We start from the raw sequence: 43,048 nt of genomic DNA, 5'->3' as shown, positions 1-43,048 counted from the left end.
TGCTGTCAGAGATTATTTGGATTACTATAATCATCGACGGATTCAACTAAAATTAAAAGGACTGAGTCCGATACAATATCGAAAACAATCCTTTAAATAACAGTCTAACTTTTTGGGGTCAGATCATATTCGCCGCACTTTTCATGTCAATTTAATCCTTATTAAAACTTCCATTAAGCATAATACATCTCAAACTCAACTGGATGTGGTGCCATATTTAAACGTTCCACTTCTTTACGTTTGATACTGATAAACGCATCAATAAAATCTTTAGCAAATACGCCACCTTGGGTTAAAAATTCATAGTCTTTTTCTAATGAATTCAATGCTTCTTCTAGTGAACCTGCAACTGCTGGAATATCTTTTAATTCTTCTGGTGGAAGATCATAAAGATTTTTATCCATTGCATCGCCTGGATGGATTTTATTTACCACGCCATCAAGACCTGCCATTAATAATGCAGCAAATGCTAAGTATGGGTTTGCTAAAGGATCAGGAAAACGCGCTTCTATTCGAATCGCTTTCGGGTTGGTTACTGCTGGGATACGGATTGAGGCAGAACGGTTACTTGCCGAGTAAGCAAGCAATACTGGCGCTTCATAACCAGGCACTAAACGTTTATATGAATTAGTACTTGGGTTAGTGAACGCATTTAATGCTTTAGCGTGCTTAATGATACCGCCGATGTAGTAAAGTGCGGTTTCTGAAAGGCCGGCATATTTATCACCTTGGAAAATATTTTTTCCGTCTTTACTTAACGACATATTACAGTGCATGCCTGAACCATTATCTCCAGTAATTGGTTTTGGCATAAAACATGCTGTTTTGCCATGCTCTAATGCCACATTTTGTACCACATATTTATAGATTTGTGTTTCATCCGCTTTCAAGGTTAAGCTGTTGAATTTCGTTGCAATTTCGTTTTGACCTGCGGTTGCCACTTCATGGTGATGAGCTTCGATGACTAATCCCATTTCTTCTAAAATCAAGCACATTTCAGAACGAATATCGTGCGCACTATCAATCGGTGCAACGGCACAATATCCACCTTTTTTCAACGGGCGATAAGCATTATTGCCTTCTTCATATTTTTTATTCGTATTCCAAGCAGCTTCTATATCATCAATAGAAAAAGACGCTTTGTTCATTGATACATTAAAACGCACATCATCAAATAAGAAGAACTCTGGCTCAGGACCAAAGAATGCTTGATCCGCAATACTGGTTGAACGCATATAGTTTTCAGCACGAATAGCAATTGAACGCGGATCACGATCATAGCTTTGCATGGTTGTTGGCTCATAAACACTGCAACGAATAGAAAGCGTTGGAATTTGAGCGAATGGATCGACAACTGCCGTTTCAGCCATTGGCATAAGTAACATATCGGCTTTATTAATGGTCTTCCATCCTTCTACAGAGGAACCATCAAACATCTTGCCGTCTTCAAACATTTCTTCATCCACAAGGCTTACAGGAATGGATACACCATGCTCTTTGCCTTTAATATCGGTGAATCGAAGAAGTACAAATTTCACATTATTTTCTTCAATTAGCTTAAATACATTGGCGATTGCATTTGCGTTTGGCATTAGGGAGTCCTCTATAATTAGTTCGATTAAAATAAGTACGCATTATAACGTAACCATACTATTTTTTCATGAGATTTATTTTTCTTATTCTAGTCATAGCAGAAAAAGAAAAATGCATGTATAATTTTTGCCCTTTCGACAAATGTAGAAACGTAGGGTGCAACTCGTTGCACCATTTTTTATGTAACGATGTAATAAAAATTGCATCTCATCTAATCAAAGCATTAAACAATGAAAAACGAAATTGATATTAAAAAACTCCGTAACATCGCAATTATTGCGCACGTTGACCATGGTAAAACCACTCTTGTAGATAAACTTCTTCAACAATCTGGTACTTTTGAATCTGCACGTGGTGATGTAGATGAACGCGTTATGGACTCAAACGATCTTGAAAAAGAACGTGGCATTACCATTCTTGCAAAAAATACCGCGATTAACTGGAATGACTACCGCATTAACATCGTGGACACTCCAGGGCACGCAGACTTCGGTGGTGAAGTTGAACGCGTACTTTCTATGGTAGATTCTGTTCTATTAGTTGTTGATGCTTTTGATGGCCCAATGCCACAAACGCGTTTCGTAACACAAAAAGCGTTCGCTCATGGTTTAAAACCTATCGTAGTAATTAATAAAGTTGACCGCCCTGGTGCGCGCCCTGACTGGGTTGTGGATCAAGTATTTGACTTATTCGTAAATCTTGGTGCAACAGATGAACAGTTAGACTTCCCAATTATCTATGCTTCAGCATTAAATGGTGTCGCAGGTCTTGAGCATGAAGAATTAGCAGAAGATATGACCCCGTTATTTGAAGCTATTGTGAAACATGTAGAACCGCCAAAAGTAGAACTTGATGCGCCATTCCAAATGCAAATTTCACAATTAGACTACAACAACTATGTAGGTGTTATCGGCATTGGTCGTATTAAGCGTGGTTCGATTAAACCAAACCAACCGGTTACTATCATCAATAGTGAAGGAAAAACTCGTCAAGGTCGTATCGGTCAAGTACTTGGACATCTTGGTTTACAACGTTATGAAGAAGACGTTGCTTATGCTGGCGATATTGTTGCTATCACTGGTTTAGGAGAATTAAATATTTCTGATACGATTTGTGATATCAACGCAGTTGAAGCACTGCCATCATTAACGGTTGATGAACCAACAGTCACCATGTTCTTCTGTGTAAATACCTCTCCATTCGCGGGACAAGAAGGTAAATACGTCACATCGCGTCAAATTCTTGAACGTTTAAATAAAGAATTGGTTCACAACGTGGCGTTACGCGTAGAAGAAACCCCAAACCCAGATGAATTCCGTGTTTCTGGTCGTGGCGAATTACATCTTTCTGTATTAATTGAAAATATGCGTCGTGAAGGTTATGAACTTGCCGTTTCTCGCCCTAAAGTAATCTATCGTGATATTGACGGTAAAAAACAAGAGCCGTACGAACAAGTAACTATTGATGTGGAAGAACAACATCAAGGTTCTGTGATGGAGGCATTGGGTATCCGTAAAGGTGAAGTTCGAGATATGTTACCAGACGGTAAAGGCCGTGTTCGCTTAGAATACATCATTCCTAGCCGTGGATTAATTGGCTTCCGTGGTGACTTTATGACCATGACTTCTGGTACAGGCTTACTTTACTCAAGCTTTAGCCACTATGATGAAATCAAAGGTGGAGATATCGGTCAACGTAAAAATGGTGTGTTGATTTCTAATGCAACAGGTAAAGCACTGGGTTACGCATTATTTGGCTTACAAGAACGTGGTAAGTTAATGATTGATGCAAACGTAGAAGTTTACGAAGGTCAAATTATCGGTATTCATAGCCGTTCAAATGACTTAACCGTGAACTGCTTACAAGGTAAAAAACTAACCAATATGCGTGCTTCAGGTAAAGACGATGCGATTGTGCTGACTACACCTGTAAAATTCAGTCTTGAACAAGCGATTGAATTTATCGACGACGATGAATTAGTAGAAGTGACACCTGAGTCGATTCGTATCCGTAAAAAACTTTTAACGGAAAACGATCGTAAACGTGCAAATCGTACAACGACAAGTACTAGCACGCATTAATAAACAACGCTAGCACGAAAATTTGTAAAAATTAACCGCACTTTGGAATACAACTAAAGTGCGGTTATTTTTATGCTCAATTTACTAAGGAGAAAGTCTTTCTCTAATCCAATTATCACTTTCTTTGCGATAACGAATGCGATCATGTAAACGGCTTGGACGCCCCTGCCAAAATTCCACGGTTTCTGGCACAACTAAATAGCCGCCCCAATAATCTGGTCGAGGCACCTTTAACGGATGTTTAGCAGCAACTAATGCGGCTTTTGCTAGCAAAGATTTATAATTAGAAATCACCGCACTTTGCTCACTTGCCCAAGCCCCTATACGACTGGTGTAAGGTCGGGTAGCAAAATATTTATCGGATTGTTCTGCTGGGATTTTAACCGCCTTACCTTCAATTCGTACTTGGCGTTCCAATTCAGGCCAAAAGAAAGTCAGCGCGACATAAGGATTGCGCTCAATACAGCAGCCCTTTCGGCTAAGATAATTCGTAAAAAAGACAAATCCTTGCTCATTGACTTCTTTTAGCAATACCATTCGGCTATTTGGGCGACCTTGTTCATCAACAGTCGCAATATTCATTGCAGTAGGCTCGTTAACTTGCGCATGAATTGCCTCTTTCTGCCACTGTTCAAATTGCGAGATTGGATTTTCATGGCAATCATGTTGTGAAAGCACGCGTTTAGTATATTCATCGCGAATATTGTGTAACTCCATTTTCTCTCCTTTCAAATTTGATGAAAAATGCAAATAGAATAAAGTCTGTGAAATCGTTCGTCAATTTTCATAAAATAAAACTCAAATGACATCGAATCTTGCAATTATTTGAAATATGCGTATTATCTAGCCCCCTATATTCAACCTCGGGTTCCCTAACCCCGATTTATTTAAACTAAAAAGGTACAACATGAAATTAAACTCTCCGATCTTTAATGATCAACAAAAACGTCGTGCAATCATCTGGCTCAGCTTTTTCCATATATTCATCATTGCAGCGAGCAATTACTTTGTACAAATCCCTTTTGAAATCACGCTAAAATTAACCGCACTTGGTGCAGCAAACGATTTTTCTTTCCACAGCACTTGGGGTACGCTAACGTTCCCATTTATCTTTTTAGCTACAGATTTAACCGTACGCATTTTCGGTGCGGAAGATGCGAGAAAAATCATCTTCGTGGTGATGTTTCCTTCACTTATTGTAAGTTACGTCATATCAGTTTTATTCTCTGAAAGCAAATTCCAAGGTTTCGAATCATTAACGCATTTTGATCTGTTTGTATTCCGTATTGCTATTGCGAGCTTTGCAGCTTATGTTGTAGGACAATTGCTTGATGTGATCGTATTTAACCGCTTACGCCAGTTAAAAACATGGTGGGTGGCGCCAACTAGCTCAATGACATTTGGCTCAATGGCGGATACATTCGTTTTCTTCAGTGTAGCCTTCTATCAAAGTGCAGATCCGTTCATGGCTGAACACTGGGCACAACTCGGCTTTGTAGATTATCTATTTAAATTATTTATAGGAATTATCTTGTTCGTCCCAGCCTATGGCGTAGTATTAAATGTTATTTTACGAAAACTACAAATGCTCGTAGCAGAACGCGTTCCTGCATAAACCAAATTTCTGGCGCATATAAAACAATTAACTCCGCTCTTTTGAGTGGGGTTAATTATTAAGAAACTCATTAAATCGCTTGAGAGCGCAATAAAACCGCCCCATTATATTCTCTACACTTACATTGCTAAAATAGCTCGGTAAAAAAGTATAAATTTATAACCGCACTTTTTTATATCAAAAAAACATATTTTCTAGCTAAAAGTTATTGGCGCTACCTTCTTATTTTTTTAGAAAATACCGACCTACTTAGTTCTAAAATAGAAGGAATATTTATGCTTTTAACCGGATTACTTTGCGGAATTTTACTCGGATTTGTGATGCAGCGTGGGCGCTTTTGTATTACTGGCGCATTTCGCGATATGTATGTCACCAAAAATAACAAAATGTTTGTAGCTCTTCTATTGGCGATTACTGTGCAATCTATTGGTTTCTTTCTTTTAAAAGAAATCGGTGTATTAAATGTCGATCCAGCTGAAAATTTTGCCTTTTTAGCGGTAATTATCGGTGCCTTTGTGTTTGGTATCGGCATTGTTCTTGCTGGCGGTTGTGCGACAGGTACGTGGTATCGTGCTGCGGAAGGCCTAGTCGGCAGTTGGATCGCGTTATTCACTTATATGTTATTAAGTGCCATCATGCGTACTGGCCCATTAGGCGAATTCAATAAAACTTTACGCAGTATCAATATTGAACAACGCAATATTTACGATACATTCGGTATTTCACCTTGGTGGTTAGTCGCATTATTAACTTTAGTGACGGCTTTCTATGTGTACAAACATCTCAGCAAACCAAGCGCAAAAGTCGCGGCATTAAAACCAAAGAAAACGGGACTTACCCACTTATTATTTGAGAAACGCTGGCACCCATTTTTCTCAGCCGTGTTAATCGGATTAATCGCACTTGCCGCTTGGCCACTCAGTGTCGCTACTGGCCGTGAGTTTGGACTTGGGATCACTGGTCCATCAGCTAATATCATGCAATTCCTTGTTACGGGCGACGGTAAATTTATTAACTGGGGCGTATTCTTAGTCTTAGGGATTTTTATTGGGTCATTCATCGGCGCTAAAGTAAGTAATGAATTTCGTGTTCGCGTACCGGATGCCACCACGATTCTACGCAGCGGACTCGGCGGTATTCTTATGGGTATTGGTGCAACCCTTGCAGGTGGCTGCTCTATCGGTAATGGCTTAGTCGAAACCGCCTTTTTCTCTTGGCAAGGTTGGGTCTCATTGCCATTGATGATTCTCGGCACTTGGGTGGCCGCCTACTTCACCATTATCCGTCCACAACGTTTAAAATTAACAAAAGCATCATAAGGAGTTTATATGATCGTTAAATTACCAACACTCGGACTTGTTTGCCCATTTCCTCTCGTTGAAGCCAAGGAAGCCATGGCTAAGTTAAATAAAGGCGATGGCCTAGAAATTGAATTCGACTGCACACAAGCCACAGAGGCTATTCCTGCTTGGGCTGCTGAAGAAGGTTATGAAGTGACAAACTTCGAACAAATTGATGATGCAAAATGGTCAATTACAGTGATTAAATAATAAAAAAGTGCGGTCAGAAAAATATATAAATTTCTGACCGCACTTTTGCTATTAAGTTTGGAAACCTATTTTGCCTATTTCGACAAATCAAAACCAATTTTCCAAAAACCCATATCAAGTAGCTTCATTTGAGGATAATCAAGAGTTTTTTCTTCCCCATCAAATTCATATTTAATTAAAAATTCACTTCTTAACTTTTCCAGTTTTTCTTGATGCTCTTCATCTTCATAAAATTTAATTAATTTCTGCAAAGACGCTATATTGTAATTTCCTGTCGTCACGTTATTCTTTTTAACTGCATCAACAAAGAAACGATCATAAGCCGGTACACAACCTAAAGTTCCCAATAAAATCTTAGAAACTAAAATACTTGAAATATCTTGTGGATTATCTTTTGAATTATCTTGTGAAATATCTTTTTTTCCTTTTGGTTTCTTTACCTTCGAACGAAACGGATCATAAATCTTCTTTATTTCCGTATTTAATTCATCCAGTAAAGAGCAAATTTCTTCATTATTTAATTCATTACATTCTAAACCCAATAATTTGTCATATTTTTGTTTTAAAATTTCTTCCACAACAGAAGTATGGATAGTGTAATCATATTGCAATAAAAAGGACGAACCTCTATACATCCCCCAACTGGCTAAATAGAACGCCAGATGTAAACTTAAATTATCAACATTATCTTTTTCAGGATTTTGTCTAGCTTCATAAAACTGAGCATAACAATGTTCCCAAGAACGGTATCGATGTCTATCTTGTACTTTAAGTTCCTCATAAAACTCTCTAGTTTTTTTAATAAACTCATCAATAATCGCCATTAAATTTTCCTTATCAAAATGTAAAGCTAAAAAAATACGGTTAAAAACGGAATAGTTTTAACCGCACTTTTGCTTTAATAAATCGAAATAATTAAATTAATTCTACCGGTACTTTCACCACCAGTTTTTTCACGAAACTTGATTTACCGTTTACAGTACAGCCCGGTTTATGGGGTTCATAAGGGAAAAAGACGGCGAACATTTTTGGTAAAAGTGTTACCGTGCTTTTATCTTCAATTTGTGGGGTAAGTTGGTAATCATCGGCATCACGATATTCATCGTATAAGCTGAGATTTGGATAAGTCGCGCTTACTTCAACATTTTCTTCGCCACGAATAAGTAATTGAATATCTAGATATTTGTGGTGAAGTTCAGCTTGTTTGCTATCCGCTTCAACCGTATCAAATTCCATGACATTCATATAAACTTGATCGCTTAAATCATGACGGCCATTTTCTAATGTTTCAAAATCTAACGTGTTGAGATGATCGCAAATGTCCGCGATAACTTTTGGTAAACCCACTTTGAAATTTGGGTTATTTAATGCACTGATAATCATAGTGTCTCCTTACGTATGTATTTGTATGAGAATATGATAACAAGTTGCTTATATTAAATAAAGTTACCAATAAATTTAAAACTCTGTATAATAAGCGAGCTTTATTTTCTACATTAGCGTGCGGCTATCAAAAGCAATTTTAAGCGCTCGAAAGTGCGGTTATTTTTACAAAAGATTTCTTTTGCTAGTCGCAATCTGGAAAATAAGGCATTGTTTTTAATATAAATTTTAAGGAAAACATTGTGAATCCAATTGTTAAACAATTTAAATACGGTCAACACACCGTTACTCTAGAAACCGGCGCGATTGCACGTCAAGCAACGGCTGCGGTTATGGCAAGCATGGACGATACCACGGTATTCGTGACTGTTGTTGCTAAAAAAGATGTAAAAGAAGGTCAAGACTTCTTCCCATTAACCGTAAACTATCAAGAGCGTACTTATGCGGCAGGTAAAATCCCTGGTGGTTTCTTCAAACGTGAAGGTCGTCCATCTGAAGGCGAAACTTTAATTGCACGTTTAATCGACCGTCCAATTCGTCCATTATTCCCAGAAGGTTTCTTCAACGAAATCCAAGTTGTGGCAACTGTAGTTTCTGTAAACCCACAAATCAGCCCTGACTTAGTGGCAATGATCGGTGCTTCTGCAGCATTAACCTTATCTGGCGTGCCTTTCAATGGTCCTATCGGTGCAGCACGTGTTGGTTTTATCGACAACCAATTCGTATTAAACCCAACTATGGCTGAACAAAAACAAAGCCGTTTAGACTTAGTGGTTGCGGGTACGGACAAAGCAGTATTAATGGTTGAATCTGAAGCAGACATTTTAACTGAAGAACAAATGTTAGCGGCGGTCGTATTCGGTCATCAACAACAACAAGTCGTGATTGAAGCTATCAAAGAATTTGCAAAAGAAGCAGGCAAACCACGTTGGGATTGGGTTGCACCACAACCAAACACAGATTTAATCAATAAAGTAAAAGCGATTGCTGAAGCACGTTTAGGCAATGCATACCGCATTACTGAAAAACAAGCTCGTTACGAACAAATCGATGCGATTAAGGCAGATGTGATTGCACAAATCACAGCAGAAGATGAAGAAATCAGCGAAGGTAAAATCGTAGATATTTTCACCGCACTTGAAAGTCAAATCGTTCGTGGCCGTATCATTGCAGGTGAGCCACGTATTGATGGCCGTACCGTTGATACTGTTCGTGCATTAGACATTTGTACTGGTGTATTACCACGTACTCATGGTTCTGCGATTTTCACCCGTGGTGAAACGCAAGCATTAGCTGTTGCAACGTTAGGTACTGAACGTGATGCACAAATCATTGATGAATTAACCGGTGAACGTCAAGATCACTTCTTATTCCACTACAACTTCCCTCCATACTCTGTAGGTGAAACCGGTATGATTGGCTCACCAAAACGTCGTGAGATCGGTCACGGTCGTTTAGCAAAACGTGGTGTAGCAGCAGTTATGCCAAGCCTTGCGGAATTCCCGTATGTGGTGCGTGTTGTATCTGAAATCACTGAATCTAACGGTTCTTCTTCTATGGCGTCTGTATGTGGTGCGTCTTTAGCATTAATGGATGCAGGTGTACCAATCAAAGCCGCTGTTGCAGGTATCGCAATGGGCTTAGTGAAAGAAGAAGATAAATTCGTGGTGCTTTCAGATATCTTAGGGGATGAAGACCACTTAGGTGATATGGACTTTAAAGTGGCTGGTACACGTGAAGGTGTAACCGCCCTTCAAATGGACATCAAAATTGAAGGTATCACCCCTGAAATTATGCAAATTGCATTAAACCAAGCGAAAAGTGCACGTATGCATATTCTTGGTGTAATGGAACAAGCAATCCCTGCTCCACGCGCGGATATTTCCGATTACGCACCACGCATCTACACAATGAAAATTGATCCTAAGAAAATCAAAGATGTCATTGGTAAAGGTGGCGCAACAATTCGTTCACTAACTGAAGAAACTGGTACATCGATTGATATTGATGACGATGGTACAGTGAAAATTGCCGCAGTAGATAGCAATGCAGCGAAAAACGTAATGGGACGTATTGAGGAAATCGTTGCAGAAGTTGAAGCTGGTGCAATTTACAAAGGTAAAGTCACTCGTCTTGCTGATTTTGGCGCATTCGTAGCAATCGTTGGAAATAAAGAAGGTTTAGTTCATATTTCTCAAATTGCTGAAGAGCGCGTAGAAAAAGTTAGCGATTACCTCCAAGTGGGTCAAGAAGTAAACGTAAAAGTTGTTGAAATCGATCGTCAAGGTCGTATTCGTTTAACAATGAAAGACTTGGCTCCAAAACAAGAAACTGAAATTAACCAAGAAGATTCTGTAGAAGAACAAGAATAATCTTGGAATATCGAATCAAAACTTGGTAGCACTCGCTGCCAAGTTTTGTTGTTTTCCAACTTTTAGGCATAAAGAAAGCAAATGCGGTGTTTTCGCTTATCTCGCCATTTTATAGTCTATTTATTTAGCTTATGTGCGATCTTACTTCTTGCTGGCTGTGTTCAGTCTAGGGGCGGTTTTGTGTCTAAAAATCATGTCGTGTTGGCTGAACAAAATCCAAATACTCACTTTGAACAAGAAGTGATGATCGTACGATTAAGCCAAGTACTACTGGTTGGAAAAATGAGTAATGAAGAACGTGCATCGCTACATTTTGAACGTGGCGTACTCTATGATTCCCTTGGATTATGGGGACTTGCTCGTTACGATTTTACTCAAGCCCTTGCATTACAGCCTAAAATGGCATCTGTATACAATTACTTAGGGCTTTATTTATTGCTTGAAGAAGATTACGACGGTGCATTGGAAGCATTCAATACGGTGTTTGAATTAGATTCAGGTTATGACTATACCCACCTTAATCGTGGTTTAAATTTTTATTATGTAGGGCGCTACCATCTTGCTCAGCAAGATTTCTTACAGTTCTACCAAGCCGATACAAAAGATCCCTATCGTGTCTTATGGCTATATTTGAACGAACAAAAATTAAAACCACAAGAAGCCCAAACAAACCTTGTTGAACGAGCAAAAGGGCTATCAGAGGACTTCTGGGGTACAAACATCGTTCAATATTACTTAGGACACATCTCTGTAGAAGAATTACAACAACGTGCAAGTGAATTTGCTGAAAATTCACAACAATATGCTGAAATTCTCACAGAAACCTATTTTTATCTAGCAAAACAAAAACTCAATGTAGGGCTAGTAGATGAAGCGGCAGCTTTATTTAAACTAGCTATGGCAAATCAGGTTTATAACTTTGTTGAGTATCGTTTTGCCGCGTTTGAACTAATGAAATTAAAACCGGTTCAAACAGAAGACGAAAAAGAAGAGAAAAGTGCGGTAACAAAAGCGATTGTTTTCTAAAAATCAATCAAAACTCACCGCTCTTTACAGTAGAACGAATAGAAAAATTCATTCGCTCTGCTCAACTTAATAAACCGAAGGCCTCTTTGAGCTTCCTTATTTATATTCGAGTATTTTAATGACTGACAAAATTACTTTTAATGACTTAGGTTTACCTGAGTTCATCTTAAAAGCTGTTTCTGACTTAGGTTTTGAAACCCCTTCTCCAATTCAACAAGCTTGTATCCCGCATTTGCTCAGTGGCAATGATGTGCTAGGTATGGCACAAACGGGTAGTGGTAAAACCGCTGCTTTTGCACTGCCTTTATTAGCGCAAATCGATCCAAGTGAAAAACATCCACAAATGTTAGTGATGGCTCCAACTCGCGAACTTGCTATTCAAGTTGCCGATGCGTGCGAACAATTTGTTAAATATGCTCATGGCACTCGCATTGTTACTTTATATGGTGGCCAACGTTATGACATCCAACTTCGTGCATTAAAACAAGGCGCACAAGTGGTTGTGGGTACACCAGGTCGTATTCTTGACCATATTCGTCGCGGAACATTAAATCTTTCAGAACTTCGTTTTATCGTATTAGATGAAGCAGATGAAATGCTACGCATGGGTTTCATTGATGATGTAGAAACCGTCATGGCAGAATTACCAGAAAATCACCAAACAGCGTTATTCTCTGCAACAATGCCTGAACCGATCCGTCGTATTACAAAACGTTTTATGAATGATCCGAAAGAAGTGAAGATCAAAGTTAATAACGAAAATGCCCCAGATATCAACCAAAGTTGTTGGTATGTGCACGGCGTGCGTAAAAATGAAGCCCTTCTTCGTTTCTTAGAAGTGGAAGATTTTGATGCGGCGATTATCTTTGCTCGCACTAAAACTGGAACTTTAGACATTACAGAACTACTTGAAAAAAATGGTTTCCGTTCTGCCGCACTTAATGGTGATATGACACAACAATTACGCGAACAAACACTCGATCGCTTACGTAACGGCAGTTTAGATATTGTTGTGGCAACCGATGTGGCCGCACGCGGTATTGATATTGAACGCATCAGCCTTGTGGTGAACTACGACATTCCGCTTGATGCAGAATCTTATGTACACAGAATTGGCCGTACTGGTCGTGCTGGCCGTTCTGGTCGTGCTTTATTATTCGTTGAACCTCGTGAGCGTCGTTTACTTCGTAATATTGAACACCTAATGAAAAAAGGTATCAATGAAGTAGAATTGCCAAATCATCTTGTGTTACAAGAATGCCGCCGCAAAAAATTCGTTGCCAAAATTACGAAACAACTCGAGCATCACGATTTAGAACAATATCGTAGTTTATTAGAAGACTTATTCACTGCCGATCAAGATCAAGAAGATATTGCTGCTGCAATGTTAATGTTGTTACAAGGTAAACAAAAATTAATTCTTCCTCCTGATCCACCAATGGAGAAACGTCGTCGTGAACGTAATGAACGAGGTGATCGCCGTGAAAATCCACGTTCAGCTGAACGTCGTGGCGAACGTAAAGGCTACGGAAATCCACAACCAATGGATTTATATCGTATCGAAGTCGGTCGTGCAGATGGTGTAGAAGTTCGCCATATCGTGGGTGCGATTGCTAACGAAGGTGATATCAATAGCCGCTATATTGGTCATATCAAACTTTATGATGACTACACTACCGTTGAATTGCCACAAGGTATGCCGAAAGAATTATTGCAACAATTCGGTAAAACACGCGTATTGAATAAACAAATGCAAATGTCTTTCTTAGGTGCTGTGAAGTCTGATAGTTCCCGTGGCGGCGATAATTTTAACGGTAAACGCAAAGGTCGTGGTGGCGATTTCCGTGGAGAACGCGGACGTAATGAACGCACTGGTGACAATCGTGGAAATCGTAAATTTAATGAAAAAAGTAACCGCACTTTTAGCGATAAACCACGCCGTGATCGCCGAGGATAATATCCTTACGATATAAAGAATAGTGTTATTTCCTAATGTTTTGCATCATTTAAAATTTAGCACTACTCGGTGAACAAAACTTAGCCCCTTGAACCTCAAGGGGCTTTTTATTGTCTATTGGTTAAATTCTAGCTACAATCCCGCAAGCTTTTTATATAGGAAAAATCATTGAAAGGTCTCTTTTTACGTATTATTACTGCCTTGGCTTTGTTGCTTTGGGCTATTGATATGGTATTCCCATGGCAATTTTTACGCCATGCTGAAGAAAACCACTATACAGCAATTCAAGAACGCGGCTCACTCATTGTGGGCACAATGAACAACCCTATTTCTTATTTTATAAATAAAGACGGTGAACGAGGCTTTGAATATGAATTGACTAAAGCATTTGCTGATTCATTGGGTGTAGAACTCGAAATTAAAACTTTCGGTAATCAAGAACAATTATTTAATGAGTTAGATAAGCATAATATTGATTTAGCTGCGGCTCACCTTTTATATCATCCCAATAATGCAGAACGTTTCCAAATTGGCCCAGCGTATCATTCAGCTTCATGGCAATTAGCTTATCGAAAAAATGAACAACGCCCTAAAAATCTAGGCGATATCAAGAAAGAAATTTATATTTCTAATAACTCATCATTGGAAGAAACACTAAAAGAATTACAAAAACAATATCCACAATTAACTTGGAAAAGAAATCAAGCGTTTACTCAAGAAGAACTATTGCTACAACTGTCTGAAGGAAAAATTCCTTACGTTATTGCTAATTCCATTGATATCGCGGCGATCCAACAAATCAAACCAGAATTAGCCATTGCCTTTGATATTACTGATGAAGCAAACATTCACTGGTATTTACCAAATAATCCCTACAACGATCTGCAAGCTGCCTTACTCAATTTTATGAATAATGCACAAGAAACTGGGCTAGTCGATAATTTAAAAGAAAAATATTTAGGGCATATTTCACAATTTGATTACGTGGATACGCGCTCTTATATGAACGCGATTGAAAATATATTGCCACAATTCTCACCGCTCTTTGAAAAATATAAAGGTGAATTAGATTGGCGATTACTCGCAGCAGTCGCTTATCAAGAGTCTCATTGGAATCCAGATGCAACATCACCTACGGGCGTGCGTGGCATAATGATGTTAACTAAAGATACTGCGCAACATATGAAAATCAGCGATAGAACAGATCCTGAACAAAGCATTAAAGCGGGATCAGAATATTTACACTGGCTGATTAGTCAAATTCCAGAAACCATTGAAAAAGAAGAAAGAATTTGGTTTGCCTTAGCCGCCTATAACATGGGGCTGGGACACTTAATTGATGCACGTCGTTTAACTAAAAATCTTGGCGGAAATCCAGATAATTGGCTAGATGTGAAAAAAAATCTGCCTTTATTAGCAGAAAAACGCTATTATTCCCAACTGAAATACGGCTATGCGCGAGGCTATGAAGCGCACCAATATGTAGAAAATATTCGCCGCTATATGAATAGCATAGTGAATTATCATCGGGTCCAAGAAAATCAAACAACGAATGATAATGCAAACAACGAAAGTGCGGTTGGGAATTCAGAAGAAATAAAAGAAAAAAAGGATAAATAAAATGTTAAAACGCAAAACTTTTCTTAAAAAGAAAACCAATTTACAACAAACCTCTTTATCACGTAATCTACGTTTGAGACGCTTGAAACACCGAAAACAACAGCAATTTGCGAGACATTCATTACAATTTGTCGTACAAGAAATTTGTTGCTAATTAAAGCATCTCTATCCAACAAAAAAACGGGTTAAAACTTATTAGTCTTAACCCGTTTCTTATCAAAATTTATACTGTTTAGCTTAAGCTAAAGGAATCTCTGCATCTGGCTCGCCAGTTAAGCGATTACGTAAATCGCGACGAATAACCTCAATAGTCCAGAACCAGAAAATATGCCCAACTAATTCTGAAATATGTTCATATAGCGGCCATTCTGCAACCGGTGGGGTTAAACCTAGTGCTGGGAAAGTAATATAGTGCACGCAAATATTAGCAATAATCCCTGCGCCAATACCTTGCCAAAATTTAATTTTTGGAAAACGTTCTGCGACTAAGCAATAACCAACCGCAAAAACTAAAGAAAAGATCATATGGGTAACACCAATCCAATTGAATGCATGATCAGCAAAGGTAAATGCAGCATCTGTTGGATCAATACCTAAATAATCACGTAAGAACACATGTGGTGGATTTAAAAACGCACGGGAACATACTGCCAGCACTTGATCCTGTGTTAAACCTGTAATATCCACTTTACAAGCAGCCGCAAAGAAATCAATTGGACTACGCGGTGGAAATGGATGCTCTGCGCCCCATTTAACAAAAGCGGAAATAATCCCTGCAACGATACCAACAAATACTGCCACGCCATAACGACGACGGTTTGCTGGACTTTGAGTAAAAATACCTGACATATTTTGCTCTCCAATAAAAGTAAAGAAAAAATAACCGCACTTTTATGCCATTATTTATACAATTTAAAGTGCGATCCCTATTTTGTCGATATAACAAAATATGGGTAGAATACTAGAATGTTTTATGGATTAGTCAAGTTATTATTCTGATTTCACACCAAGATTCCCTATTTTTACGCCTAATAATCCAATAAAAACAGGATCGAAATAATCACCCAGAAATTTGAATAATTCATTTAGTTCTGTAAAAGAGCGTTGAATTTTTATTTGATCTTCTACTTTGCGAACGAACTCATAACGTACTCTATTTTCTTCAAAATATGCCGTTAAAGTTAGGTAAATAGTTTCAAAAAAATGGCTTTTAGCCCCCTCTTCACCAGGATCACTAATGCGTACATTCCATGTATTATTAAATAGGACTTGAGGCTGATTTGACATTTTTATACTCCTTTTTACTATTTTTAGCCTAAGAAAAACCCGATTATAAAGTTTCTGTAATCAAAAAATTTATAATCGGGCTTTTCAAACATTTTCCCTGCGTGTTTCGCTTTACGTTGGTAACTACCTTTCCCTTTGCGTTTTTTCTCAACACGCTGGCGAAATAATTTATCATGCAATAATGCCATCACTGCATTATCTTTTATCACTCCTCGAGTGTGCAAATAAACGGTTTCATTTTCAACCGCACTTTTTTGTTTCTTTGCCATAATTTTTCCTTAAAAAAGCCGCGGAAGGATTTCCACGGCTGGAGTATTATACGCGCAAACGTTTAAATTACAAAATCTCAAGTACACTTTCTGGCGGGCGCCCGATTTTAGCCTGATTACCATTGATCACAATTGGGCGTTCAATGAGTGCTGAATGTTCACTCATGGCTTTTAATAATTCAGCTTGAGAGAGCTCTAAATTATCTAAATTTAAGCTTTTGTATAAATCATCTTTCGTACGCATCATTTGACGCACATCATCAATTCCTAATTTTTGGGCAATACTTTGTAATTCATCAATGGAATACTGCTTTTGCAAATACAATTCAACTATTGGCTGAACTCCTTGAGTTTCTAATAATGCTAGCGTTTCACGGCTTTTTGAGCAACGTGGGTTGTGATAAATAATAACAGACATAGGATTTCCTCTTAGTAGCTATAAACACTATAAATTTTAACTTATAATGGCAAAAAATACTTATAGGAAAAGAAATTATGCTAGAAATGTTGAAAAGCTGGTACTCACGTCGCTTAAGCGATCCACAAGCGATGGGACTATTAGCAATATTATTATTTGGCTTTATCTCCATTTATTTTTTTGGAGATTTAATCGCGCCGTTGTTGATTGCTCTAGTACTATCCTATTTACTAGAAATGCCGATCAATTTTTTGCATCAACATTTAAAATGCCCAAGAATGCTAGCTACAATCATCATTTTTGGTGGCTTTATTGGACTAGCGACAATCTTCTTTTTAATCCTCATGCCAATGTTATGGAATCAAACTATTTCCTTATTAAGTGATTTGCCTGCAATGTTTAATAAGCTCAATGAATGGTTACTAAACTTACCTGAGCATTATCCTGAACTCATCGACTATTCAATGGTCGATTCTATTTTCAATTCTGTGCGAGAAAAAATCCTTGGTTTTGGTGAATCTGCGGTAAAACTTTCTTTAGCCTCCATTATGAACTTGGTTTCTTTAGGGATTTATGCCTTTTTAGTGCCATTAATGATGTTTTTTATGCTGAAGGATAAATCAGAACTTTTACAAGGGGTGAGCCGTTTCTTACCGAAAAATAGAAACTTAGCTTTCAAAGTATGGAAAGAAATGCAACAGCAAATTTCCAACTACATTCATGGAAAATTGTTAGAAATACTGATTGTCACGCTCATCACCTACATTATTTTCTTAATATTCGGACTAAATTACCCGCTCTTATTAGCTTTTGCGGTGGGTCTTTCTGTTCTGGTCCCTTATATTGGCGCAGTAATTGTCACGATTCCTGTTGCATTGGTTGCGTTATTCCAATTTGGAATCAGCCCAACATTTTGGTATATCATCATCGCTTTTGCTGTGAGCCAGCTCTTAGATGGAAACTTACTCGTTCCTTATTTATTTTCTGAAGCTGTGAATTTACATCCATTGATTATTATCATTTCAGTATTAATTTTCGGCGGTTTATGGGGATTTTGGGGCGTATTCTTTGCCATTCCCTTAGCGACTTTAGTGAAAGCCGTGATAAATGCGTTACCTCAAGATTAAAAGTCTAAATTAAAAAGCTATACAAATAAAAAAATAGTTAACCATGAATTTTTGGTTAACTATTTTTTATTGAAGTTTATTCTAAGAATAGAATTTAACTAAGGTAATTCATCAATTTCCTTATCTACTTTAGGCGGGATCATATGTTCACGGCGTAATCCAACATCGTATGCAATTGCGATTGCAATAAAGATTGAAGAATATGTACCAAACCCAATACCCACAAGTAACGCTAAAGAGAAGTTATGAATTGATGGACCACCAAAAAAGAACAATGCAATAACAACAATTAATGTTGTAGCAGAGGTCATGATGGTTCTTGATAAAGTTTGCGTTAAAGAAACATCAATAATATCAATCGTATCTAGACGTCTTATTTTTCTAAAGTTTTCACGCACACGGTCAAAGACCACGATACTATCGTTAATAGAATAACCCACAACAGATAAAATCGCTGCAACGAAGGTTAAATCAATTTCGATTTGTAACGCTGAAAACACGCCAAGAGTAATAATTACGTCATGCGCAAGGGATGCGATACCGCCGAAACCTAAACGCCATTCAAAGCGAGAACCTACATAAACTAGCATCATGGCTAATGTCGCTAATGTCGCATACACAGCACCTTGTGCCAATTCTTCCCCTACGTTTGGTCCAACGAATTCAACACTACGAATCTTTATACCAGAATCTACTTCTTGGAGCATTCCTTTTACGCGATCGCCAATGCCTGAATCATTATCCGTCGCTGGTAAACGAATCATGACATCTTGAACAGAACCTGTTGTCTGCACAATTGGGCTTTCAATACCATTTTCATGGAGCTTACCACGGATTTTTTCTAAGTCTGCAGATTGTGAAAAATGGGTATCAAAAACAACCCCGCCGGTAAAATCCAATCCCCAGTTAAAGCCTTTTGATACGATAAAAAATAGCGAAACGGCCATTAAAAGTGCGGAAAAAACATAGCCCCATTTACGCACTTTCATAAATTCGGTCAATGGGAACGGGAGTTTAATCCCATTGATTTCACGGATAAAATATCCGTCTTTATCTTTTGCAAAAATTTTCATCGTTCCCTACCTAAATTGATAATTTCTTAAGTTGTTTACCGCCATAAAGCGCATTAACTAATGCTCGAGTTCCTGTAATTGCGGTAAACATTGAAATTGCCACACCAAGTGAAAGCGTAATCGCAAATCCTTGAATTGGGCCTGTCCCCACTGCATACAAGATAATTGCAGTTAAAATTGTCGTTAAGTTCGCATCAAAAATTGAGCTAAACGCCCCGTTGTAACCTTCATTGATTGCTTGTTGAATTGGACGACCATTGCGAATTTCTTCTTTAATACGTTCAAAAATCAACACGTTTGCATCCACCGACATACCTAAGGTTAATACGATACCAGCAATCCCTGGCATGGAAAGTGTCGCACCAGGTAAAATAGACATTAAACCCACTAACAACACGATATTAATGACCAAAGCAAAACTTGCGATAATACCGAACATTTTGTAGTAGAACAGCATAAATAAAATCACAGCGATGAGTCCCCAAAAGCTCGCATTAATCCCTTGCTCCACATTTTGTGCCCCCAAAGATGGGCCAATTGTACGTTCTTCAACAATTTGAATTGGTGCAATTAATGCGCCAGATTTCAGTAAGGTAGAAAGGTTATGCGCTTCCGCGATACTATCAACACCAGTAATTTGGAAATTAGAACTGAAACGACCTTGGATCGTCGCCACATTAATGACTTCCTCATGTTTTTCTAAAATAGTTTTACCATTTTCGTCTTTTTTACCGTTATCTTTATATTCAACATAAAGCGTTGCCATTGGTTTCTTGTAATATTTTTTGGTAGTTTGAGACATAATCTCACCACCTTCACCATCCAAGGTTACACTCACTTGCGGGGTACTTGAATGCTGATCTAAACCAGAACTTGAATTAATAATATGCTCACCACCTAAGACCGCGCGTTTAAATAATGCAACAGGATGACCTTGGCGATCATATTTAACTTCCGAATCAGCTGGCAACATATTACGAGAAATTGCATCGGCCGTAACATTTTGATTTACGATACGAAACTCAAGCGTTGCAGTTGCCCCTAAAATTTCTTTTGCGCGAGCAGTATCTTGAACACCTGGTAATTCAATTACAATACGTTCAGCACCTTGACGTTGAATAACCGCCTCAGATACACCTAATTCAGCAACACGTTTACGCAAAATCGTTAAGTTTTGCTCAATTGCTAAGTCGCGTGCTTCATTTAATGCTGAAGTTGAAAGACCTAAATTGATACTATCGTTATCCAACTCTGTGATATCTAAGGTTGGATGCAACTGATGAATAATACGTTCCGCTTTAGAGCGTTGACTTGCATCGGCCAATGTGACAGAAGTACCAAAATGCTCAGTATTTTTAATTGCCGTATATTGAATTTTTTCTTTGCGAAGTTCATTACGTAAACTGTCTTGTAATTGCTCTTGGCGTTTTACAAGTGCAGCATTCATATCAACTTCCATCAAAAAACGAACTCCACCACGTAAGTCTAATCCCCATTTCATTGGATTAGCACCAAACATACTTAACCAAGTAGGAGTGGCAGGCGCAAGGTTTAATGCAGTGGTGTAATTATTGCCAAGACGTTCAGCAATTTTATCTTTAGCGAGGAGTTGATCATCGGTATTAGTGAAACGAGCTAGAATTGAGCCGTTCTCAAGCACGATAGATTTAGTTGGAAGATTGTTGGTTTTAAGCACATCTTGAACTTGTCCAAGCACGCTAGTATTCGCTTCTTGACCGCGCGTACCGGAAATTTGAACCGCAGGATCTTCACCATAAATATTTGGAAGAGAGTATAAAATCCCGATGGCCACAATAAAAATCACCATCAAATTCTTCCATAATGGATAACGGTTTAACATAGTTTTCCTTTTCTTTTCTAACGCACAGAGCCACAATTCGTGGCTCTGGAAAATAATTTAACGTTACTCTTAAAGTGATTTTAATGAACCTTTAGGAAGAACGCTCACAATGTAGTTACGATTAATCGTAATTTCTGTCGTGTCGTTTAACGCAATCACGATGCTATCGCTACCTTCGGTTACTTTAGTAATTTTGCCGATTAAACCACCAGCGGTTAAAACTTCAGTACCTTTTGCAAGCTCAGACATCAATTTTTTATGTTCTTTATTGCGTTTAGCTTGAGGGCGATAAATCATAAAGTAAAAAATTAAACCAAAGATCACGAAAATAAATAACGTGGACATCGGGTTTTGTGCTTCCATTGTATGTTTTCCTTGTTAATTTAAGTTAAAAATTGCGCTTAAAATACCATAAATTGGCTCATTGGGAAAGGTGAACCACGCCCAATATCCTACGTTATGGCGATTAATTTTATTTTTTCAAGATAACGATAAATTCTTTTTCCGAAGCGTAATATTGCTCGACCAAGGCAACAGAATTTTCTTCTGCAAAAATAGAAAAATTTTCAACCGCACTTTCAAGGTTTAAGATCAACATTAGCTCATCATTTTTATCCAAATTTTTTAAGGCTTTTTTGGCACTTAAAAGAGGAATTGGACATCGAAGTGCGGTTAAATTGAGCTGATATTTCATTCTTTCACTTGACGACGAGCACTCATGCTCTTGCCCATTTCAGCCAAAATATCCGCACTTAAGCATTCACGCCCCATTTCAAATAGCGGTTCTTCTAATGCAATATGACGATCATAACCTTGAATAAAGCGTTCAATTAAATGTGCATCAATATTCTGACGTTGTTCAGAAATAAGCTCTTCTAACTGCACAGATAGTGCATTCCAATTTTCATGCAAATAGTCGTGCTGTTTTTCTAATTCATCAATGGAGCTTTGTGCTTGCGGAGCCACTTTGACTAATTGAGGGAAAAAATCTAATTCTTCATCCTCATGATGTAACGGTGCTGCACGATTGAAATAAGTTAAAATCTGCTCAACATCATTTAATACAGCCTGAGTATAGCCATGTTTTTCTAGATAATCAGGCAAAATGCTTAACTGGCGACAAAAACGTTTTACCTTACTATGACAGGCATAAAGCATTTCAATAGGTTCATTCCAGGTGGCGAATTGTTGAGGTTCAAGAATTTGCATAAGATTTCCTTTGTTAAAAAGTGCGGTCAAAAAACGCTTCATTTTTCTACCGCACTTTCATCAATTATGATTTATCCGCTAATTGTAATGGTGGAACTGGTTTGCCCATGCGAGCATAAAATTCCACCACAAAATCATCAAAACGATCGTCTTCAATCGCTTGACGAATTTCCGCCATTAAACGTTGATAATAGCGTAAATTGTGAATGGTATTTAAGCGTGCACCTAAAATTTCACCGCATTTATCTAAATGATATAAATACGCTTTGGTGTAGTTTTTACAGGTATAGCAATCACATTCAGGATCCAATGGGCTGGTATCATCGCGATATTTTGCATTACGGATTTTAACAATACCATCAGTCACAAATAAATGACCATTACGTGCATTACGGGTTGGCATCACGCAGTCGAACATATCAATACCACGACGCACGCCTTCCACTAAATCTTCCGGTTTACCTACGCCCATTAAATAACGCGGTTTATCAGCTGGGATTTGTGGACAGATGTATTCTAAAATGCGGTGCATGTCTTCTTTTGGTTCGCCTACCGCTAAACCGCCTACCGCGTAACCGTCAAAGCCAATATTCACTAAACCTTCTAGTGATACTTTGCGTAATTCTTCAAATACGCCACCTTGAATAATACCGAATAGGGCATTTTTATTGCCTAATTCATCAAAGCGATCGCGGCTACGTTTTGCCCAACGAAGAGACATTTCCATGGATTTTTTCGCATAATCGAAAGTCGCTGGATAAGGCGTACATTCATCGAAAATCATCACGATGTCAGAACCCAAATCATATTGAATTTCCATGGATTTTTCAGGCGAAAGGAAAATGCGCTCACCGTTAATTGGGTTTTGGAATTTCACGCCTTCTTCGGTGATTTTACGTAATTTACCTAAACTAAATACTTGGAAACCGCCACTGTCAGTCAAAATCGGACGATGCCATTGCATAAAGTCATGTAAATCACCGTGTTTACGCATCACTTCCTGTCCAGGACGAAGCCATAGATGGAAGGTGTTACCCAGTAAAATTTCTGCACCTGTCGCACGCACTTCTTCTGGCGTCATGCCTTTTACCGTGCCATAAGTACCCACCGGCATAAATGCAGGGGTTTCTACACTGAACGTACCTTGTGGACGTTCAAATACCAAACGACCACGACGAGCATTGCCGCTTGTTTTATCTAATTCATACTTCATTTTTGCTCCAACGAATAAACAGTTCGAAGATTTTTTTGAACAAAAAAGCCTGTTAAAAAATACAGGCTTTGTGCTATCATATTTCCAATGCTCTTTGAGCAGAGGCGGATCTGCTAAAATCAGTCCGCCAGTATGCACCTGACGGGCTGTTTGAGTAGATCCTTCATTTGTAATCAAATTGAGGATAAAAACTATGATTAATCTCATTATTAAACTAATCATTGTTATTCTACTTTGCCTACTATTGAAAGGTAGCGCTGGCTAGGTAGATTCTCCGACAAGGGATGGTTACCGCCATCTCTTGTTCTTTATTGTAGGTGCTGACTAATTACAAGTCAAACAACTTATTCCAATCCTCTCACATTAGAATTTTTATTAATAAACATCGCATCGCCATAACTAAAGAAACGATATTTTTCTTGTACTGCATGCTTGTACGCATTCATGGTATTTTTATAACCAGCAAAAGCTGAAACTAACATAATCAACGTGCTTTCAGGTAAGTGGAAATTAGTAATTAAGCAATCCACCACTCGGAATTTTTTTCCTGGATAAATAAAAATAGATGTATCAGAAAAATAAGGCTCAATTAAATCTGGATTGCCAAATTCTTCCGCAGAAAGCGCCGCACTTTCAATAGAACGAACAGAAGTGGTTCCTACTGCAATAACACGTTTACCCACTTTCTTTGTTGCAATAATCGCATTGCAAACTTCTTGAGAAACTTCTACGTATTCTGCATGCATCACATGATCTTCAATATTTTCGACACGAACTGGCTGAAATGTGCCCGCGCCTACGTGTAATGTAACAAACTCAAAATTCACGCCTTTCGCTTTAAGTTTTTCAAGTAAAGGATCATCAAAATGTAAGCCTGCTGTTGGTGCTGCTACAGCACCTGGGACTTTACTGTAAACGGTTTGATAACATTCTTGATCGGCTTCTTCATCTGGACGGTCGATATAAGGCGGCAATGGCATATGTCCAATGGTTTGCAACACATCTAAAAGAGCGGTTGATTTATCACTTAATTCCACTTCAAACAATGCACCATGACGCGCTGTCATTACCGCTTTAATTCCATTATTTTCGCCTAATTTATCTTCACCTAAAAATAATTCAGCCCCTTCTTTTGGTGATTTTGATGAACGGATGTGGGCTAAGAAACGATACTCATCTAGCATGCGTTCAACTAAAACTTCAATTTTTCCACCACTGGCTTTACGCCCAAACATTCTTGCAGGAATGACTCGAGTATTATTGAAAATCAATAAATCGCCTTCATCAATTAAATCCAATACATCTGAAAAAGTGCGGTCAATTACCGCGCCATTTTCCCCATTCAAATGTAATAAACGGCAAGATGCTCTATCCTCCTTTGGATAGCGAGCAATAAGTTCATCAGGTAAATCGAAATTAAAATCTGAAACACGCATAATAAAGTTTAGGTTAAATAAAATAGGTAGTAAGTCTAGTTTAGCTTAAGACGAGGCTAAATAAAAAATCTAGCCAGTAAAAAATGGCTAGATTTTCTTTTATAAAGTCTAATTACCATTCAAAGTCAACAGCTGCATTATAAGCTGCAGAATTACGCTCACTCAAAGCTATCCCTACTTTTGCAGCAAATTTCTCATTAAAGCGATATCAAGTTCCTACTGCAATAGCATGCTTAGGCCCATATCCTCCAACAGCAGCAGTAACATTAAAATGTTTTATATTGTAGGGTTGAAATAGACCAGCTAAGGCAGCTTGCTGTGCTAAACCTCTATCAACTCGACTTTCTAATGCATTATGTCGTTTTACTAGAGCTTCATGTTTTTGAGGTGGGAATACAGGAATATCAATATTACGAGTAATAATACCACTAGTGTTACCAGCAAAGGCATTTCCAGAAAAAAGCGCCAAAGGAACCAGAGGAATTAAAGATAGTTTGATAAGCTGTGATTTCATAAGAAACTCCATTTTCTTTATTTTTGATTGCATAACCAAAATTCTCTACAATCTTACACCAGGGAACTTTCAACTACATATTCTAATACTTTTTGAATAAAAAAACACGAAATACTCATTTTTATGGGCTTTTTATTCCCAATATCTTCTTATATTTTGACAAGAAAAAATGGCTAGCAATTACGCTAGCCATTTGATGAATTATAAATTTGCTTTTTTAGTTGCTTTTGCGTTTACATCACAGTTTTTGATGATGATCTTATCGCTAGTTTTACCTTTCTGAATTAAATTCACAGGTACAACAGAATCAAATTTATCTAAAGTTAAACCACTATCTACATTCCAAACATAGTCATCAGAAGTGAAACTTGTAAAATCCTTTTGTGATTTATCACGAGCAAAATCTTTTGCAATAATTTTGTTACCTAAACTAACCATTGCCGCAACTGGCTCTTGGTTTTCAAATTGATATACTGCAGTCACAGTTTTTTTATTACAAGAATAAACTACTGTTTTGTCAGTAATAGTTGACGCAGTTTGAGCAGCCATTTGAGCCGATGCTTTTTCCATTACTGGCGCTTCTTTTGCACATGCAGATAATACAACAGCGGCAGCAAATGCAGGTAAAACTTTAGTGAAGTTCATTATTAAATCCTCTTAATTAAGCCCCAATCTGAGGCGCTACTTAGATACGTTAAATAAAATAAAGTTCTATTTTAAAGTAAAAATTTGTTGAGATAAAAACTAAACAACTCGTCAAACAAATCAACCTATCTACGAATGATGTTTTACCAACGATAGCCTAATTTCAAGCCTATATTTTGCTGTTTATCTAATTGCGAACCTTTCGATTGTGAGATAGCAGCAGAAAATTGGAAATGTAAAATTTCCGTACTTAATCCAACCTCTTTTTGCCAATAACGTACAAATGGCTGTTGTAATGTAGCACTATTCACTTTGATTTGCATATTGGCATTAGATGCATCAACATAATTCACTGAGAAATAAGGCTTAACCGTGATGTTATTAGTTGGTGTAAAAGTATAATCGATCCGTACACCTGTATTATAGCGATTAAATACAAGGCTAGGTGTTTGAACTCTCACGCCTTCCGATTGATAGTTTTCACGTTCAATAAAATAGCGATTCCCCCCCAAATAAGGCTGAATACCTAATTGCCCTAAGCGGAACTGATAACTTGCATTTACACCATAATTTACCACTTTACGATAAATTTTTCGGCTTTGTTCTCCTGCTGTTTTACTTACACTGCTCCCCATTCCTACGCTTACACCGAACTGGAAATCCTTCCATTGATATTGAGCAAATCCCGATAGCATCATCAGTGTAGTATAATTTTTAACTTGTTCATCAAAGGTATTATCCGAACGGCTATGTGAGAAAACTGCCCCAATTCGTCCATTACCTAACGCTTTTTGCATCCCAATTTGACGCAAGTTAGTTTTCTGCTTATAAGCACGGAACGCATCAGAATCATAGTGTCTTTTATCCTGTGCGATATTTGTCCACACCATAGGCTGCGTTTGCTCCACAAAAAGACGATCCAATTCATCTTGAATGGAAAGCATACTATTTACTGTAGCAGACAATTCCGATAACGCATTGTTTGAGTATTTACTAATTAAATTTTTTTGTTTGAGCTGTTTTTTAGCTTCTATTCTTGCTTGCTCTTCCTGAGCTTTGCGTTTTTCTGCCTCAATACGTTCCTGCTCTTCTTGAGCTTTACGTTTCTCAGCTTCAATACGTTCTTGCTCTTCTTGAGCTTTGCGTTTCTCGGCTTCAATACGTTCTTGCTCTTCTTGAGCTTTGCGTTTCTCGGCTTCAATACGTTCTTGCTCTTCTTGAGCTTTACGTTTCTCGGCTTCAATGCGCTCTGCTTCTTCTTGAGCTTTACGTTTCTCGGCTTCAATACGCTCTGCTTCTTCTTGAGCTTTACGTTTCTCGGCTTCAATACGCTCTGCTTCTTCTTGAGCTTTGCGTTTCTCGGCTTCAATACGCTCTGCTTCTTCTTGAGCTTTACGTTTCTCGGCTTCAATACGCTCTGCTTCTTCTTGAGCTTTACGTTTCTCGGCTTCAATACGATCAGCTTCCGCTTGTTTTAATTCTGCTTCTTTAATTGGGCTGTAAAGTCGATATTGATTACCGTCTTTAATTAACTCGTAACGCCATGCCCCCGCATCAACATATTGATTGGTTAATGAAACATCTAATCCAGTCGTAGGCATTGTTCTTAGTGAGATGAGAGTAAGGTGATCGAGTCTCGTTGGTTCTGCACCTGTGTTACGAACATTGAGTTTAAATGTCCCTTGTGCTTGCCCATTGACCTGCAACTTATCGCCTAAATATTGATTCAAATGAGTAAGATAATTAAATGTTCCAGAACCATTTAAATCTCCATTAATCGTTAATGTATTAAATTGGTTACGGTTAGTTTCTTTCGCAAAATCAGGATTTAATGTGACTTCACTATTATTTAAAGTAAGATTACCTAATATTGTGCTCGTCGGCATTGTCCATTGTGATTGCTTTAAAGACACATGTGTGCCATTCTCACCTGTAATTTGATGATCAAATCTTGCATTATTAAATTTAAGCTGTGCAGAATGAGTTAATTGTGCATCACCTATTAAATTAGCATCATCTACGATAGAGTCAGCTTGATCTCGCAAAATTAAATTACCTTGATGAGTGGCTTTATTGATTAAACGGTAAGTCGAATATTCTTGTGCGGTTAGATTACCCGTTAATTGAGAATGATCCATCGTCATTTCACCAATATTCGATAAACTAACTGAACCATTGATTTGAGACGCGTCATTAACATTCACTCGTCCAGTTGAGCGAACATTACCATTAATAATTGATCTGGTAATATCTGCAGCCGATCTTTCTGTGGTAAGGTCAAGTAATCCATCCAAACGAGCATTATTGGAAAGAGTGATTCTATTGTTTCCTAAAGAACTCAAACTACCTGAATGTGCCGATTGATCTTTAAGAGTGTAGGAGGCATTTTGGCTTAAAGTGACGCTACCATTCACCCGTGCGCTATTTGTCGCGGTTAATTCATTGTCCTTCGTCGCTTGAATATTTCCATTAACGGTAGAAGAATCGATATTTAAATTCGCATTATCTTCAAGATGAATAGAACCAGTTGTAGTGGCGTGGTTAGTAATATTAATGTTGGTATCATTATAGGAAAGCATATCTCCAGTCATAGTGGCATCATTAATGCTTGCTTGAGCATTACCATCAAGATGAATATCGCCTGCTTGGTTAGCTTTATGTGTTAAGTGATATTCACTATCAGAGTGGGCGTAAACAGCCCCATTAAGAGAAACTAATCCATTCACATTTAATCGAGCATGAGCGGATAGTGAAATATGTCCATTAACTTGTGTAGTAGGAATAGATTTAATCACAGATGATTCGGTAAGATTAACGGATTGACAAGTTGTTGCGCCCGTCCAATCAGAGCGAGTACAAATTGTGTTTTCTTGATTTGGGATCACGCCAAAAGTAACCGATGCATTATTGCTAATATTCCATCCGCCTTTAATAGAAGAAACATTGCGAGAAACAAATGTATTACCATTCTGAATGTTAAAATTTCCAGCAACGAAAGAACGATTAATCCAATCATCATCCATTACCACTTCACCGCGTTTTGTGCCTTCCATTTTGGCATGGTGCGGATTTAAATGGTTATAAGCGTGTGGAGTAGGGCGACCGCTGAAAATTAAGTTGCCCCCGTTTTGGGTGATATTACCTTTTAGATTGGTGCCACCAGAAAGTAAAAGATGATTTTCTTGATTGGTTGGAGAATAATTAACATTTAAACGCCCCGTGTTTTTTGCATCATCTTTATCGCCAAACCAACCATTAAAGGCAATGTCGCGTTTATTAGTAAGATCATTCTCTTTATTATTAATGATGTTGCTTCCCGTAATAGTAATATTGGATTCTTTGTTGGCATTATGATTGACTAACATTGCACCTTCATCAACGTTTTGAATACGAGTAAAGGTAAGGTCATTCCCATTTAAATCCAAACGTCCACCTCGGAACCCGAAGTAGATATTATTTGGATCGACCTGATCTGCACTATTAAGTTTTACGGTTGCTCGACCACTCACAATCCCCACTTCTTTGAAGGCTTGTTTCTGACCATTTGTATCTGCTTTCTGATCTAAAATAACGGTTCCGTTACCAACACTAATGTCACCCAAATTTTTCCCTGTGCCGTTTACAAGTAGTGTGCCGATCCCAAGCTTAGAGAGACGATCACCTTCAGGGTTTTTTACCTGCCATTCAACGGTGGCGTCTTCCCCAATAGAAACACCTGCGCCCTGCCAAGTTATATTATTTTCACTTGGTTTAACGGTGAAATCACCTTCAAAGTAAATCCCGCCGGCACCTTGATTGACATTATTTGCAATAGTAAGTATGCCTTTCCCCATGTCGCCTAAATAAATAGTTTTACCATTATGTAACGCAGGAGACCAGGGATTCGGTCCACCATAACTTGGGGATATATCGCCATTTTGATCCCGGGCTTTCTCGAGAAGAGTGCTCTTATACAGCCCCACTTCTTTAGGCTTTCTTCCATTTTGAGAGATGGTACCTTTCCCGTCCTCTACGGTTTTAAAGACGTAATGGGCATTATTGGCAAATTCTCTTACCGTTGTGTCATTATTTTGCACTTCTTCAAGGTACTCTTGGCGAGCAACTTGGTATCCATTGCCTACCGCTGCGTAAGGGTTTCCTTCACGCAACACTCCATTTAATAACCACTTGCCTTTATCTTTATCATAAATAAACATAGGGGAGCCGCTATCGCCTTGCGCCCCCGCAATCGGTAATGGTCCATATTCATTAGGGTTTTGTACACGTCCATTAAGATAAAGATCGCCGTTTCTTGTACCGCCATCCATAAAGGTATTACCTCCTGTCAGCCATGTACCACCATAAGCTAAGTCACCATTGGTTTCATTATTATCATTCTTCCAATATTGGTGTCCGCTTCCTGCGCGTACTCGCATAGGATATTTTTTTAAGTCAGTGTAAACATTACCGTGAGTGTTTGTTACCATCTCAATCGGTGCGACTTCTGTTACAAACTTAGCAAGACGAGGATGTTGGTAATCCGTCATAAATGGATGTCGAGCATCATTGACATAGTTATATCGTTTAACAACTAGATATTTATAGTTATGTCGATCGGGATTGCGTCCAAACTCACCAAAATCGACATCTTGATATCCCACGTTGTGCGCCACACTCACTAAATGTTGATCGCCTACTAGTGTGGCATAACCACCTTTTGCAAGCGAAGATAAATCAGGCATTGGCACACCTTTCATCATAGTACCAATCATTTCACCTTTCTTGTTATAAATGTCAATATTTTGCGCACCAACCGTAAACTTGCCTTTGTTTTCAGCAAAGTCACGATAGTATTGATAATTGATTCCAAAATAAGTATGCCCTGCCCAGACTTGCGATACTATCCCTAATGAAATGCAAACAGTTAAAAAATTAAAACGAAATATAGTTTTTTTCATAAGACTTACTCAATAAACAATTTGTTATGTATAAAACTTATAGTTAAACATCAAAAGTGCGGTAATTATCTGAAAAGATTTCAGATAAAAACTGAAAGGTTTAGGAGAAAATGAAGGTTAAAAATTGTACATCATTAAATAAGCAATCGCCAGGAACTTTGGTTACCGATTGATAGGTAATATTATCGCCCTATATAATATTGGGAATAATTTTTACAAATGCAGATTAAATTAAACCTACATATAGCAAATAAAATCACCGCACTTTATATCCACGTTATATAAAGTGCGATAATTTTTAACGTTTTTCCAAAATTGGTTTAAGGAATCTGGCCGTATGAGATCCTTCGACTTTAGCGACTTCTTCAGGCGTTCCAGTAGCAATAATTTGTCCGCCACCGCTTCCGCCTTCAGGGCCAAGATCGACAATCCAGTCTGCCGTTTTAATCACATCAAGATTGTGTTCAATGACGACAATAGTATTTCCTTGGTCGCGTAATCGATGCAGTACTTCAAGTAATTGCTTAATGTCAGCGAAATGCAAACCAGTAGTCGGCTCATCTAGAATATATAAAGTTTTACCTGTATCACGTTTAGAAAGCTCCGTCGCTAGCTTAACGCGCTGCGCTTCACCGCCTGAAAGTGTTGTAGAAGATTGACCTAATCGAATATAGGATAATCCCACATCCATCAAAGTTTGTAATTTTCTTGCAATCATTGGAATCGCATCAAAAAACTCGCGTGCTTCTTCCACCGTCATATCTAAAACTTGATGGATGGTTTTGCCTTTATAACGAATTTCTAAGGTTTCGCGATTATAGCGTTTGCCTTTACATTGGTCGCAAGGAACATAAACATCGGGTAAAAAGTGCATTTCAACTTTAAGTACACCATCGCCCTGACAGGCTTCACAGCGTCCACCTCGCACGTTAAAACTAAAACGTCCTGGATTATAACCACGCGCACGCGCCTCTGGCACGCCTGCAAAAAGCTCGCGAATTGGGGTAAATAAGCCTGTATAAGTGGCTGGATTTGAACGTGGCGTGCGCCCAATCGGGCTTTGGTTAATATCAATAACTTTATCGAAATGCTCTAATCCCTCGATAGATTGATAAGGTGCGTAATCCGTCTTTTCCGCTCGATTTAATGCATTTTGCGCAAGTGGAAATAAAGTATCATTAATGAGTGTTGATTTTCCTGAGCCTGATACACCAGTTACGCAAGTAAACAAACCGACGGGAATATCTAAATTCACATTTTTTAAGTTATTACCTGATGCCCCTTTAAGTTTGAGCCATTTTTTCTTATCAAGTGCGGTGCGTTTTTTAGGAATTTCGATTTTATCTGCACCTGATAAAAATTTTCCCGTGATGGAATTTGGATTCAGCATAATTTCATCAGCGTTTCCTTGCGCAATAACTTGTCCGCCATGCACGCCAGCACCAGGACCAATATCAATAATATGATCAGCCGCACGAATCGCGTCTTCATCGTGTTCCACGACAATTACCGTATTACCAAGATTACGCAAATGAATTAACGTGTTAAGTAAGCGTTCATTATCACGTTGGTGCAAGCCAATCGAAGGTTCATCTAATACGTACATCACACCAACAAGCCCCGCACCAATTTGGCTAGCAAGGCGAATACGTTGTGCTTCACCGCCTGAAAGAGTTTCAGCAGAACGAGAAAGAGAAAGATAATTCAAACCAACATTGACTAAGAACTGCAAACGCTCGCGAATTTCTTTAAGAATTTTTTCTGCAATTTGCGCTTTTTGACCAGTGAGAGAAAGTGCGGTGAAAAATTCCAGCGTTTCGCCAATACTTTTTTCCGCGATCATTGGTAAATTCGTTTTTCCAATATACACATTACGCGCTTCTGGTCGTAAACGAGATCCGCCACAATCTGCGCAAGGTCGATTGCTAATATTTTTCGCCAATTCTTCTCGCACCGACATTGATTCCGTTTCTTTATATCGGCGAGCCATATTATTCAAAATACCTTCAAAAGGATGCTTGCGAATAACCACATCGCCACGATCATTCATATATTGGAATTCAATTTCCTCTTTGCCTGAACCATGCATAATGATGTGTTGAATTTTCTTTGACAAAGATTCATAGGGCGCTTCAACATCAAAATTATAATGTTTCGCCAATGAGGTGAGCATTTGATAATAATAGAAATTACGACGATCCCAACCTTTCACCGCGCCACCAGCAAGGGAAATAGTTGGATTTTGCACCACACGATCTTCATCAAAATATTGTTGCACACCTAAGCCATCACAAGTTGGGCAAGCACCTGCAGGATTATTAAAGGAAAATAAACGAGGCTCTAATTCTGGTACAGAATAACCACAATGCGGACAAGCAAAATTTGCCGAAAAAACTAATTCTTCCGCTTTCGGATTATCCATATCTGCCACAATCGCGGTGCCACCTGAAAGCTCTAATGCGGTTTCAAAAGACTCCGCTAAACGTGTTGCTAAATCTGACCGCACTTTAAAGCGATCCACTACCACTTCAATAGTATGTTTTTTCTGTAACTCTAATTTTGGTGGATCAGATAAATCGCAAATTTCGCCATCAATACGCGCACGAATGTAACCTTGTGCAGCAATATTCTCTAAAATCTTAACATGTTCGCCTTTTCGATTTTTGACAACTGGCGCAAGTAACATCATCTTGCTGTCTTCTGGCAAACTTAATACTTTGTCCACCATTTGACTAATCGTTTGTGCCGTTAATGGAACATCATGATCTGGACAACACGGCTCACCTACACGGGCAAACAATAAACGTAAATAATCGTAAATTTCCGTAATAGTCCCCACCGTAGAACGTGGATTGTGTGAGGTAGATTTTTGTTCAATCGAAATCGCAGGGGAAAGCCCTTCAATAGAATCTACATCCGGCTTTTCCATTAAAGATAAAAACTGGCGTGCATACGCCGAAAGAGATTCAACATAGCGACGCTGCCCTTCCGCATAAAGTGTATCAAACGCTAAAGAGGATTTTCCCGAACCTGAAAGCCCAGTGATCACCACAAGTTTATTGCGTGGAATAGTTAGATTAATATTTTTCAGGTTATGGGTTCGAGCCCCGCGAATATCGATATTTTCCATAAAATAACTCAATAAGGATGAAATAAGTTTAAATTCTGCGATCATTATCGCATATTTTAACATCTGTGCAAATATCCAGTTAAAATATATAGATCTTTTGAAAAATTTCAGGCAAAATAACCGCACTTTTTAAGATAAAAAATGAGGTTTTTTATGGCTGGAGTTAATAAAGTCATTATTGTGGGTCATCTAGGTAATGATCCTGAAATTCGTACTATGCCAAATGGCGATGCAGTAGCAAATATTAGTGTAGCAACTAGCGAAAGCTGGAACGACCGTAATACTGGCGAACGCCGTGAAATAACTGAATGGCATCGTATTGTATTCTATCGTCGCCAAGCGGAGATTTGCGGTGAATATTTACGCAAAGGCTCTCAAGTGTATGTGGAAGGTCGTTTACGTACCCGTAAATGGCAAGATCAAAACGGTCAAGATCGCTATACCACAGAAATTCAAGGCGATGTAATGCAAATGCTTGGTGGACGCAATCAAAACGCAGGTAGTTACTCTAGTGATATGGGAGCTGCACCACAACCCTCTTACCAAGCTCGTCAAACTAACAATGGTGGTAGTTATCAATCATCTCGCCCAGCACCACAACAAGCTGCACCACAGGCTGAGCCACCAATGGACGGATTTGATGACGATATTCCGTTTTAATTCAAACGAACTCAAAACAAAAAGGAAGCAATTTGCTTCCTTTTGTAGTTGAAATGTATTGAAAGAATTTTAAGAATTATTGTTTGACGTTTCTTCAGATTCCTCAATCAATATTCCTGCGGTTTCATCATTTAATGCCTGAGCATCGACATGAGGTTTAATGAATGGTTTTGGCGTCCAATATTTTTTCAAGATTTCATTAGAAAAACCATGCAGAACTTCCTCATTTAGACGTTCTTGATCCAATGCGCGAACTTCTTTAATGACTTCATCAGCCTCAATCTTATCAATACCAAGTTTCATCAATGTTGCTTGGCTAAGTGCAATGGCGGATTCAAAAGTTTCACGCACAATAAAATCCACATCTTGCTTAATTAGGCTCACCGTCGTTTTTCTATCATAAGTACGGGTTAAAATCGGCAAGTTTGGATAAGCCTCTTTAAGTTGGCTCACAATTGTTTCAATTCGATCTGTATCATTAATACCAATCACCACACATTTAGCTTTTTCAATTCCCGCGGCGTAAAGCACATCTAAACGAATACCGTCACCATAATAGACTTTAAAACCAAATTTTGCCGCAGCACGGATATTTTCTATATTACGATCAATCACTGAAACGCTGATGCCGCGGATTAATAATGTTTGACATACGATTTGACTAAAACGACCAAAACCAATTACAAGCACGTTATCTTCTAAATCATCAATAGGAGACAGATCACTCGTATCCGGTTGATTCGGCGATTTTCTCTCTCCAGATTGCGCTAATTTACGCGTAATTTGTGTAATAAATGGAGAAAATAACATAGAAATAATTACTGCAGCAGTAAAAGTGGCGTTTTCATGGTTGCTCATTACGCCAGCTGTTGTTGCGGCAGAGAAAAGTACGAAAGCAAATTCACCACCGTGCGCCAAGAGTGACATTCTTCCCACTGCTTCCCGATGTTCTAAGCGAGTGATTCGAGCAACAACATACACAGAAAGTCCTTTGCCAATAATGTAAAGGAATACAATTCCAAGTAGTAATAACCAGTGATTGAAAACTAAACGTAAATCCAACGACATGCCCACGCCCATAAAAAACAGGCCAAGCAATAGGCCTCGAAATGGCTCGATATCAGCTTCTAATTGATGGCGGAACGAAGACTCTGACAGCATAACGCCTGCTACAAATGCCCCCATTGCCATTGAAAGTCCGCCTATTTCCATGGCTAATGCTGCGCCAAGTACAACTAATAAAGCAGCCGCTGTCATCATCTCGCGAATATGTGCTTTAGAAATTAATCGGAATAACGGATTCATTAACCATTTACCTGCGACAATCAAGCCGATTACTGCACCTAATGCGATGCCGATTGACATCCAATCGGTATGAGTGCTTTCTTCAGAATGAGGCGCAAGAAACGCCACTGATGCCAATAATGGCACAATAGCAATATCTTCAAAAATTAAAGTCGAAATAATTCGCTGACCTTTAGATGTGCTGGTAATACAACGTTCTTCCAAAGTTTGCATCACAATCGCAGTTGAAGAAAGTGTAAATCCCATGCCTGCGATAAACGCGACTTCTTTCGGTAAATCAAGTAAATAAATCCCTGCCAAAGTAAGCAATACACCACACAACCCAACTTGTAACAATCCCCGCCCAAAAATCGCTTTTTTCATAGACCATAGACGTTCAGGGTGCATTTCAAGTCCAATAATGAACAAGAACATCACTACACCCAATTCAGCCAAATGCACGACTGAAGCCGGATCTTGAATAACACCAAATACTGAAGGACCAATCATACAGCCCGCCACTAAATACCCAAGCACGCTACCAAGCCCTAGGCGTTTAAATAACGGTACAATAGTCACGCTCGACGCAAGCAAAATTACGGTTTTAATCAGATCTGAATCGGCAAGATGGGACATTAATAGCTCCAATGATGAAATGGAATATAATTGTATTCTAACTAGTTTCCTTTAAATAAAAAAGTGAGCATATCTCATATTATGCTCACTTTAGAAATGGATAAACCTAAGTTCAATTAATTAACTCAGAATGTCTTTTCAAACAACATATTCACATTCTTCTGTGTATAAGAATACATTTCTGGGATATTACTATCTTGTTTACGCCAGCTTAATTGGAGTTTTGGTGTAATTCCCCAAATATGCCAATCGCGTTTCCATAGGGATAAATTTATGCCGTAAATTTTATCTTCTCGACGTTTTCCAAAAGAAAACAAATTGAGATTACCAAGTTTGGCAATATCTTTAAATTCACGTTTCATTATGGATAAGCCGAGACGTGAGGAAATGCCCCAATTCCATTCTTGCCCCCAACCTAAACGTAAGCTTTTACTGTCTGAACCATATTGACGAACCTTCGTTCTTTCTGCCATGAAATCGGAACCGAGGTAGAAAAACTGTTTCGGTGTTCTTGCCCACAGTAAGGTTGCGGAAATCAGTTTGTTATTACCGTTTTGTGATGTACTGTCTAAATAACGTTGTTTTGAAAACTCTCCCGCCGTAAAAAGTTGCCAGTTTGGACTTAACCAGCGAGAAAATTCCACCCTTGCCCCATTAGACCAACGGTAACTTTCGCCGCCATACCAACGTTTTTCATAAAAGGGTTTAATACGGAAATTTTGCTTTGCGGTTTTATGTGCATAGCCAACAAAAGTGCGGTTGGAAATATCATCAAATTTATGATTATCCCAGTAGCTCTTTCCCCCAAACTCATTGCCCACCGTGAGGTAATTAGAGCTCCATAAATTAAAATCTCTCGAAATATCGAGTGAATACGCCAAACCGTGTGCTGTTTGTGGCATCATAGATTCCGAACGTATTAAGGTGCCACCATTATTTAATGCGACCGTTTTGCCCTCACCGACATTATTGACATTGGTATCACGCACATAATTAAAAGAAAAATCTACATTCCAACTGTCACGTTCTTTTAAAGCCTCTAAATAAGCATCCATTAAATGCTTAACTTGAGGCGGTAAATCCTCTGCGGTTTGCGCTTTTTCAAATTGATCTTTAGCGGCTCCATCTTGTTTTTGATTAAATAAAGCAATAGCCAGTTCAATTCGTACAGGGTTTAAATTTGGATTTTTGGCTAAAATTTCGCGATATTTATCAATAGCTACAGTATAGTTTTCCGTTATCGCAGCCAATTTTCCTTCCGCAAAGCGTTCCATAATCGGGTCACGATTTGGAAAAGTGCGGTAAATTTCCAGCAATTTTTTTATCATTTCTGGATTGCGTGCGTAAATGGCACGGCTTAATAATTCGTGGGTTAAAGCGGGGTTTTGTTTAAGTTGCTCAAGGGTAATTTGAATTTGTTCGACTTGCTCTGTGCCTAAGGGCGGTAAATTTTGTTCGCGTTTTTCAAGTTTAGCGACATTAATTTGTGGTTCAAGTTCGGTTTTAATTGGTGTTTGACGAATATCTAGTGCCGTTGTTTCTGCTAAAGCAAGAGCGGGGAAAAGTGCAGTAAAAAAGAGAGCAATATTTTTCATAAAATGAGTAACTTTAAATAAATATTTATAAACAAACAATAAGTTGAAAAATGGCGGACAAAAATCCGCCAAATATTGTTTTATAACAATTATTTAGGTTGTTTGGTTGCATCAAAAAAGGCTTCATAGCGAAAAAGATTTTTTGTTGCACCATCTTTGCCTTGAACGCGTGGATAAAAACCATTCTCTCTTGCGTAACTATCAGAATCATACTCCACACGTCCAACTATGTCACCATTTTTTGAAATAGTAGCAGAATACTTACCACCTACCATATCCTCATCCGAAAACCCTACATGACCATCTTTCACTTTATTTTCTATAATCTCTTTTTCTCCCAACTCAATTCTACCTACGGTTTTACTATCGATAGTTCCCGACATTTTAAATTTATCAGAAGAATTTTTTTGAACATCAAGTGTAACATCACCGTCTTCATCTATCGTCGTTGGTGCTTTGAGTTTCTCGTCATTGGTATCAAGCTTAACTTTTGCAAATACTTTACCTTTATAAGTTGCATCAACTAAATCGCTAGATTTACCATCTACTACAGCTCGATAAAACAGGTTTTCAAAATCTTTGTATGAAGATTCCGCTAGCTTAGTTGTGTCTGGTTGAGTTGCTGCTGGTTGAGTTGCTGCTGGTTGAGTTGCGTCTGGTTGAGCTGCTTCTGGTTGAGCTGCTTCTGGTTGAGCTGCGCCTGGTTGAGCTGCGTCTGGTTGAGTTGCGCCTGGTTGAGCTGCGCCTGGTTGAGCTGCGCCTGGTTGAGCTGCGCCTGGTTGAGCTGCGCCTGGTTGAGCTGCGCCTGGTTGAGCTGCGCCTGGTTGAGCTGCTTCTGGTTGAGCTGCGCCTGGTTGAGCTGCGTCTGGTTGAGCTGCTTCTGGTTGAGCTGCTTCTGGTTGAGTTGTGCCTGGTTGAGCTGCTTCTGGTTGAGCTGCTTCTGGTTGAGCTGCTTCTGGTTGAGCTGCTTCTGGTTGAGCTGCGCCTGGTTGAGCTGCTTCTGGTTGAATTGCGCCTGGTTGAGCTGCTTCTGGTTGAGCTGCTTCTGGTTGAGTTGCGCCTGGTTTAGCATCTTTTGGTTGAACTGGTGTTGGACGAGCATCTGCAAAATTTGAAGTAGATTTACAAGCAGTCAAACTTAGTGCAATACACATCGCTAATGCGGTTGTTTTTAACGTTGGTTTCATAACTTTTCCTTTAATATAAAGATATAGACTAACGCTTTCATTGAAATCATACTGACTACATGATGCCTCATTAACAATGAATTTCAATAAAAACGCCCAGTATGATAAACAAAAAAACAAATAAGAACTATTAATATTTGTTGATTCTAAATACAATTTTCTAAATAAACGGCGTGTACAGTCATTCCATGTATTTTCATGATAGAATGCTGCTTAAAATTTTTTTCACCGCACTTTTTAAGTATGTCGTTACAATTCAATATAATCGCCTTATTGCTGGTGATTTTAATTATTCTCGGGCTACTCAGTCATAACAGCGCAATTACCATTTCAGCAGCCATATTACTTATCATGCAGCAAACTTTTTTATCTTCACACATTCCTTTGCTCGAAAAATATGGCGTTAAAATTGGTATCATTATTTTAACCATTGGGGTTTTAAGCCCCTTAGTTTCAGGAAAAATTCAGTTGCCTGATTTATCAGGTTTTCTTAGTTGGAAAATGGCACTTTCCATTTCCGTTGGTGTGCTTGTGGCATGGCTTGCAGGCAAGGGCGTTCCTTTAATGGGCGAACAACCAATTTTAGTCACTGGCTTGCTTATCGGCACAATTATTGGTGTAGCATTTTTAGGTGGAATTCCCGTTGGCCCACTTATTGCTGCAGGTATATTAGCTTTACTTTTAGGGAAAATTTAAATGAAAAACAAATACCTTACTCTTGCTGCTTTAAGCGGATTCTTCTGTGTCGCATTAGGCGCATTTGCGGCTCATGGCTTAAGCCATATATTAGAGGCTAAAGCATTATCATGGATTGATACGGGTTTAAAATATCAAATGTTCCATACGATTGCAGTACTTGCCGTTGCATTATCTACTTTAAGTAACAACAAATTCGCCCGATTATCCATGTCTTCTTGGTTAATTGGAACCTTATTATTTAGTGGAAGTTTATACGCACTCGCTTTTGGAGCAAGCAATGTAATAGTGTGGATTACGCCTATTGGCGGCACTTTATTTTTAATCGGATGGATTAGCTTAGCTTACGGAAGTTTCAAAAGTAAATCGCTATGAAAAACAGATCGGTAAAACACGCATTAACTCCTTTACAACAATCTCTTTTTTCTCAATTAAATGACATCATGCTGGTGGATCAACGTCGTTTATCCGCCCGCATTCATGGTATTGGAAAAATTAAAAGCCAAGAGGCTCAACAAGCTGTTGCCGCAGAAATCCAGCTGCAGATTGAACAGGCTCAATTACGAGTAGAAAATCGTAAAAGTGCGGTTAAAAATCCGATTGTTTTTCCAGAAAGCCTGCCCGTTAGCCAACGCAAAGCAGAAATTCAAAAACTGCTTTCTGAACATCAGATCATTGTGGTGGCAGGGGAAACCGGTTCAGGTAAAACCACCCAATTGCCAAAAATGTGTTTGGAATTAGGTTTCGGCAATTTAGGCATGATTGGTCATACTCAACCACGCCGTATAGCCGCGCGTTCAGTGGCTGCACGTATTGCGGAAGAACTGGAAACAGAACTTGGCGGTTTAGTTGGTTATAAGGTTCGTTTTAACGATCAAATCAGTGATGATACGCAAATCAAGTTGATGACTGACGGGATCCTGTTAGCAGAAATTCAAAACGATCGTTTTCTCAACCAATATTCTTGTTTGATTATCGATGAAGCCCACGAACGAAGCCTGAACAACGATTTTATTCTCGGTTATCTGAAACAGCTTTTGCCACGTCGTCGTGATTTAAAACTCATCATCACATCCGCAACCATTGATGTAGAACGCTTTTCCAAACATTTCAATAATGCACCAATCATTGAAGTCTCGGGCAGAACCTATCCTGTTGAAGTGCGTTATCGTCCCGTAGTGGAAGAAGACGATCAAGATCAGCTACAAGGCATTCTCAACGCAGTGGATGAACTGCAAGCTGAAGGTCGAGGCGATATTTTGATCTTTATGAACGGTGAGCGAGAAATTCGTGATACCGCCGAAGCTTTACAAAAACAAAATCTAAAACGCACGGAAATTCTACCGCTCTTTGCACGCTTGTCTGCGCAAGAGCAAAATAAAATCTTCCATCCGAGCGGATTAAATCGCATCGTGTTGGCGACCAACGTCGCGGAAACTTCATTGACCGTGCCAGGCATTAAATATGTGATTGACCCAGGTACTGCGCGAATTTCCCGTTATAGCTATCGCACCAAAGTACAACGTTTACCGATTGAACCCATTTCACAGGCATCTGCTAATCAGCGTAAAGGTCGTTGTGGTCGTGTGAGTGAAGGGATTTGTATTCGTTTATATTCGGAAGAGGATTTTAATTCTCGTCCGGAGTTTACCGATCCAGAAATTCTCCGCACTAATTTAGCCTCCGTTATTTTGCAAATGACAGCATTGGGCTTGGATGATATTGAAGCGTTCCCATTTGTTGATGCACCAGATAAACGCCATATTCAAGATGGTATAAAACTGTTGGAAGAATTGGGCGCGTTTGAAATGGTTCGCACTAAAGCGGGCGAGAAACGTCAATTAACAGTCACAGGCCGTCAATTAGCTCAACTCCCAGTGGATCCTCGTTTGGCGAAGATGTTGCTGAGTGCTGTCTCACAAGGTGCGTTGCATGAAGTGATGATTATTGTTGCCGCGTTATCCATTCAAGATCCGCGCGAGCGTCCACAAGAAAAACAACAAGCGTCAGATGAAAAACATCGTCGTTTTGCCGATAAAAAATCAGATTTCTTGGCTTTCCTCAATCTTTGGCGTTATCTACAAGAACAACAAAAAGAATTGAGTAAAAACCAATTCCGTCGCCAATGTCAAAAGGATTTCTTAAATTATTTACGTATTCGTGAATGGCAAGATATTTATCATCAAATTCGTTTAACCGTGCGTGAAATGGGCTTGCCGATTAATTCCGAAAAAGCAGAATATCAGCAAATTCATACCGCACTTTTAAGCGGTTTACTTTCTCATATCGGTTTAAAAGAAGCGGAGAAACAACAATATCTTGGCGCACGTAATGCCCATTTTGCAATTTTCCCCAATTCTGTGCTTTTCAAAAAACAGCCGAAATGGGTGATGGCGGCAGAGTTAGTGGAAACCTCCAAGCTTTGGGGGCGTATGGTGGCGGAAATCGAGCCAGAATGGATTGAGCCACTTGCCGATCATCTAATTAAAAAATCCTATTCCGAACCGCGTTGGTCGAAATCCCGTGGCGCCGTGATTGCCGATGAAAAAGTCACGCTTTACGGTGTGCCGATTGTGGCTGCGCGACCAGTGAATTACGGCTCTATCGATCCAACCGTAAGCCGCGAGATCTTTATTCAATCAGCCTTAGTGGAAGGGGATTGGAATACCAAACA

Annotated in this window: 37 protein-coding genes (1 of these 37 cut by a window edge); 15 read left to right on the top strand and 22 right to left on the bottom strand. The window is 38.8% G+C overall.

Translation table 11 applies throughout. The annotated features are described in order from the left end of the window. Positions 1–100 (top strand): IS3 family transposase (locus DV415_RS01730; protein WP_133253116.1); only part of this gene is annotated, 100 nt, incomplete at its 5' end. A 73-nt stretch (positions 101–173) separates the two neighbouring features. Here the strand turns inward: DV415_RS01730 and glnA are convergent. Further along, positions 174–1,592 (bottom strand): glutamate--ammonia ligase, encoded by a 1,419-nt coding sequence (glnA, locus tag DV415_RS01725; protein WP_118790584.1) that lies wholly within the window; start codon positions 1,590–1,592, stop codon positions 174–176. Positions 1,593–1,823: 231 nt separating this feature from the next. Between glnA and typA the strand changes: the two genes are divergently transcribed. Then, entirely contained in the window at positions 1,824–3,674 is a 1,851-nt protein-coding gene (gene typA, locus DV415_RS01720) for a translational GTPase TypA (protein WP_005655743.1), read from the top strand. Between the two features lie 84 nt (positions 3,675–3,758). Here typA and pdxH read toward each other — a convergent pair whose 3' ends face one another. Next, positions 3,759–4,391: a pyridoxamine 5'-phosphate oxidase gene (gene pdxH / locus DV415_RS01715; RefSeq protein ID WP_118790583.1), complete on the bottom strand. Its 633-nt coding sequence runs from the start codon at positions 4,389–4,391 to the stop codon at positions 3,759–3,761. A 190-nt stretch (positions 4,392–4,581) separates the two neighbouring features. Between pdxH and DV415_RS01710 the strand changes: the two genes are divergently transcribed. The 3 genes from DV415_RS01710 (at position 4,582) to DV415_RS01700 (ending at position 6,839) form a co-directional block, all read left to right on the top strand. Beyond that, a complete protein-coding gene (locus tag DV415_RS01710; RefSeq protein ID WP_118790582.1) occupies positions 4,582–5,289 on the top strand; it encodes a 7-cyano-7-deazaguanine/7-aminomethyl-7-deazaguanine transporter in 708 nt (235 codons plus the stop codon). A 275-nt stretch (positions 5,290–5,564) separates the two neighbouring features. Then, positions 5,565–6,608 (top strand): YeeE/YedE family protein, encoded by a 1,044-nt coding sequence (locus DV415_RS01705; RefSeq protein ID WP_118790581.1) that lies wholly within the window; start codon positions 5,565–5,567, stop codon positions 6,606–6,608. Between the two features lie 9 nt (positions 6,609–6,617). Beyond that, positions 6,618–6,839 (top strand): sulfurtransferase TusA family protein, encoded by a 222-nt coding sequence (locus DV415_RS01700; RefSeq protein ID WP_005631077.1) that lies wholly within the window; start codon positions 6,618–6,620, stop codon positions 6,837–6,839. Between the two features lie 74 nt (positions 6,840–6,913). Here DV415_RS01700 and DV415_RS01695 read toward each other — a convergent pair whose 3' ends face one another. Both DV415_RS01695 and nanQ read right to left on the bottom strand, forming a co-directional pair. Beyond that, positions 6,914–7,663 (bottom strand): hypothetical protein, encoded by a 750-nt coding sequence (locus DV415_RS01695; protein WP_118790580.1) that lies wholly within the window; start codon positions 7,661–7,663, stop codon positions 6,914–6,916. Between the two features lie 91 nt (positions 7,664–7,754). Then, entirely contained in the window at positions 7,755–8,222 is a 468-nt protein-coding gene (gene nanQ / locus DV415_RS01690; RefSeq protein ID WP_118790579.1) for an N-acetylneuraminate anomerase, read from the bottom strand. Positions 8,223–8,464: 242 nt separating this feature from the next. On the opposite strand from nanQ, the gene pnp reads away from it, so the two are divergent. The 5 genes from pnp (at position 8,465) to DV415_RS10170 (ending at position 15,351) form a co-directional block, all read left to right on the top strand. Continuing rightward, positions 8,465–10,594 carry a polyribonucleotide nucleotidyltransferase gene (gene pnp, locus DV415_RS01685; RefSeq protein ID WP_118790578.1) on the top strand — a complete coding sequence of 710 codons (2,130 nt, stop codon included), beginning with the start codon at positions 8,465–8,467 and terminating at the stop codon, positions 10,592–10,594. A gap of 81 nt (positions 10,595–10,675) precedes the next feature. Next, on the top strand, positions 10,676–11,620 hold the full coding sequence (gene nlpI, locus DV415_RS01680) for a lipoprotein NlpI (protein WP_118790577.1): 945 nt from the start codon (positions 10,676–10,678) through the stop codon (positions 11,618–11,620). Positions 11,621–11,738: 118 nt separating this feature from the next. Further along, positions 11,739–13,577 (top strand): DEAD/DEAH box helicase, encoded by a 1,839-nt coding sequence (locus DV415_RS01675; protein WP_118790576.1) that lies wholly within the window; start codon positions 11,739–11,741, stop codon positions 13,575–13,577. Between the two features lie 168 nt (positions 13,578–13,745). After that, complete coding sequence (mltF, locus tag DV415_RS01670) at positions 13,746–15,197, top strand: membrane-bound lytic murein transglycosylase MltF (RefSeq protein WP_118794387.1); 1,452 nt, start codon at positions 13,746–13,748, stop codon at positions 15,195–15,197. A gap of 1 nt (position 15,198) precedes the next feature. Beyond that, positions 15,199–15,351, top strand: coding sequence for a hypothetical protein (locus DV415_RS10170; protein ID WP_005631066.1), 153 nt, complete (start codon positions 15,199–15,201; stop codon positions 15,349–15,351). Positions 15,352–15,434: 83 nt separating this feature from the next. On the opposite strand, the gene DV415_RS01665 is transcribed toward DV415_RS10170, so the two are convergent. The 4 genes from DV415_RS01665 to arsC form a co-directional block, all read right to left on the bottom strand. Continuing rightward, complete coding sequence (locus DV415_RS01665) at positions 15,435–16,046, bottom strand: YagU family protein (RefSeq protein ID WP_118775543.1); 612 nt, start codon at positions 16,044–16,046, stop codon at positions 15,435–15,437. A 141-nt stretch (positions 16,047–16,187) separates the two neighbouring features. Then, positions 16,188–16,484 (bottom strand): DUF5377 family protein, encoded by a 297-nt coding sequence (locus DV415_RS01660; RefSeq protein ID WP_005638898.1) that lies wholly within the window; start codon positions 16,482–16,484, stop codon positions 16,188–16,190. A gap of 23 nt (positions 16,485–16,507) precedes the next feature. Next, the gene (locus tag DV415_RS01655; RefSeq protein WP_118793756.1) at positions 16,508–16,753 is read right to left on the bottom strand and encodes an alternative ribosome-rescue factor A; all 246 of its coding nucleotides are present in this window, start codon (positions 16,751–16,753) and stop codon (positions 16,508–16,510) included. Between the two features lie 67 nt (positions 16,754–16,820). Beyond that, positions 16,821–17,171: an arsenate reductase (glutaredoxin) gene (gene arsC / locus DV415_RS01650; RefSeq protein ID WP_118793755.1), complete on the bottom strand. Its 351-nt coding sequence runs from the start codon at positions 17,169–17,171 to the stop codon at positions 16,821–16,823. A gap of 77 nt (positions 17,172–17,248) precedes the next feature. On the opposite strand from arsC, the gene DV415_RS01645 reads away from it, so the two are divergent. Beyond that, positions 17,249–18,298, top strand: coding sequence for an AI-2E family transporter (locus tag DV415_RS01645; RefSeq protein WP_046943293.1), 1,050 nt, complete (start codon positions 17,249–17,251; stop codon positions 18,296–18,298). 98 nt (positions 18,299–18,396) lie between these two features. Here DV415_RS01645 and secF read toward each other — a convergent pair whose 3' ends face one another. The 11 genes from secF to uvrA form a co-directional block, all read right to left on the bottom strand. Then, complete coding sequence (gene secF, locus DV415_RS01640) at positions 18,397–19,371, bottom strand: protein translocase subunit SecF (protein ID WP_118790572.1); 975 nt, start codon at positions 19,369–19,371, stop codon at positions 18,397–18,399. Between the two features lie 10 nt (positions 19,372–19,381). Then, positions 19,382–21,232 (bottom strand): protein translocase subunit SecD, encoded by a 1,851-nt coding sequence (secD, locus tag DV415_RS01635; RefSeq protein WP_118790571.1) that lies wholly within the window; start codon positions 21,230–21,232, stop codon positions 19,382–19,384. 69 nt (positions 21,233–21,301) lie between these two features. Next, entirely contained in the window at positions 21,302–21,595 is a 294-nt protein-coding gene (yajC, locus tag DV415_RS01630) for a preprotein translocase subunit YajC (protein WP_005631054.1), read from the bottom strand. A 109-nt stretch (positions 21,596–21,704) separates the two neighbouring features. Continuing rightward, positions 21,705–21,926: a sulfurtransferase TusA family protein gene (locus DV415_RS01625; protein WP_005634417.1), complete on the bottom strand. Its 222-nt coding sequence runs from the start codon at positions 21,924–21,926 to the stop codon at positions 21,705–21,707. Further along, entirely contained in the window at positions 21,923–22,441 is a 519-nt protein-coding gene (locus DV415_RS01620; protein WP_118781709.1) for a hemerythrin domain-containing protein, read from the bottom strand. The genes DV415_RS01625 and DV415_RS01620 overlap by 4 nt, the downstream gene beginning before the upstream one ends. Positions 22,442–22,505: 64 nt before the next feature. After that, positions 22,506–23,654: a tRNA guanosine(34) transglycosylase Tgt gene (tgt, locus tag DV415_RS01615; protein ID WP_005645731.1), complete on the bottom strand. Its 1,149-nt coding sequence runs from the start codon at positions 23,652–23,654 to the stop codon at positions 22,506–22,508. Between the two features lie 344 nt (positions 23,655–23,998). After that, positions 23,999–25,090, bottom strand: a complete 1,092-nt coding sequence (gene queA / locus DV415_RS01610) for a tRNA preQ1(34) S-adenosylmethionine ribosyltransferase-isomerase QueA (protein ID WP_118790570.1) — start codon at positions 25,088–25,090, stop codon at positions 23,999–24,001. A gap of 208 nt (positions 25,091–25,298) precedes the next feature. Next, positions 25,299–25,604, bottom strand: a complete 306-nt coding sequence (locus tag DV415_RS10405) for a hypothetical protein (RefSeq protein ID WP_192879065.1) — start codon at positions 25,602–25,604, stop codon at positions 25,299–25,301. A gap of 201 nt (positions 25,605–25,805) precedes the next feature. Further along, on the bottom strand, positions 25,806–26,249 hold the full coding sequence (locus DV415_RS01600; protein WP_118790569.1) for a hypothetical protein: 444 nt from the start codon (positions 26,247–26,249) through the stop codon (positions 25,806–25,808). Positions 26,250–26,392: 143 nt separating this feature from the next. Further along, positions 26,393–31,186 (bottom strand): S6 family peptidase, encoded by a 4,794-nt coding sequence (locus tag DV415_RS01595; protein ID WP_118790568.1) that lies wholly within the window; start codon positions 31,184–31,186, stop codon positions 26,393–26,395. A gap of 298 nt (positions 31,187–31,484) precedes the next feature. Next, a complete protein-coding gene (gene uvrA, locus DV415_RS01590) occupies positions 31,485–34,316 on the bottom strand; it encodes an excinuclease ABC subunit UvrA (RefSeq protein WP_118790588.1) in 2,832 nt (943 codons plus the stop codon). A gap of 153 nt (positions 34,317–34,469) precedes the next feature. Here uvrA and DV415_RS01585 point away from each other — a divergent pair, with 153 nt between their 5' ends. After that, positions 34,470–34,976, top strand: a complete 507-nt coding sequence (locus DV415_RS01585; RefSeq protein WP_118775553.1) for a single-stranded DNA-binding protein — start codon at positions 34,470–34,472, stop codon at positions 34,974–34,976. Between the two features lie 69 nt (positions 34,977–35,045). Here DV415_RS01585 and DV415_RS01580 read toward each other — a convergent pair whose 3' ends face one another. The 3 genes from DV415_RS01580 to DV415_RS10465 all read right to left on the bottom strand — a co-directional run bounded on the left by DV415_RS01580 (position 35,046) and on the right by DV415_RS10465 (position 39,563). Further along, positions 35,046–36,896 (bottom strand): monovalent cation:proton antiporter-2 (CPA2) family protein, encoded by a 1,851-nt coding sequence (locus DV415_RS01580; protein WP_118790567.1) that lies wholly within the window; start codon positions 36,894–36,896, stop codon positions 35,046–35,048. 125 nt (positions 36,897–37,021) lie between these two features. After that, positions 37,022–38,491 (bottom strand): surface lipoprotein assembly modifier, encoded by a 1,470-nt coding sequence (locus DV415_RS01575; RefSeq protein WP_118790566.1) that lies wholly within the window; start codon positions 38,489–38,491, stop codon positions 37,022–37,024. 595 nt (positions 38,492–39,086) lie between these two features. After that, positions 39,087–39,563, bottom strand: coding sequence for a pentapeptide repeat-containing protein (locus DV415_RS10465; RefSeq protein ID WP_421794315.1), 477 nt, complete (start codon positions 39,561–39,563; stop codon positions 39,087–39,089). A gap of 358 nt (positions 39,564–39,921) precedes the next feature. Here DV415_RS10465 and DV415_RS01565 point away from each other — a divergent pair, with 358 nt between their 5' ends. The 3 genes in view from DV415_RS01565 to hrpA are tightly spaced (each overlapping or abutting the next) and all read left to right on the top strand, a layout consistent with a single transcriptional unit that may run on beyond the window. Then, complete coding sequence (locus DV415_RS01565; protein ID WP_118790565.1) at positions 39,922–40,374, top strand: DUF441 domain-containing protein; 453 nt, start codon at positions 39,922–39,924, stop codon at positions 40,372–40,374. After that, positions 40,375–40,749, top strand: a complete 375-nt coding sequence (locus tag DV415_RS01560) for a DUF423 domain-containing protein (protein ID WP_118790564.1) — start codon at positions 40,375–40,377, stop codon at positions 40,747–40,749. Further along, positions 40,746–43,048: the 5' portion of an ATP-dependent RNA helicase HrpA gene (hrpA, locus tag DV415_RS01555; protein WP_118790563.1), read on the top strand. It continues 1,609 nt past the right edge of the window; 2,303 of the gene's 3,912 nt are visible here — the first part of the coding sequence; its start codon is at positions 40,746–40,748; the stop codon falls past the right edge of the window. Before DV415_RS01560 ends, hrpA begins: the two co-directional genes overlap by 4 nt.

The sequence above is a fragment of the Haemophilus haemolyticus genome (assembly GCF_003490595.1).
In the GTDB taxonomy this organism is placed as follows: Bacteria; Pseudomonadota; Gammaproteobacteria; order Enterobacterales; family Pasteurellaceae; genus Haemophilus; species Haemophilus haemolyticus_L.
Note: the sequence above shows the minus strand (reverse complement) of the source record. Positions and strands in the feature narration are given on the sequence as shown.

Coding starts and splice junctions, on each gene's coding strand:
- glnA (WP_118790584.1), bottom strand. CDS start 1,592: ATGCCAAACGCAAATGCAATCGCCAATGTATTTAAGCTAATTGAAGAA.
- typA (WP_005655743.1), top strand. CDS start 1,824: ATGAAAAACGAAATTGATATTAAAAAACTCCGTAACATCGCAATTATT.
- pdxH (WP_118790583.1), bottom strand. CDS start 4,391: ATGGAGTTACACAATATTCGCGATGAATATACTAAACGCGTGCTTTCA.
- DV415_RS01710 (WP_118790582.1), top strand. CDS start 4,582: ATGAAATTAAACTCTCCGATCTTTAATGATCAACAAAAACGTCGTGCA.
- DV415_RS01705 (WP_118790581.1), top strand. CDS start 5,565: ATGCTTTTAACCGGATTACTTTGCGGAATTTTACTCGGATTTGTGATG.
- DV415_RS01700 (WP_005631077.1), top strand. CDS start 6,618: ATGATCGTTAAATTACCAACACTCGGACTTGTTTGCCCATTTCCTCTC.
- DV415_RS01695 (WP_118790580.1), bottom strand. CDS start 7,663: ATGGCGATTATTGATGAGTTTATTAAAAAAACTAGAGAGTTTTATGAG.
- nanQ (WP_118790579.1), bottom strand. CDS start 8,222: ATGATTATCAGTGCATTAAATAACCCAAATTTCAAAGTGGGTTTACCA.
- nlpI (WP_118790577.1), top strand. CDS start 10,676: ATGCGGTGTTTTCGCTTATCTCGCCATTTTATAGTCTATTTATTTAGC.
- DV415_RS01675 (WP_118790576.1), top strand. CDS start 11,739: ATGACTGACAAAATTACTTTTAATGACTTAGGTTTACCTGAGTTCATC.
- DV415_RS10170 (WP_005631066.1), top strand. CDS start 15,199: ATGTTAAAACGCAAAACTTTTCTTAAAAAGAAAACCAATTTACAACAA.
- DV415_RS01665 (WP_118775543.1), bottom strand. CDS start 16,046: ATGTCAGGTATTTTTACTCAAAGTCCAGCAAACCGTCGTCGTTATGGC.
- DV415_RS01660 (WP_005638898.1), bottom strand. CDS start 16,484: ATGTCAAATCAGCCTCAAGTCCTATTTAATAATACATGGAATGTACGC.
- DV415_RS01655 (WP_118793756.1), bottom strand. CDS start 16,753: ATGGCAAAGAAACAAAAAAGTGCGGTTGAAAATGAAACCGTTTATTTG.
- arsC (WP_118793755.1), bottom strand. CDS start 17,171: ATGTCTGTTATTATTTATCACAACCCACGTTGCTCAAAAAGCCGTGAA.
- DV415_RS01645 (WP_046943293.1), top strand. CDS start 17,249: ATGCTAGAAATGTTGAAAAGCTGGTACTCACGTCGCTTAAGCGATCCA.
- secF (WP_118790572.1), bottom strand. CDS start 19,371: ATGAAAATTTTTGCAAAAGATAAAGACGGATATTTTATCCGTGAAATC.
- secD (WP_118790571.1), bottom strand. CDS start 21,232: ATGTTAAACCGTTATCCATTATGGAAGAATTTGATGGTGATTTTTATT.
- yajC (WP_005631054.1), bottom strand. CDS start 21,595: ATGGAAGCACAAAACCCGATGTCCACGTTATTTATTTTCGTGATCTTT.
- DV415_RS01625 (WP_005634417.1), bottom strand. CDS start 21,926: ATGAAATATCAGCTCAATTTAACCGCACTTCGATGTCCAATTCCTCTT.
- DV415_RS01620 (WP_118781709.1), bottom strand. CDS start 22,441: ATGCAAATTCTTGAACCTCAACAATTCGCCACCTGGAATGAACCTATT.
- tgt (WP_005645731.1), bottom strand. CDS start 23,654: ATGAAGTATGAATTAGATAAAACAAGCGGCAATGCTCGTCGTGGTCGT.
- queA (WP_118790570.1), bottom strand. CDS start 25,090: ATGCGTGTTTCAGATTTTAATTTCGATTTACCTGATGAACTTATTGCT.
- DV415_RS10405 (WP_192879065.1), bottom strand. CDS start 25,604: ATGAAATCACAGCTTATCAAACTATCTTTAATTCCTCTGGTTCCTTTG.
- DV415_RS01600 (WP_118790569.1), bottom strand. CDS start 26,249: ATGAACTTCACTAAAGTTTTACCTGCATTTGCTGCCGCTGTTGTATTA.
- DV415_RS01595 (WP_118790568.1), bottom strand. CDS start 31,186: ATGAAAAAAACTATATTTCGTTTTAATTTTTTAACTGTTTGCATTTCA.
- uvrA (WP_118790588.1), bottom strand. CDS start 34,316: ATGGAAAATATCGATATTCGCGGGGCTCGAACCCATAACCTGAAAAAT.
- DV415_RS01585 (WP_118775553.1), top strand. CDS start 34,470: ATGGCTGGAGTTAATAAAGTCATTATTGTGGGTCATCTAGGTAATGAT.
- DV415_RS01580 (WP_118790567.1), bottom strand. CDS start 36,896: ATGTCCCATCTTGCCGATTCAGATCTGATTAAAACCGTAATTTTGCTT.
- DV415_RS01575 (WP_118790566.1), bottom strand. CDS start 38,491: ATGAAAAATATTGCTCTCTTTTTTACTGCACTTTTCCCCGCTCTTGCT.
- DV415_RS10465 (WP_421794315.1), bottom strand. CDS start 39,563: ATGCTAAACCAGGCGCAACTCAACCAGAAGCAGCTCAACCAGAAGCAG.
- DV415_RS01565 (WP_118790565.1), top strand. CDS start 39,922: ATGTCGTTACAATTCAATATAATCGCCTTATTGCTGGTGATTTTAATT.
- DV415_RS01560 (WP_118790564.1), top strand. CDS start 40,375: ATGAAAAACAAATACCTTACTCTTGCTGCTTTAAGCGGATTCTTCTGT.